Source organism: Streptococcus sp. SS-4456, assembly GCF_036680365.1.
Classification (GTDB): domain Bacteria; phylum Bacillota; class Bacilli; order Lactobacillales; family Streptococcaceae; genus Streptococcus.
Genome location: NZ_JAVIHI010000016.1, coordinates 1 through 40,550 on the forward strand (window position 1 = coordinate 1; position 40,550 = coordinate 40,550).

The window sequence follows — 40,550 nt, forward strand, 5'->3', positions numbered from 1 at the left end:
ACCAAGACCTTGCTCAAACCTCGTGGGGCTGATACATTAGTAACATGGACATCAAAGCTACCTGATTGGGCATTGACATTCGAAACTGAAAGATTGCCTGAAAGACTAGTTGTCCTTGGCATCGAACGTAAACCGGTTCCAACCTGTGTCGATGAAGTTGATGAACTTGTTTCAGTTACACTAGAAATTACAGTTTTAGTACTTGCTCTAGTGGACGGATTTGGAATACTAGCTTCAGTAGAAGACGCCGTAAAACTGGACGTACTGATTTCATCAGTAGAACTTTCCGAAAGATTGGACGTGCTAATATCAGCGGATAAATCAGAAATACTGGATGTACTAGTGCCTGCGGATAGGTCCGAAAGATTGGATGTGCTAGCACTATTAGAACTATCAGCCTCCTCCACTTGTAAATCAATGGAAGATGACGAACTTACAACTGTAGAGCTAATCGAGTTAAGCTGTGCTGAACCTGATTCGTTTTCCTCTGTTACATTCTCCAAAGTAGCCGAATAACTATTTTCTTGCTCGACCGATGGCTGTCCGCTAGAATTGGCTACAACTCCCGCAATAGCATTCTGAGGCGTTACATTTTCAGCATCAGCATGAACAACTTGACTACTTAAGACCAATGTGCAAAGTGAAAGGAATACAATTATCTTTTTCACTAATTCCTCCTTTTCTACGAAACTTCTCACCTCGAAAAGTTTCTTGAGTATTCTAGTATGCTCACAAATACATTTGCAAAGCATACTGTTCAATATTGGTATAGAAAACTACCACCCACCTTCTATAATTATACAATTTTAATTATAGCATATTTCTTTTTTGATGAAAAGTTATTATAGAAAATTTTGACCAGTAGAATGAAGAAAAATTAGCAATTCCCCTGCTTATAAAAAGCTTCCAGAGCTTCTTGCCAAGTTGGGATGACAAAGCCTGTGGCTTTTGCCTTGTCCAAGCTCATGGTTGAGTTGAAAGGACGCTTAGCCTTAGCTGGGAATTGGCTAGAATCCACTGGCAATACTTTGGTATTAGTATCTTTGAGGATTTCAGTCGCAAAGTCAAACCAAGTCGTATCTTCTGCCGCATCATTTGACAAATGGTAGTAACCAAATTCTTGACCAGTTTCCACCAAGTGTACCATGAATTCCGCAAGGGTACGGGTCCAAGTTGGGCGACCGTGTTGGTCATTGACAACCGTCAAGGTATCGCGGGTTTCCGCAAGATTTTGCATAGTGAAAACAAAGTTTTTACCGTAGTTACCAAAGACCCAAGCTGTACGAACAGTGTAGAATTTGTCAGCAAATTTCTCAACTGCTTCCTCACCCAAGCGCTTGGTACGACCATATTCTGATTGAGGATCTGGTTGGTCATCTACTTGCCACTCTTGACCGACTGGCAACTCACCGTTGAAGACATAGTCCGTTGAGATGTAAACGAGGGTCGCACCGTATTTAGCTGCCGCTTTAGCAACATTCTCAGAACCTGTTACGTTAATCTTGTAGTTGAGATCCTTGCCCTCATCTTCTGCCATATCAACAGCTGTGTAGGCTGCACAGTGGTAAACAACGCTTGGCTTTACTTCTGCAAAGAAGGCGTCTACTTTATCTGCATCAGTTATGTCCATTTCTGCTACGTCAGCAGCCACATACTCAACGCCACGCTCATCCAAGAGATAACGCAATTCTGTACCCAACTGACCATTTGCACCTGTAATTAAAATCATGTTTGCTCCTTATTTCAAGAAAGGCTTGGGCAAGAGCCCTAGCCTTTAATAGTCTTACTTAATAACTTCTTGCGTTTTCGCGTAATTGGCTTCAACAGCTTCTTTTTCAGCCTTCCACCAGTCTTGGTTATCTGTATACCACTGGATAGTCTCTTCCAAACCTTGAGAGAAGTCTGTGAATTGTGGTGTCCATCCTAGCTCATCACGGAGTTTGCTTGCGTCAATAGCATAGCGCAAATCGTGTCCTGCACGGTCAGTTACGTGATCATAAGCATCTTTTGGTTGACCCATTTTTTCAAGAATCAATTCAAGCACTTCTTTGTTGTTCTTCTCACCGTCAGCACCGATTAGGTAAGTTTCGCCCATGCGGCCTTTTGTCAAAATTGCCCAAACACCAGTCGAGTGGTCATTGGTATGAATCCAGTCACGGACGTTTTTACCTTCACCGTAAAGTTTTGGCTTAATACCCGCCAAGATATTGGTGATTTGGCGTGGGATAAATTTCTCGATGTGTTGGTATGGTCCGTAGTTGTTTGAACAGTTTGAAATCGTTGCTCTGACACCAAATGAACGCACCCATGCTTTAACAATCAAGTCTGATGCAGCCTTGGTTGATGAGTAAGGTGATGATGGATTGTAGTTGGTTTCCGCAGTGAATTTCTCACCTGGACCTTCTCCATGACCTGGCAAGTCTTCACGCAAAGGAAGGTCACCGTATACTTCGTCGGTCGATACATGGTGGAAACGGATGTCATATTTACGAGCCGCTTCAAGAAGAGTATAGGTACCGATAAAGTTGGTATGGATGAATGGGCTTGGATCATTGAGAGAGTTGTCGTTGTGGCTTTCTGCCGCATAGTGAACAATAGCATCTGCCTTAGCAGCCAATTTGTCAACCAATTCAGCATCTGCAATGTCGCCAACAACAAGCTCAACACGGTCACCAAGAATAGCTTCCAAATTAGCCTTGTTTCCTGCATAAGTAAGTTTATCCAAAACAGTTACGTGAACGTCTGGATGATTGTTATAAACATAGTGTACAAAGTTTGAACCGATGAAACCAGCTCCACCAGTTACGATAATATTTTTAAATTGAGACATTTTTTTCTCCGAAAAGTTTTTTCTTTTTGTGATAGTTTCCTTAGGTAGTGGGGACCTAAGCAACTGCCAAGGTGTTTCATGACTAACCTATGAGTCCACGGTCTCATGGGTCCCCCCAGCTCCTTAGCAAAGGAGCTGCTTTTCATTACGGTGGAAACTATCGCGATTGGCTCGCTTTCTTTACTTCAAGATTTCCTTCAAGTAAGCAATCTTAGCAAAGTCTTTTTGGTTGTTGTTTTCTGCACGGTAGGAATCTTTTGAAGAGGCTTGGTAGATTTTCAGGTATTGTTCAAGTGTCGGTAGGTAATAGCGAATACCTGCTGTTTCTAGTTTTTCCAAATCTTCTAGCTCTACACCTGCAAATTCAGGTAGTGAATGTAGACCTCCGAATTCAACAGATAAGCCGTCTTTATGAAATTCATGTTCATGACGGTCAACCAGGACATAGCCTAGTTGGTTCATCATGGCAATCAGCTCATCAGCACGATATATCCGTTCGTCATCTGGGGCTTCCCAGCCACGCGGATCACTGGGTACATGAATATCAAGGTCCCTTGCCTGCCAATCTCTTCCTGTCCGCCTTTCCAAACCAACTGAGCCCATTAACAAGGGAGTGATTCCTAACTTGTTTAACTGCTCTGCTATTTCCAAAAAGGCTTGAAACATTAGAGGTCCTCTTTTCTCAAAGGCTTGACGTCCTTGAGGAGTGGGTGGTTTTCATCTGCTTCTGAAACTTCTGCTTCTTCTAGATTTTCCCACTTGATGTCGAGGCTAGGGTCAGCGTAGTTGACGAAGGCATACTTAGGCTTAAGCTCCAAAGCCCAGTAGTCGTTGACTAAGTAGCTGTAAGCCACGAAATCTGACAAGACTTGGAAACCATTGGCTACTCCGCGCGGAACGAAGATACCTTTTGAAGCATCGATAACGGTTTGGTAGGTATTACCGAAGGTTTCGCCTTCACGTAGATCGACCCAAGTTCCCAAAACCTTACCGCCGTCTGCTACTGAAATGTACTTATCCCAAGGCTCTGCGTGAAGACCACGAAGAACGTTTTTGCGAGAAAAAGAAACGTTATTCTGCAACTTTCCTTCTGCGAAGAAGCTCTCTGGGAAGCCGAGAGGCAACATTTTTTCCTTTTGGAAGTTCTCCTTGAACCAGCCACGGTTGTCGCCATGAACAGGAATGTCGAATTCTAACATTCCTGGAATAGCTTCAACCGGGCGAGCTGCTAGTGTTTTACCGAAAAAGTTATCTGTCATTAGGCCTCTCCAATCAAACGGAGTAAGTATTGTCCGTATTCATTTTTCTTAAGCGGTTGTGCCAATTCATGCACTTGTTCTTTTGTAATGTAGCCCATGCGGTAAGCAATTTCTTCCAAGTTAGCCACTTGAACATTCTGCAAGCGCTGAACTGTTTCGATGTATTGAGCTGCTTCTAAGAGGCTTTCATGCGTACCTGTATCCAACCAAGCAAATCCACGACCCATAAGCTCAACAGATAAGTCGCCGCGTTCTAAGTAAGCCTTGTTGACATCAGTGATTTCCAACTCGCCACGAGGAGATGGTTTAATGTTTTTCGCAATCTCCACAACATCATTGTCATAGAAGTAAAGACCAGTAACAGCAAAGTTTGATTTTGGCTCTTCAGGTTTTTCTTCGATAGAGATGGCATTCATATCAGCGTCAAACTCAACAACACCAAAGCGTTCTGGATCTTTTACTTGGTAACCAAAGACAGTCGCTCCCTTTTCTTTGCTGGCTGCACGTTGCAACATCTTGGTCAATCCATTGCCGTGGTAGATGTTATCACCAAGGATCAAGGCTACATTGTCATCACCGATAAATTCTTCACCGATAATAAAGGCTTGTGCCAAACCATCTGGACTTGGTTGTTCTGCATAAGAAAGTGAAATTCCAAGTTCAGAACCATCTCCTAACATATCCTTAAAACGTGGAAGATCTTGAGGTGTTGAGATAATCAAAATTTCTTTAATCCCAGCCAACATAAGTGTTGACAATGGATAGTAAATCATTGGTTTGTCATAGATAGGCATCAATTGTTTTGAAGCCGCTCGTGTCAAAGGATAAAGGCGTGTACCTGAACCACCTGCTAGAATAATACCTTTCATATAAGAGTACCTTCCCTAAAATATATTCAGTCTATTATACCATATTCTGAAGGATTATGTCATAAGAAAAAAGCCCGAAAATCGGACTTACCACTCTTCATGATTTAACCAAGAGCCACATCCAAGACCATCATAATGATAAATCCTGCCATGAGCCCAAGTGTTGCAATGTCTGTATTGCCGTTTGTTTGTGATTCAGGTATCAATTCTTCCACAACCACAAAAATCATAGCACCGGCAGCAAATGATAATGCGTAAGGCAAAATAGGTGTCATATAGGTCACGGCTACCGCACCAAGCAGAGCTGCAATCGGCTCAACAATGGCGGACATGGAGCCCCAATAAAAGGCTTTCCAACGTGAAGCACCATCCGTCCGAATGGGAATAGCCAAGGCCGCTCCCTCTGGAATGTTTTGCAAACCAATACCGATAGCAAGTCCCAGTGCTCCCACAAACGCTGCCGGGCTGTAATTAGAAGCCAAGGCACCAAAAGTCACACCGACTGCTAAACCTTCTGGAATATTGTGGATGGTGATGGCTAAAAATAGCAAAGCTGTCTTAGACAGATTTTTTCTGTTCTTCTCATCTCCACCTTCTGCCTGCTCTTTGTCACGCCCTAAATGCAAATGAGGAACCCAAGCATCGACCAAGCGCAAGAAAATGCCACCAACTGCAAAACCAACTGCAGCTGGAATCCAAGCAAGACCACCATAGGCAGCTTCTGCGTATTCAATAGACGGAGCTAGCAAAGACCAGAATGAAGCCGCAATCATGACACCGGCAGCAAAACCAAGCATGGTATCCAGCAAGCGCCGACTGACCGTCTTAAAGAAAAATACTATGGCTGAACCAAGAATGGTACAAAACCATGTAAATAAACCACCAAGCAAAGCCTGTAACACCACAGACTGTTCCGAAAACCAGGACATATTCCAACTCCTTTTTAATCAAGCATATTTCAATAATTAGGATAACCTAATTATTGAAATATTGCAAGAGTATTTTTTTAAAAAAAGAGTTGCAAAACGCAACTCCTACAAATGTCTAAATGGATTGGTCGAAACAGTCGATGGAAGGATTTCCACGTCCCAACCTTCTTCTGCCTTCCAAGTTTCCAGTAAATCTGCAATTTTCTTGATAAACAAGGCTTCGATATGGTGTCCAGGGTCAATGGCTAGCAAACCTTGTGTCAACATATCCTGACCCGTATGGTAGTAAATATCGCCTGTGATGTAAACATCTGCCCCCTTGGCAAGGGCCTCATGGTAGTAAGAGCCTCCACTGCCACCACAGATGGCCACACGGCTGACATACTGCTGAGCTTGATGACCATAAGTCACCAGACGGACAGCATCTAGACCAAAAACGTCCTTAACTTTCAAAGCCAACTCCTCCAAGGTCTGCTCTGCTATTGTCCCCACACGACCTAGCCCCTGCCCCTCAGCAGTTTCAATCAAGTAGGTAGTATCTTGAATTTCTAATAGTTCACAGAACCAGTCGTTGAGACCACCCTCAACCACATCAATATCTGTATGACTAACATAGACTGCAATATCATGCTTAATCAAATCAAGATACATTTTAGTTTGCGGATTGTCCGCCACCAAGTCCTTGAGCGGACGGAAAATCGGAGCATGCTTGACGATAATCAAGTCCACCCGCTTGTCAATAGCCTCCGCCACCGTCGTTTCACGAATATCCAGAGCCACCATGACCCGACGAATGTCCTTCTTGAGCGTACCGATTTGCAGCCCTTTCACATCGCCCTCCATAGCCAGAGACGGTGGACAAAAAGCCTGGTACCGCTCGATTACTTTACTTGCTAACATGAAGCACCTCCTGAATTTGTTGGATTTTTTTAGAAATAGCAGAGCGGTCAGCTTGGCGTTCAAGAGGCACTTGCTCCAAAGCGTAGGTCAGTTTGTCCAGTTCCTTGAGCCACTTCTTCTGGAAGGTAGCAGATTGCTCTTCCAGCAAATAAGGACCAAACCGTAACTGGTAAGCAGTCAAGTCAACATTTCCTTTCTCCGCTACCAAAATTTCATAAATCTTGTCATTCTCTTCCAATATTTCCTCTGCAATAATCTGAAAATCATGCTCAACCAACCAATGACGGACATCATCTTCTCGGTTATTGGGCTGTAAAACCAATCGCTCAACCGAACCAAGTTTGTCTTTCCCAGCTTCCAAGATTTCAGCTATCAGACGACCACCCATACCTGCAATAGTCACAGTGCTGACTTGGTCAGCCAGCTCAACCGCTGCCAAACCATTTGCCATGCGAACTGAAATCTTGTCTGACTGACCTGCCTGCTCCACATTTTGAAGGGCTGACTGGTAGGGACCTTGAACAACTTCGCCAGCGACTGCATAATCAATCCTGCCCTGTTCCACCAAAAAAAGAGGGAGATAAGCATGGTCACTCCCTACATCTGCTAGTCGAGCCCCTTGGGGCACATAGTCTGCGACTGTTGCCAGTCTTTTTGATAATCTTGTTTCCATTTTAATCTTTCCACATCCACATGGCATCCAGAAAGTCACTCGAAACTGTCACATTTTTAGCTTGTTGGACTTCTCTTTCCGCATTTTTAGCTTCTACCTGAGCGACACTTGTGATACCCTCCCGACGCCAGTTGCGTAAAATAGCCTGGATGTATTTCCAATTGGTTTTATTGTTAAAAACAGCTTCTTTTAAGGCAGCCCGAACCAAGTCAATAGAAGTCTTATCATCTTCGATTGTCTTCTGCAAGTCCTCAATTTCATAAGGTGACAAGAGGCGACCCAACTCCCGTTCAAACTCACCGACCATGGTTTTCAAATCATTTTCAGCTGGAAGGAATTGTGCTGCTTCTTTAGGAGCTAGTAATTCATCTAACTTTTCTAAGGCCGGAAAGGCATCGAAAATCATTTCAATTTCACCAGCAATGCTGATGGTCTTAAAGTCCAATAGGCCAGCTTCTTGCAAATTTTCAATAGACTGGTTGACCTGGGCAACAGTCCTGCCGATTGCCTGAGCAATCTCACTAGGAGCCAAGGCTTCTAGCGGTGATGTATTTTGATAAAAGAAAAATTGCCAGACCAAAAAATCATCTGCTGATGGAAAAAGCTCCTGATAATGAAATAAAATCGCTGCAGGAAGGACCAGTTGTCCCTGCCGAAATTGCTGTGAATAGTTCATATTTCCTCTTTAAAGACTAAAGACTTGCTGAAAGGGCTGACTGCTCAAAGGTTTTCCAATCATAAGGTGTTTCCTGATAGACAGCATAGTTGACCCAGTTGGTAAAGAATTGTGCTGCTGGCAGGTTCCATGACAAGGATGGTCTGCTTGTAGGATCATCTTCTTTGAAGTAATTTTCTGGTATATGAGGATTTTTACCTGCCAAGCAATCCCGCTGGTATTCTTTGGCTAATGTATCTCTGTCATATTCCAGATGCCCAAAACTATAGACTTCTCTCAAGTCTTTGCTAGCTAAAATTGACAATCCCACATCCTTGCCCTGTGACAAAATCAACAAGTCATCTAGATGGGTAATATCCTCTTCCTTGACCTCTGTGTAGCGTGAGTGTGGTGAACGAAATTCGTCATCAAATCCACGCATGAGGGAACAAGTGGGATAGGTTACCTCTTGACAATAAACACCTGATAATTTTCTTGCCATGGAGTGTTTTGGCACGCCATAGCGAGCATATAAACCAGCCTGCGCCCCCCAACAAATATGTAGGGTTGAATAAACATGGGCCTTAGACCATTCGAAGACTTGAACTAGCTCTTGCCAATAATCTACTTCTTCAAATGCTAAATTCTCCACTGGTGCCCCTGTAACAATCAAACCGTCAAAAAACTCATCCTTGACCTGTTCAAATGTCTTGTAAAATTGCTCCAAGTGATCCGAATGAGTATTTTTTGACTCATGACTTGCCATGTATAGAAATTCAACTTCTAATTGCAAGGGAGTATTTGCTAAAAGACGGAGCAGCTGAGTCTCCGTCACAATTTTCTGTGGCATGAGATTGAGAATTAAAATCTTGATAGGACGAATGTCCTGGCGACTGGCACGGACACTGTCCATGACAAAAATATTCTCTTCTCTCAAAATATCTACTGCTGGTAATGATTTTTCAATTTTAATCGGCATAAGCAACCTCCTGAGTTTCTTATATTTATTATAAGACAGGTTGTTATGCAATTCAATTAGAATAAAATAAGTACCAGTTATAAGTTTTGGCTATAACAATCTTAATAATGCATCAGAACTTTATAGTCGTAATCACCGATTGCTTCGCGACCCTTGAGATCATCCAACTCAATCAAGAAGGCACAGCCTGCTACAACACCACCAAGTTTTTCAATCATTTCGATGGTCGCTTTGACAGTTCCACCAGTTGCCAACAAGTCATCAACGATAAGAACACGTTGACCTGGCTTAATCGCATCCGCATGCATAGTCAAAGTATCCACACCGTACTCTTTTTCATAGTCAGCTGAGATAACTTCGCGTGGTAATTTGCCTGGCTTACGAACTGGAGCAAAACCAATACCCAATTCAAAAGCAACTGGGCATCCCACGATGAAACCACGCGCCTCTGGACCTACAATCATATCGATTTGCTTGTCAGTCGCGTACTGAACAATTTCACGTACGGCGTAGCTATAAGCGTTGCCATCAGCCATCAAAGGACTGATGTCACGGAATTCGATACCTTCTTTTGGATAATCAGGAATGGTTGCGATGTAATCTTTTAAGTTCATTTTCATCTCTCTTTAAATTTTTAGTTTTACTCTTTATTATACCATGAAATTAGTTTTTGGTACATTTCAAATCTTATATCTTTGGCAAAACGCCTACCCAAGCTAGCTACAAGTACAGCTCTGCTATGTCCCTTATGAGAAAAATAGCCTTGAGAATTGAAAAAGGATTGTTCCCAAGCTGTCTGATTAAGCTTGCTTTCATGCTTAGAAATGCGAGTAGGTGATAGGTAGGTCCCAGCTTTAGACCTGATCATTTTCTTACGAAATGCTGGGTCATGGGGACCAACTGGAGCCATATCTAGTTGGGCATGGCGTTTGTTGTTAGCACTGGCATAATTAAAGGAAGCTCCATTGACCACTCCGTTTTTAGAAGGTTTCTCTTCTAATATCAAGGCAAATTGTCCATCTTGTGCCAGGATGAATTCGCTATGAAATCCAATCAAAACTTTTAGATTGGTAGGTAGGATTTGCTTCTCATCCCTAGCAAATAATTGCTTATTATGTAGGCGGGCAGATTCCCTCAAACGATAGGACCAACCAGGCAAGCTAGCTAGGTAGGCTACCAAGGCCTGCCAATCTGTTTTTCCTTGTCCATAGTGCTGACGCACCCAAGTCGCCTGCTGGTAGGAAATCAGATAGCGCAATTGATGGACTTGTTTGCCAAGTTCACTATTCTCTGCCAGCTCCTGACCAGGAAAGGCTTTGTCAATTAAGTCAGCAAACAAGCGCCAGAAAGGATGGTGGGGAGGGCAGTTACCGTCTATTTTCCCTAGCAAGTCAGGTAGGTGGCTATGGTGTAGATCTTCTGGAGCTTCCAAGATCTCCATAATCTGCTCTAGCAAACTCCGTGCTTTTTCTTTGGTCATAGACCAACTTTCAGCCTTTAACAACTTGTAAAAGCTGGTCGAGGCAAAAATCGTAAGTTCATCCATGAAGTTTTGGACAAATACTGGAATTTCTGCTTTTGGCATTTTCAGTAAATCTTTAAGAAATGCCTTGTAAATCGCCTTTTCTGACCACCCTTTACTCCTCAATACTTTCAAGGCTTGCCGGACTGGTTCAACTTCTTCCAAGGCTTCCAAGTCTTTTTTCCGGCGATTGGTGTGCCAAAAATACACAAAGATAAGCAATAAAAGCAGAAGACCGAGAAAGACAGGCATCATCAAACTTGCCCACATAGCCAGTCATAAATCTCCTGAACTGTGCCCAGTGCCATCAATTCTTGCTGGACAACCGTTTCTTTCAAGTCTTGGTAAATCTGACTTTCTGAAATTTCCCGCTTCTGCGCTTCCTTGTTAACCCGCATGACACCGTCCGTAATGGTTACAAATTCCAATTCTTGGAAAATTTGAATCATTTTCACTAATAGGGTGTCCTTGATTTTCAAGTAAGCAGCCAAATCTTTCAATTTATAGCGCACATCAAACTCATCAAACTGATAAATGGTCTTGTACAATTTGGCAAATTGGTCCCGACTGCCGTAGCCATCCAGATAGTAAGGTTTGGCAATTTCATTTTTAAAGTAAATCGCCTCAAATTCATTTTCTTGGAAATAGCTGCGCAGACTGCTGATGTCTTCAGGCAAACTTGCTAGAACAATGGCTTTTTCATTCGTCTTGGAATTGTCTAAATCCAAAACAGGAATGCCAACTGGCAGCTGATGTTGCTTTCCGCGAATATTATAGAGCTGGACACCATTGACCCTAGCATCTACCAGCATAAGCTGGAGGCTGGTATTGCCATTCCACTTGTTGACGGAGAGAGTAACGGCCAATTCCAAGTTTTTGGCCTGAGAAAATTCCAAGGCAAGATTGCCCTTGCCAAAGGCCACCACATCAAATCCAGCTGCCCCTTTAGTAATACGAAGTTTGAGGTGGGCATTATTCTGCCCCATGGTCCGTGCAGATTCCACTTGGAAATCCTTAATATAGAAAATCGGCTTTTTATTGTCCATCCCGTAGGGCGCTAATTTTTCAAAGGATTTTAGCGTATCTAGGGTTAATTCCTCTAAATCCAATTCTTCATCCAAAATAAGGGAAGACTTGCTAGACAAGTCCAGCTTATTCTCAATGATATAGGCTGTTAAGGTATCTGCCAACTGGTCTAATTTTTCCACTTCCAAGGTCATACCAGCCGCACCAGCATGGCCACCAAAGGCAATAAAGAGGTCTTGGTGGTCTTTGAGGGCCTGGAAAATGTCCACAGCCTCAACCGAACGGGCTGACCCCTTGGCCTTACCATCTTCAATGGACAAGACTATGACGGGTTGGTGTAATTCTTCAAGCAAACGACCCGCTACAATTCCTAGAACACCTGGGTTCCAGCCCTCTTTGGCTAGAACTTGAATGGGTCTATCAGAGCGGAGCATGGACTTGGCTTCATCATAGATAGCTTGAACGACATTCTTACGCTCTTCATTTTTACTGTCAATCATCAGAGCAATCTCATGGGCTTCTTCATCGTCAAAACCAGTCAGAAGTTCGATGGCTGGATTTGGATCATCTAAACGCCCCAGAGCATTCAATCTCGGAGCCAGTTGGAAACCAACTGTTTCTTCATCAAGGCTATCTACATCAATTCCTGCAATTTTCATCAATTCTTGAAGACCTGCTCGCTCCGTTTGTTTAAGAAGAGAAAGTCCATACTTGACCATGACACGATTTTCACCTGTTAGACTTACCATATCAGCGATAGTGCCAATGGCAACCAAATCCAGTAAATCTGCATGAACGGTTTCCAGTAGTGCACAGGCTAGTTTAAAGGCTACACCACAACCAGCTAGGTGTTTGAAGGGATAGTTTCCCTCTGGATGTTCTGGGTGGACAATGGCATAGGCATTAGGAAGCGTTTCCTGCATGGAATGGTGGTCCGTCACAACAACATCGACACCCATTTCCTGAGCATAGGCAATAGCTTCATGACCCGCAACGCCATTATCCACCGTCACAATCAGAGAAATGCCCTGTTGCTCGATAAAATACTTATAAACCGACTGATTGGGACCATAGCCATCTGTAAAACGGTTTGGAAGGTAGACCTGAACTTCTGCCCCCATTTCTTCCAAGGTTTCCTTGAGAATAGATGCCGAGGTCATCCCGTCCGCATCATAATCCCCATAGATCAAGATCTGTTCATAATCTTCAATGGCCCGACGGATCCGCTCCACTGCCTTGTCCATATCATGTAACAAATAGGGATCGTGGAGGTCTTCGAGGCTTGGTTGTAAAAAAGCTTGCAACTCTTCCGCCGACTGAATACCACGTTCGTAGAGTAACTTTGCAGCTACAGGGTCCAATCCTTCTTTTTTAGCGACTTTGATAAATTGTTCATCAGAAAAACCGGTCAATAATTGCCAGTCATAGTTGGGTTTTATCACGTGTTTCACTCCTTCAAGATGTCTTTCTATTATACCATTTTCATAGAAAAATGGAGCAAGGGGAGGACTGAATTTAATCAATCACCCCCTGCTCCAACTATGCAAGATTATTTTTAAAGCAATGGTGAGATAATATTCATCAAGGCACCAGCCAAACGCTTATACCAAGGATAGGTATTTTCAAAACCGACCAAGGTGATTCGCTCGGATTGGGCAAAGGAATCTTCGAAATCCTGTAAAATATCTGCCAAAACTTGCTTGTGGTTGTAGACATACAAGCCACACTCAAAGTTGAGATAGAAGGAGCGGAAATCCATATTGACCGTTCCAACAGTCGCCTTCTTATCATCTACCAGAACGACTTTTGAATGGACAAAGCCCGGTGTGTATTCATAAATCTCAATGCCAGCTTCTAAATAAGTTCTAAAATCCATCCGAGCGGCCAGATAGGCCGATTGCTTGTCATAGATATGCGGTAAGAGTAATTTAACCCGTACACCACGTTTGGCAGCATAGGTCAGGTTATCAATCATTTCATCATCCAAGACCAGATATGGAGTCATGATGTAGATATAATCCGTTGCGGACTGGATCATATCCAAATAAACACGCTTGGCAACCTCGTCATTATCAAAGGGATTTTCACCGTAGGCCAGAAAATAGCCTTGACCAGTCACTTCTTCCACTTCAGCCTCACGCGCCGCTTTCAAGTATTTCAAATCATCCGTTGGCTTTTTCTCATTGTGGTTCCACATCTGCAAAAACATGAGAGTAAAGTTGGAAACGGCCTCTCCCTTGACCATGATGGCTGCATCTTTCCAGTAACCAAAACGTTCTATCTTGTTAATATATTCATCTGCAATATTGACGCCGCCTGTAAATGCCACCTTGCCGTCGATGACCGCAATTTTACGGTGGTCACGGTTGTTCTGAACGGTAGAAAGGGCGGGAATAATCTGTGAGAAAACCCGTGTTTTGATACCATAGGAGCGCAAGGTTTTGTAGTAGGTGTAGGGCAGAGTACTAAGGGAATTCATTCCATCATACATAAATCGGACTTCTACACCTTGAGCCGCCTTTTCCTTGAGAATGTCCAAGATCGACTCCCACATAAAACCTTCATCAACAATGAAGTACTCCATAAAGATATACTGCTCTGCTTTTTTCAACTCCTCTAAAAGAGCTTCAAACTTGGCCTCACCTGACGAAAAATAAACCGCATCTGTATTGGTATGAAGAGGATAGCCGACATACTCGCTCATGTAGTGGGCCAGTTTCAGTTGCTCCCTGTCTGCTTTGGCCAGACCATTCATCACCTTGTCAGAAGTCTTTCCATACTGCCGCAAGATTTCCGCCTGTCGCTGAAAGGTTTTGCGATAGCGACGAGTTTCAATGTTGGATTGGAGAATATAGTAAAAGAGGGCTCCAAAAACAGGAAAACCGATGACAAAAACTATCCAGGTCAACTTGAAACTGGCGTTCATTGGGCGATTGATGATGGAAATGGCTACGATAATAGAAAAAAGTTGTAGTGCCGTCAAGATAGCTGGGACATAGACTGCTAGTGAACCAACCACCCAAACTATCGCAAAGACTGTCAATAATAAAAGGGCAAGAACTATAAAAACCCGACTATAAATAATTTTCCACAATTTTTTCATACTACACTCTCACGATGTTTTTTCCCATTATACCAGATTATAGTCAAATATCATACTAATTATCGCAGTAGATTTCTCGCAGTTCTTACTTGAAAACAGCACCCCTATCTCCTACATCATAAAACACCGACATAGACCGGTGTTTTACTTATATATATTATCTGTCAAAATTTCTACGGTTTACCGTAACGTAAGCCCATAGCATTGATAGCGACAATAACCGTCGATAGACTCATGAGCACAGCCGCCAATAAAGGATCCACCATAATGCCCATGCTTGGATAGAGGATTCCAGCAGCTAAGGGAATGGCAATGATGTTGTAACCTGCCCCAAACCAGAGATTTTGCTTCATTTTGCGGATGGTTGTCTTGGCAATGCTCAACATATCCAAGACTGCTGATGGATTGGATTGAACCAAGACCACGTCTGCAGAGTGGATGGCAACAGAAGTTCCTGCGCCAATGGCAAAGCCTAAATCTGCCGTCGCTAGAGCAGGCGAATCATTGACCCCATCGCCGATGAAAAGAACTGCCCCACGCGCCTGATAGTCCTTGACCAGTTTTGCCTTATCCTCTGGTTTAAGTTCAGCTCGGTAATCCTCTATGCCCAACTGAATGGCTACTTTTTGTGCGGTAGCTAGATTGTCACCCGTTAACATCACAGGACTAATACCCTGCGCTTTCAAGCCTGCTACAAAATCTTTAGCATCTTCTTTTATCTGGTCTCCCAAGGCTACAAATCCCAAGACCACATGATCAGTCACCAAAAAACTCACGGTTAGACCCAAATCAAGATAGGGAGCAATCACGTCCTGATCCACTGACAAACCTATTTCCTGCAGACCTTTGTAGGACATGATTTCATAAACCCTTCCATCCAAGACTCCTCGAATCCCACTACCAGGGATATTCTCAACCTGCTCTACTTGATAGGAATGTTGACCTGCCGCCTCCACTATGGAAAGGGCAATTGGGTGGGTTGAATGAACTTCTAGGGCTGCCATTTTGGCCAGCACATCCGCTCCCTCAACCAAATCTTGACTGTGTCGAACTTGAAATTTTCCGTCGGTCAAGGTTCCGGTCTTATCCATCAAGGCAAACCGAATCTGGTTAACCTGTTCAAGAGCTGTTCGGTTCTGAACCAAAAGACCATTTTTTGAAGAAATCGTGGTCAAACGCGCCACAACAAGAGGGATGGCTAAACCAAGGGCATGCGGACAGGCAATGACAAAAACAGAAACTGCCATCATCAAGGCAAAGGCAAGATTAGCCGTCATGGTCCAATAAATAAAGGCCATAATCCCCACAATTAAAGCTGCATAGAAGAGCCAAGAGGCTACGCGGTCAGCCATATTTTCAAGCTTGGATTTCTGGTTTTGCGCTTGACGGACCATTTCGGTCACCTGCGCCAAAAAGCTGTCCCTACCAAGACTGGTCACTTCCATTTCAAAGGGCGTGTTTTGATTGAGCGAACCACCGAATACCCTATCTCCCGCCTCTTTTTTGACAGCTCGAGATTCCCCAGTAATCATGGATTCATCAATATGAGCAACACTCAAAATCTTACCGTCAGCCGGAATTTTTTCATTTTCCTTGACTAGGAGGAAATCCCCAATCTGCAAGTCCTCTACCGCAACATCTGTCCCATCCTTGAGATGGGCTTTTTTCGGAATGAGAGAGGCCAAGTCTTTTAGGGCATCGCCTGCTCCCATAACCGCCTTCATCTCAATGATATGCCCAATCAGCATAATGACAATCAGCGTAGACAACTCAAACCAAAAGTTCATGCTTTCTTGTCCCAATAGCGCTAAAATTGTTGCATAAACGGAGTAAAGATAGGAAACAATAATCCCCATGGAAATCAGGGTCATCATTGCAGGTTTTTTAGCTTGCAACTCCCCTCTAGCTCCGTTAAAGAAAGGTGTTCCTGAGTAGAAGAAGATAATAGAACCTAATATCAGCTGGACAAGTTCAACACCCGGAAAACGTAAAAGAGTGAAACCTGCAATTGGAGAAATGGCCAGTAGGGGAATCATGACTGCCACTGCGACTTTGAGTTTTGTATTCATATCCCCCATGTGCATCATGTGCCCACCATGCTCCATCATGTCATGGTCATGCCCTTGGTGATGCTGATGAGCATCATGAGTATGATGAGAATGATGACTGACGTCAGAGCCTCCTTCATGATGCTTGTGATGGTCAGAATGATGATTGGCGTGAGCCCCCTCTTCATGGGAATGCTCCTGCTGGTGGGAATCATGATGGGTCTGACCAACTTCCTCAGAATGCATCGCATGCTGGTGTTCCTGCTTATTTTCTTTTGAATGGTTCATAAGGCAACTCCTATTTCTGTCTACATTTGTAATCGATTTACAATTATAGTTTACACTTGTAGTCAAAAAATGTCAACCGATTAGATCAAAAAAACCTAGAATGGCATTAATCCATCTAGGTCATATTATGTGTTCACTTTTCTTTATTTCAAATTAAAAACAGTACTTGCCAAATAATCAGCCAACCTCGGAAAAAGAGTATAGAGTTTATGAGCTACCGCCAAGGTCCAAGGCAGATTGATGTCTCTCTTCCTAGTTCCCATAGCCGCCACAATCTTCTTGGCAACATAGTCTGGTTGCAGCAAGAAAGCCTTGACGCTCTCTTGATAGCTTCCGTCTGGATCTGCTTGGTCGAAAAATCCAGTCGCAATAGGTCCTGGGTTGACCGTAGTAACTGTCACACCATACTGGGCTAGTTCCAAGCGAATGGTATTGGAAAATCCCATGGCCGCAAACTTGGTCGCCGAATAAACCGATGATTTGCTTGAAGCAATCAAGCCTGACATGGAAATGATATTGATAATCTGCCCACTTCGTCTGGCCTTCATCCGTTTGCCCACCAAACGACATAAGGTCATGAGAGCAAAGGTATTGATGTCAAACATAGCTTGCACCTGCTGGCTGGAGAAATTCTCAAAACCATCGTAAACGGCATAGCCAGCATTATTGACTAAAATATCAATCTGACCAAACTGATTATCCAGTTCATCGAAAAATGCAGTCAGAGCTACTTCATCTCGGATGTCTACATCAAAGACAGCCTTTTTTTCATGGTAAGCATAGAGCTGCTCGATTCTCGCCATATCACGACCTAGTAAAATCAAGAAATCATCCTTCAGCAAGGGCACCATTTCCTGTACCAAGCCACCAGAGGCACCTGTGATTAGAATGGTTCTCATAGCTCAATTTCCTCTAAATCCTTGACAATATGGACCTGCTCGAAAATAGTACTTGCATCTTTCCGAAGCTGGCTAATGTCCTTAGATAAGAATCGAGGACTGATATGGTTTAGTAAGAGGCGTTTGGCTCCTGCATCCTTAGCTACCTGAGCAGCTTCCATATTGGTTGAATGACCATGCTTACGAGCAATTTGTTCGTCGCCTTTTCCGTAGGTCGCTTCATGCACCAGCACATCAGCATTGACAGCCAGACGGACACTAGCATGACACTTGCGCGTATCACCAAGAATGGTCACCACCTTACCAGGCCGTGGAGGAGAAATATAGTCACTCGCGATAATTTCAGTCCCATCTTCAAGCGTCACATTTTGACCGTTTTTGATTTTTCCAAAGAGGGGGCCAAATGGTACACCTGCCGCGCGCAGAGCCTCTGCATCCAGGGTCCCTTCCAAATCTTTCTGGATGACACGGTAGCCGACACAAGGAATAGTATGATCCAACTTTTCAGCGAATACCGTGAATTTGTCGGTTTCTAGAACCTGACCTACCGTATCAACATCAAATTCATGAAAATGAATGCGATAAGGTAAACGTGTCCCTGATACTTTAATACTGGTCAAAACAAATGAACGGATGCCAACAGGTCCGTAAATCTCAATATCAGTCTGTTCCTCACTTGACTGGAAAGAACGACTGGATAAAAAGCCTGGCAGTCCAAAAATATGGTCTCCGTGCAGGTGAGTAATAAAGATTTTAGCCACCTTACGTGGGCGGATAGTCGTTTCCAAAATCCGATTCTGAGTGCCCTCACCACAATCAAATAGCCAAACCTGATTGATTTCATCCAAGAGTTTCAAGGCCAAACTGGATACATTTCGAGCCTTGGAAGGCTGACCAGCCCCCGTACCTAAAAATTGAATTTGCATTGTTTACTTTCTAATGTTTTATATATAAAATTGCAGAGCGACCCGACCAGACATAGTAATACTGACCAGCATAGCCGTCCGCCACTTCCAGCACTTCTTCCTGATTAAAGCCTGAAATCTTGACCAAACCTTTCGCTGTCGCCACTTGGGTCAAAAGGTAGTCTGTTTCAACTTCCTCTAACTCGGCTTCCTCAAAGGGATTGACTTTCATAAAAATCTTGCCCTCCTCCACAAAGACGATATAGTGGGGAAAGACTTGGGCGATTTCAAAGAGCAAACTTTCCGTCACTTCCTCTACACCTTCCGAAAAAACCTGGGCCAGACCGTCCGCCGACACATAGGCAAATCCGAAAGACTTACCCGATAAATTCAGGCGGACAAAGGGCTTGTCCTCAGCAAAGCTAGGTTCTTTTGGAAAAAGGCAGAGCTGCTGAGACAGAGTCAGATAGTAGTCTGTCGCCTCTTCTGCCCCTTGTTTCTGGTATATTTCCGCAAAATAGGCATTGATAACCGAAGGCGGTGGCGTGATAAAATCCAGTTTTTGTTGGTCAGTCAAACCTGCCAATTTCTTAGCCAGATAGACCTTGTCCAGACTGGTAAAGCCACCGTATTTGATTGCCAAATCAAGATAATCCGTCATAAAATTCTTCCAACTTCCATTTATTGCTGGAAGCGATATAGCCTGACACCACTTCCACATCCTCTTCGTAGGTCCGATGTTCTATCAAAGCAAGAGTTGCCAAATCATGCAATTTATAAGCTTCAGCAAGTGGGACCCTGACCTCAAATCGTTCAAACATGGTCTTAATCTTGGCCAAAACCATCATCTGTATATGGCCTTTGGCATTTTTATCCTTAGCAGACAGCATGACATGTGGAAACTGGTTTGGAGTAAAGCTGTCATCGGTCTTGTCCAGCTTGTTATAGAGAGCCAGGCGAGGAATGTCCAGCATATCCAAGTCTTTGAGAATGTCCAAGACCACCTGTTCCTGCTCACTGTGATTGGGGTCAGAGGCGTCGATAACATGGAGCAAGAGGTCCACGTTCATGGACTCCTCCAAGGTGGACTTGAAGGCGGAAATCAGCTCGGTTGGCAGGTCCTGAATGAACCCAACCGTGTCAGTCAAGGTCACATTGAACTTGTCAGCCAAGTTAATCTGCTTGGTCGTGGCATCCAGTGTGGCAAAAAGTTCATCTGCCTCATACTGTCGCTTGTCCGTCATGGCATTCATGATGGTGGACTTACCAGCATTGGTATAGCCAATCAAGCCAATCTTGAAAACGCCTGATTGCAGACGGCGTTCACGGACAGTCGCTCGGTTCTTCTCCACCGTTTTGAGTTGGCGCTCAATGTCATGAATCTGGTTGCGAATGCTTCGACGATTGAGCTCCAACTGGCTTTCACCCGGTCCACGAGAGCCTATCCCCCCTGCCTGACGGCTGAGCATGATACCTTGTCCAACCAAGCGTGGCAACATGTACTTGAGCTGGGCCAAGTGGACTTGTAATTTTCCTTCGTGGCTCCGTGCCCGCATGGCAAAAATATCCAAAATCAACTGCATACGGTCAATGACCTTGACACCTAAAATCTCTTCCAGATTGACATTCTGACGAGGTGTCAGTCGATTATTGACAATGACGGTATCAATTTCGTCAGCTTCGACCATCTGGGCAATTTCTTCTAGTTTCCCTGAGCCGACAAAGGTCTTGCTGTCGTATTTTTCACGTTTTTGAGTGTAGACTCCCTTGACCAGAGCGCCAGCTGTCTTAGCAAGGCTTGCCAACTCCTCCATGGACATGTCAAAGTTGTCTGTCTGCTGTAATTCCACTCCGACCAGGAGGGCGCGTTCTTGTTCTTTCTGGGTTTCAATCATTTAAAAATTCCTCCACGGCGATGAAAATCTGCGACTTGTAGTCTAGCTCACCTACTGAATAAAAGGGAACCTGCATGCGATTTCTGAACCAGGTCAATTGGCGTTTGGCAAAGCGGCGGCTATTTTGCTTGACCTTATCAACCGCTTCTTCTATGCTGATTTGACCTGCTAAGTATGGGAAAAACTCCTTGTAGCCAATCCCCATGGCTGCTTGGGCTTGAGGATGCGCTTTGTAGAGCCAGCTGACTTCATCCAGCAAGCCCGCCGCCATCATCTTATCCACTCGCTGATTGATGCGGTCGTAAAGAACCTGTCTGTCATCCGTAAGGCAGATGTAAAGAGGCTCATAGTCTGACTCATTATTTTCCAAATTTTTGCCAAATTTTTTCAACTCTAACCCACGAATGATTCTCCGTCGGCTGTTGCCCTCGACCATCAAACCTGCCTGCTCTGCCATTGCTTCCAAATCCTCGTCAGACAAGCAGTCGAGTTCCGCCCGATAAGCAAGAACTTGCTCCTGGTCAACTTGACCGCCCAGATGGTAGCCTTCAAGCAAGCTCTGAATGTAAAGCCCCGTACCACCAACGATAATAGGCAACTTGCCACGACTTTTAATGTCAGCAATCAGGGCCTTGGCTTCTGCTACAAATTCATAAGCCGAATAGCCCTCGGTCACATCTCGGACATCAATCAAGTGATGAACCGCAGCAGCCTGCTCTACAGGACTAGCCTTTGCCGTACCGATATCCAGTTTGCGATAGACTTGCTGGCTATCACCGCTAATAATTTCTCCATTGTAGCGCTGGGCCAAGTCTATGGCAAGGGCAGTTTTTCCTACCGCTGTTGGTCCTATGACCACAATTACTTTTGTTTTCATCTTTTTCCTTGAAAATATTTTGTTTTTTCGCTAAAATCTATTATAACACAAGTAAAGGAGAATTCACTATGGCTAAAGGTTTTGGCAAAGGTTTCTTGACAGGTGTTCTTTCTACAGTTGCTCTCGCGGCAGGTGCTATCTTCACCGTTCATAAAACAATCATCGAACCAGAAGAAAAGAAAGAAGCTTTCATCGAAGAAAATCGCAAAAAAGCTGCACGTCGCCGTGTGGCACACTAAAAAGCTGGTAACTATCCAGCTTTTTTGTTTACCAAAAAAGCCCTTAGAAGCTCTGCTATTTCCAAAAGGCAATTAACAAGCTTTCTAAGAGATTTCACTTATAATATAATATCTTCTTTTTCAATCAGAACGATAGTCCACATCATGGCTAGGGTCACAAGGGCTAGTGCCATGATAAGAGGGAGCCAGCTATTAAATAGTGGATAACTGTATCCCAATAAACCTGGACCAAAGGCAGCAATCAAGTAGCCACCCGTTTGTACCATACCTGACAGTTGTGCCGTCGCCTGGCTGTTGCTGGTTTTCAGGGTAAAGCCCAACATCATATAAGGGAAAAGCGCTGCATTTGAGAAACTCAAAATGATGTGCAGGACTGTCCAGAGTAAAAAATGCTTAGGTAGAACAGCCAGCAAAGCAAGACCTAGAAGGGTAGCTGAGGAAGTAGACAACATGATATTGCGGCGCATTTCCTTGGTCTGACGAGAAAGAATAGCTGGAATAATCATGGACATAGGGATGGCAGTCATATTAAAGAAACCTGCCATCAAGCCTGCCTCAGCCTTACTGAAGCCAACTGACTGGGAAATAGTTGGTAACCAGGTAATCTCTGTATAGTAGAGAACAGATTGTAGACCACCAAAGAGTAGGAAGACAAGGGCAGCTTTATTCTTCCAAATAGACCGGGTCTGCTGGCCCTGTTTTTGGGTTTCAAAACGATGATTATTACGAATATTGGGTAACCAGAGCAGAAAGGCTAACAAGACTACAGCTGTTATCAATAGGATAAATGTTTGCCAAGAGCTTGCGGATACGATGGGAACTGCGACCATAGCAGCCACCGTCGCAGCTACTCCCATCAGGGTAATATAGATGGTGGTATAAAAACCAATTTTCTTAGGAAAATTAGCCGTGACCAGACTGGGCAAGAGAACATTGATAAAGGCAATAGTAGCTCCAACAAGCATAGTACCTATGTATAAAGCAGGTAGATTAAGTACCCGCATCCCTGATCCAACAACCATGACTAAGAGGACCATGGCCATGAGTTTCTCCATACCAAATCTAGCAGCTAGGCGAGGAGCTAAGGAAGAACAGAGGGCAAACATAATCAAGGGAATAGAGGTCAAGATACCTAGAGAACTGACCTCTACTCCCAGACCAGCAGCTACATCTGTCAAGATAGCAGGAAGGGCTGTAAAGGGGGCGCGCATGACGACACCTAACATAACAATACCTGCTACGATAAATGGTGACTGTTTTTTCATTATTTTCTCCCAAATAAAATCGTTCGGATTTCAGTAATTTTGATTATATCACACTTGACAAATGATAGAAAGTTATTTTTCTATTTTAATCTTTGTTATAGCTATTAACTATAGTTTTGCCTTAAAAATAACTATTTCTCAAATTAGTCTAACTAGGTTAGAATAGATTCATCACAAATCGAAAGAGAGATTTTACATGACAACATCAAGATTTCAATTAGTCGGCTCACTACTTCGTCCATCTACTTTAGGAGAATTCAAACGTCAAATCGAAGCTCGTGATGACATCAAATACCCATTCTACGATGACTTCGATGGGTACAAAGAAACGGAAGCTTCACTCATCCAAAAAATTGTTGCGGAACAAAAAGAAAACGGTTTGGATATTGTAACAGATGGAGAATTTGGCCGTTCAATGTGGCACCTTGATTTTCTCTGGGGCTTAGAGGGAATCGAACGCTACATTGCAGACCATGGATATCCATTTAAGGACCACGATGGCCAACCATACGAAACACGTAAGGACATTGGTTTACGTATTACTGCTCCACTTTCTGCAAAAAATCACCATTTCATTGATATTTTCAAACAAGTGAAAGAATTAGCAGGAGATACAGTAACCAAACAGACTATTTTCGGTCCAGCCCACGCCTTTAATGAATTGACAATTTTCAATGGACAAGTTGGACCAGATCAAGTCTACAAGACTCGTGATGAACTGAAAGACGGTCTCATCACTGCATATAAGGAATTTTTAGACCAGTACAAAGCAGCTGGAGGTCAGATTATTCAGTTTGACGATTGCCTATGGGAACTCTTCGATCCATCAAATCCAGTTCCATTCTTGCCACAAGATGATCCAGAAGCATTAGCCGCCCTTGCAGATGAATTTATCGCCATCAACAACGCCGTGGCAGACTATGGTCATAGTATTGGATTAACAGTATGGACCCACAACTGCCGTGGTAACTACGAAAGTCGTTCTGCTGCAGGTGGTACTTATGAAGCAATTGCTGAGAAATTCCTTAAAAACCAACGCTACAGTCGTTTCTTCCTAGAGTGGGATGATGAGCGTGCGGGTGATCTCAAAGCTCTAGAAAGCTTGCGTGATTCGGACGTTGAAGTTGTACTTGGCTTGCTATCAAGTAAGACATCTGACTTGGATGATGAGGAACGAGTTTACCGACTTCTTGAGGAAGCAAGTAAGATTATCCCTAAAGAACGCCTCTACTTGTCGCATCAATGTGGATTCGCTTCATGTGATTCAGGTAATGAATTGGCCATCCCTCAACAGTGGGCTAAAATTAAACAAGGTCAAGATATTGCAGGTAAATTCTGGTCTTAATGCCCTTCTAAATACTCATAAAATCCCTACCGATTGGCAGGGATTTTATTTGCAATTATGATAAATCCATTAGAAGCATCCTTGAAACTGTCCGTTGTTAGAAGGGATTATTCAAACCATCCTTCAATGTTACCAATCGGTTTCCAGGTCAAGCCGATGTCTTCACTTTCCTCTTCGGAAGTTGAACCTGTAAATTCACCGAAAATATCGGACAGCCATTCTAGGTCTTCATCGGATAATTCCACTTCTTCCTCCTCTGCAGTTTCACTAGACAAAGCTTGTTCTTCTACAGCTGTGTCTGTAGGTTCTGAAACTGGTCCACTGGTTGCTTCATCCGTTACTGACGGGATTTCTTGCACTTCTGTTGGGTTTGTTGAGCTATTTGAAACACTCTCCTCTACTGTACCTTCGACAGTTATTGGAGCGGTAACTTCTGCCTCAACAAGCTCTGCAAGACTGGTTGCTTGTTCAGAGCTTGAGCCAGTTTCTGACGAAGGGTTTTCTTCAACTGCTTGTGATAATCTGGATGGGCTGGCTTCTTTGCTGCCACTTTCATGGTCATGGATTGGACTAGATGAACTTTCCGGTCTATCCTGACTGGTTGGACTGGCTAGACCTACACCTTCTTCAATTGCTGGAACAGGACTTGTCTGCCCTGCTTTTACCAGAACTTCCTCAGGCAAACTTAACGGATTGACAAAGAAATCTCTAGTTCCTTCGACAAACATATTCATTTCTAGACGATTCATCTGCATAATGCCATAGTCATCTGACATTTCAAGCTGATGATTGATTTGCCCTTTTACATCATTGGCAACTGCAATACTGCTGGCAATTAAGTCTTCTGCTAGAGAGATTGGACTGGTAGCCAATTCTCTGCGAACAACCAAACCATAGATTTGATTGATGAGGCGAGCCGCTTCCTGACGAGTAGGCGCTTGAAGATAAGGGCTGTCAATATGAGTAAGCAAGTAATCCATGTATTCCATCAAACGAATTTCTGCTCGGTCTTGGAAGTGCTGAATTTCCTTCAAACTATGGGAAATACTTGCTAACTCACGCTCATCCCCCTTCAAACTTGCCTGGTTAATCCGCTCAACCCAGGCGGTTTGTGAGGTCTGGGTGCCAGTTAGATTTGTTTGTCTAAGCAAAGTCAGTAGCTCTTGATAGGTCTGATTATCCGTCACATGACTAGGAGAGATTACTGAAGTTTCATGATCCGCTTTCTCCACAACTTCAGGGAAGCTCATCTGTCTAGTAAACATCTCACGGATGTCCCCCACAAATGCTTCCATGAAGGCTCTGTTTTCCTGCAATTTTTCAGAGGCAGGACTGGTTTGGATAGGATAGGTCTGATTTGCTGCCTTGGCCAGATGGAGTGCAACTTTCAAGTCAACCAGTTCTTTGGACAAGTCCAGTGGCTTGATGGAACCATTGCCACCTAAGGTTGCTTGGAATAAGCGGTCTAAGCTACCTGCTAATTTTTCTTGCAAATCAGCTGGTAAATACGGCTGATCCAACTGACCAAGTAAATAATCCATATACTCCATGGCTGTAATATCTGGACGGTCTTGGAAATGTTTCAATTCTTGCAAGAGGTGTTTCAGGTTAAGCAAGGCCTGTCTGTGCTTATCCTGACTGGCTTGGTTGAGTTGACTAGTCAGGTCTTCCTTATTGACAGGTAGGTTGCTGGTATCAAGTAATCGAATCTGTTCAAGTATGGATTGATAGAGTGGGTCTACTTGTTCCTCTGAATTGCTAGTAGTTTCTTTTAAGATGTGAACCTTTTCAAATTGCTCCAACATAGCCAGATAGCCCTTGGTCGAATTGGTTACCAGGTCATCTAAATTGCTAGCAAAATCGTCCAAAGCTCGCTTGATACGACGGTATTCCTTGCTACTTGTCCCATACTTTTCAGCTGCCACTTGACGCAAACTTTCAAGCTGACTATCTACAGTCGCTCGGTCAAATTCCCCTTCCTGATAGCTACCTGAAATAGCTGGCAATTTATTGACAAGATATGGCTCAATACCCTCCACAGCCTGAATATGCAAGACATGGTCATGATTACCATGTGGTAGAACGAATTTCTTGTCACGAATGATGAGTTTAGACGGTGCGATACCTGTCCGCGTAGCTACCGCCAAAAGCTCCGCTTCAAAGTCCGTTTCCGGATCACCAGTCACTTCAGGGATAATCAACATGGACCGTAAAATCACATAAGGATGGACATGGGTCGGGTCATAGGCATGGCTTGGGTCGTTGAAACTAAAGGTGGTATCAGAAACCCGGATAGCTTCTTTTGGCACACCATAGACCTTGGAAATGTAATCAATTTTTCTTTCTAAGTCTTCTTCACTTTCAAAAGGCTTAGTCAAGTCAATATTCTTCAAGAGCACCAGATGGTCATGGTCGCCATGGGGATACATGAAGGCCTGACCTTGTGGCGTATCTAAACGGGTGATGGAATTGACTGGCAAACCTAGGGCTTGGGCCAGGTAGTTCCGTTTGGCTGTGACCTCATCCGCCACAACCTCCGCTGTCGGAGCAACAGATGCTGGACTTGCTGCTGGTGATTGGCTGGAGGTACTTGGAACGGCTACTACTTCCGTTTTTTCTACTGGTTTTGTAACCACATTGGTGAGGACTGCTGGAAGTGGTTGAATTGGAGTAGCTTGACTAGATTGATCTTCTAGCAAATAAGCCCACTTAGAAGTTGCCACCTGCTCCCTACGCAAGACATGGATATGCCCCTGGTGTTGAATGAGCAAACCAACCGCATTCTGACCGATAAGCCCACTTCCATCAAAGAGAAAACCATCGCTAGTCGGATAATCAATCCCAGCAATCCCTTGACGAGAAACCACAGACGCTGCTTGATTAGCACCTGCAGTAACTACTGGAACTGGTAGGTTAGCTGTTGGGGAAACAGGTAAAGTCACCAAGTGATTTTGCATAACCTGTGCTGTTGCTTTCGAACTAGCAAACTGGCTAGTAGCTGTATGAACAGGATTTCCCACACTTCCACCGACAGTTTGTTTCAAAATATAATGGTAATGATCTCCATGGCGAACTGTATAGCCATTAGCATCTTCAGCTACAATATCAGCAGGGTTGAATTGATAATGGTCCTGACCAGCCTGACTAGATGTACTATTTTCCTGCTTCTTGGTCACATCAGCTCCAGCTGGGATAAGGTACTCCCACTTACTACCTTTCAAGTCACCATAAAAGATAAAGTGACTGTGACCATTATGCTCAACGATAATGCCCGTATCCGTCTTGCTTGAAATTTGCTTGGCATCGCTCAATATAAAACCGTCGCTGGTTGGTCTCTCAATCCCGGCCACACCTACGAGATTGGTCGATAACTGTTTTTGCTCTTCATGAGCGTGGTCATGGTTGTGATCGTGTCCATGGTGGTCATGTTTAGGATTATTTGCCGTTAATTTCCGCGCTTCCTCTAAAGTGACAAGACCATCTCCAGTCTTCTTAGGATAATAATAGACCTTGCCCTTCACTTGAATGATATAACCTGTCCGTACCTTGTACAAGACATCTTTTTCATTGAATTGGTAGTTCTTATCCTCTAGCAAGGTTTCCTTCAAAAACTTGGCATCGTAGGGAACAGAACCTTTTTCCAGGTGCTGATGGTCACCGTGAATAAGGACATAACCATCCGTTGTTAACTCAGCAACGACATAGACTATTTCCTCTTTCTGAACCTGTTCCTGCTTTACTTTTTCACTAGCAACTTGTTGAGCTTGTTTCTGCTGGCAAGCCAACAAGGTCAAACTACACAAGAGGGTAATGCCTGTCAAGGCAAGATTTCGTTTCTTCTTCACAATACTCTCCTTTTATAGATAACAAGTATTTTACCAGTAAAGTATATAATTTTTAACGCAATTAGTCAACCAGTTAATTATAAAACAGTTAAGTTTCGTGCAAAAAATGAGGCTGGGACAAAAGGCCTGGCCTCATTAGTTTTTTTCAATAGTTAAACTTGACGCAGTGGTTGAGTGGTCTCTAATTAGCTGATTTTATCAGCTTTTACAGCCCTACTCAACTGTGCGGGGGTGGGACTACAAAATCGAACCCTGCGGGTTACCGATTTTTGTCCCACTCCCATTTCAATTCTTCTAGTAAAGTAGGCCTACCAAGGCTAAAACAATCATGAGTGCCAAAATATGTCCGACAGTCACCAGTACAAATGAATACTTCAAACCACGCTTCATACTTAGCTTGGACAGATTGTGGAAGGTAATCATGACACCCGATTGTGGTACAACTGTTAGGATAGCCGAAGCCACTACGACCACACGGTGAAGGATTTCCGGGTCAATCCCCATTTCCAAATAGGCAGGCAAGAAATTACTTGAGGCGATACCAACCGCACCTGATGAGGAACCAATAATACCACTGAGCAAGGCTGTTGACACAGACAAGCTAATCAAAGGCGAACCCGGAATTTGTTGGATCCACTCCTGAATAACTGCAAAACCAGCTGACAAGGTCAAGACAGTACCAAATGCCACCGTACTAGATGTGGCAAAGGCAGGAACAATAGAAGCTGTCGTACCTGAATTCAAAAGTTCCTTCTGATTAGGCAGGTAAGGATAGAATAAGATGGCTGATAAAACAATAGATACCAACAAGCCAATGACCAAAACATTCGGAGTTTTATTCAAAAGGAAGATTGTGACAATCAGACTAAGCAAGGGCAAGACTGAGAAGAAGAGGTTTGGTCTTTTTGTATCTAAGTCCACAACCACATCGTCAACATTCTCCGTGTAAGTTTCCCCATTTGCCAAGCTCTTCTTGAGACAGTAGCCCATGTAAAACAAGCCAAAGAGCAAGAGAACCGAACTAGCAGCCAAACTGATAAGTGGAGCCGCTGTCAAACTTGTTCCCAAAACCTTGGTCGGAATAACGTTCTGAATGGACGGTGTGCCTGGTAAGGTTGTCATGGTATAGGTACTAGCACCCATAAAGACTGGTAGTGGGAATAGAGCCCAGTTGATATTTAACTCTTTGAAAAGAGGACGTGACAGAGGCAAGAGAGTAAAAATAACAACAAAAATACTCACACCACCATAGGTCAAAATACTTGTAATGAGAGCCAAAGCTAGCAAGACCTTATAAGGACTATCTTTCCCCACTAATTTTAAAATGCTATTAGCAATGGTCAAGGTAGCCCCACTTGCCTCCATATAACGGGCCAAGATAGAGCCTAGCATAAAAATTGCAAAGTTATTGATTAAAAAACCTGCCAAACCTGTCATGTAGGACTTCTCCTGTCCCAACATGACCTCTAACACATTCATCTGGTTGGTCAGCAGAATAATCAAACTAGCTACCGGCGCTGCCACAATGACATGTAAATTTTTTGACGTTAAATAAATAATGGCTACAACAGCCAATAAAACTCCTAAAATCGCTAAAATTTCCATAGTTCTCCTTGTTTTCATTTTTAATCAAGAGAGATTTTCTTGATGTTTGATGTATCTCCTAAATTGCTTACTAACTCTTCTACTTTTTGACCAAGGATAGGATGGCAAAAATCTCTAGCAATGTCAGCCAACGGCAAAAGCACAAATGCCCTCTCATGGGCATAAGGATGGGGAACAATCAGATTCTCTTCTTGAATATTCTCCTCATCCCAAAAAATAATATCCAAATCAATGGTCCGTTGGCCCCATTTTTCAATTCGTACTCTGTCCAACTCTTGTTCGATGTTCTGGCAAACGCTTAGAAAATCCTGAGCAGACAAATCAGTATACACTTGACAGGCTAGATTGAGGAAATCAGCCTGATCTGTCTTGCCCCAAGCTGGAGTTTCATAAATGTCGGAAACTAAGCCAAGCTGGCAACCTGGATGACTGGCTAATTTGTCTAGGGCTGCCTGTAAATAGGCTTGCCGATTGCCCATGTTCCCTCCGATACTGAGATAGGCTAGATGCTTCATGGTCGTTCACGCTCCAATTCAATTCCGACAGAATCATAGTGTCCAGCAATGGGCGGATTTTCCTTGTAAATGGCCAAGCGAATCTTCTCCACCTTTGGAAATTGATCAAAAATCTCCTGACAAATAACACCTGCTACCTTTTCTATAAGGATGTAGGGCTTGCCTTCCACAACTGCTTTAATGGTTTCAAAGACCATACCATAGTGAACTGTGTCTTCTAAATTGTCAGTTTGTGAAGCTGCTGTCAGGTCAACAAACAAATCACAGTCAACTGTGAAAATTTGACCAAGAACTTGTTCTTCTTTGAAGGCACCATGGTAGCCGTAAAAGCGACATTTATTGAGAGAAATCTTATCCATGTTGACCTCCAGAAGTCAATTGGTCCCAAACCTTAACGATATCACGGTTGGCAGCGACATTGTGGACACGGACCATTTTGCATCCTTTTTGAACTGCCCAGGCAGACAAAGCTGCCGTTGCTTGGTCGCGGTCTATCGGTAAGCTATTGCCCCCAAGCAGATAATCCACCACGCGCTTACGAGATATTCCAAAAAGAACAGGATAACCAAGGGCAGTAATCTGTCCCAAACCTTGTAAGAGGTCCAGATTATGTTGGACATTCTTTGAAAAACCAAATCCTGGATCTAACCAAATCTGGTCTGTGGAAACACCAGCATCAAGTGCTGCTTGGACCCGCTCAGCTAGAAAGTTTTTGACCTCACAAACAACATCCTTATAGCTTTCTTCTTTCTGGTTGTGCATGAGAATAATTGGTACCTTGTACTCCGCAGCCAGGGCCAGCATTTCCCCATCATAAAGACCTGCCCAGACATCATTTAAAATATCTGCGCCTGCTTCCAAGGCTGCACGTGCAGTTCCTGTTTTATAGGTATCGACGCTGACAAGACAGTCATAGTTTTCTTTGATAGCACGGATAATCGGAACCACGCGAGCAATCTCGTCTTCTTCGGACACAAATGTTGCACCTGGACGAGTGGACTCACCACCGACATCAATGACGGTCGCCCCATCTGCCAATAATTTTTCCACCTGAACCAAGGCAGCTTCTACCTCATTGTAGTTGCCTCCATCAGAAAAAGAATCTGGGGTCACATTGAGAATTCCCATAATGGTTACTTGATTCGCCAACTGTTCGATTGACATAGAACCTCCTATTTATTGTGAATCATGGATAAGAGTTCACGGCGCAAAATAGCATCTTCCTTATATTTGCCAAGGGCAACAGTCGTCACCGTCTTGCTACCCGGTTTACGAATCCCACGCATGCTCATGCACATGTGCTCTGCTTCGACCATAACAAACACCCCTTCTGGCTCAAGGGCATCTTGAAGGGCATGGGCAACCTGATGAGTCAAGCGCTCCTGCAATTGAGGGCGACGACTTGCCACCTCTACTGCACGTGCCAGCTTACTCAAACCTGTCACACGCCCCTTGCTAGGAATATAAGCTACATGGGCAATGCCATAAAAAGGTACCAAGTGGTGTTCGCACATAGAGTGGAAGGGAATGTCCTTGACCAGAACAACTTCTTCATGCCCTTCTGAAAAGACGGCTGTGAACTGGTCTTTAGGGTCCTCTTGTAGACCGTTAAACATCTCTAAATACATTTTAGCTACACGTTTTGGTGTATCTAAGAGCCCTTCACGATTCGGGTCTTCACCTAGTAATTCCAATAATTGATAAATGGTTTGTTCGATTTGTTCTTGTTTTGACATAATACATCCTAAATAGTTTGATGTTCATATTATACCCTAAAAACTGTTTTCAGAAAAGGGCTTTCAACATTCTAAACAACAAACTGTCCCCGTTCAGAATGCTAGACACTCTCACCTTTGTGATATAATAGGAACAAACTAACTACAAGGAGCTACTATGACCAAGAAACCTGTCCAACTGGCTACGATTTGCTACATTGATAATGGTAAGGAATATCTTCTCCTTCATCGAAACAAGAAAAAAAATGACGTCCATCAAGGAAAATGGATTGGGGTGGGGGGCAAATTGGAACCTGGAGAAACACCGCAAGCCTGTGCTATTCGAGAAGTCTTTGAAGAAACGGGTCTAACAGTCACCAAGCACGCCCTAAAAGGTGTTATCACCTTCCCAAACTTTACTCCAAACACAGACTGGTACACCTATGTCTTTAAGATAACGGGTTTTGAAGGAAGTCTGATTGACTGCAATGAAGGCGACTTAGAGTGGGTTCCCTATGACCAAGTGCTCTCCAAACCAACCTGGGAGGGCGACCGGCATTTTCAAGAATGGCTATTAGAGGACAAACCATTTTTTTCCGCTTGCTTCCGCTATGACGGGGACCAACTGCTTGATTATAGCGTTGATTTTTATGAAGAATAAGCTAATAAAATACGAAAAAGGCTGGGCAAAAAGCCCAGCACCGCTTCTCAACGTTAGTGTCAATATCTTAACGCAGTGGTTGATTGGCAGATTTGTTCGTGTTTTACACTCCAAATCTGACCATTACGACTGTTGCGAACAAAGTTCGCTCTATCTCCAACCTCCAACAGTCACTACTCTGACTGTTGGAGCTATGCGGGGGTGGGAGTGAAACAGTCTGGGGATAGACTGTTTCAGCCCAACAACTGGAATAAGGACTTGTTGACGAACTCTTCTAAGAATGGTCGAGTTCTTTCCCACTCCCTCTTTGATATTACAAATACTTCTTCTTCGGCATTTGCTTGTTCAATACGACATCCAGGGGACCGGCTGACAATACTGTATCTACCAAGCGTTTATCTGTAATTTTTTTATCGAGGAGAACTTGATATTCTAAGATCAGCGCTTCTTTTTTCTTCTTGTATTTGAGGGAAATTAAGTCAGCTTGCTTGCAAGATTTACCAAATTGATTTTCAAAAAATTGATCGTAATCAAAGTCCATTGGTACTGTTACCAAGAGATGACGACGATTTTGATTGACTTGAGCAAAGCTGATGTTCTCAAAAATCAAAATACAAGTAGATAGGATGACCGTCATAAAGACAGCCAAACCTAGGAAGCCCATCCCTGTCGCTAGACCGATAGCCATCGCTAAGAGGACTGCAAGCATTTCCTTCGAAGAACCTGCCGCTGAACGGAATTTAATAAGACTGAAGGTCCCTGCTACCGCAACACCCGCTCCCAAGTTACCATTAACTAATGCAATGATAACAGCAATCAATGCCGGCATTAAACTTAATGTGATGATAAATTCCTTTGTATAATTGGATTTGTATTTATAAACAGCTGCTAAGAGTACCCCCATGGATAGACTAACTCCAAAAACCATGGACATTTGCGCTAAGGTGATACTGCTATTGGCCGTTGAAAAGATACTGTTAAACAGCTGCATGTTGACTTACTTCCTCTCCAGTGATGTTGTGTGCAAGCTTATAAGCATTGCCATATTTTGAAAATGATTGTTTTTCGATCTGGTATTTTTCAAGTAGGGCTACCAACCAGTCTGGTCGCTCTTCTGGGACTTTTACTTCCATGATGACTTTTGTAGGATCCAAAAGGTCCTTACCAAATTTCCCCTCCATGGCATCTACATCGTAATCTCGATAAAGTAAGTTCTTATCAATTGTGAGACGAACCTTTTTGTCTTCGATTCCTTTGTAGGAAACGCGATCGTAGTAGATATACATCTTAGGCTTAATCGTCCCGTAGCGTTCACTCAACATTTCAAGTTCTGAGGTTACCTTATCATCCTTGATTGTAGAATCAATCACTCCAGTTTCGATATAGTTTGTTACAGAAACAGGGTTTGAGGTTAAACGGTATTTATAGCCAATTTTATTTTCTTTTTTCTTGATTTCAAGAAAAGCTTGACTTGATTCAGATGGTTTAGAATCGTAGACACGCATCCGAATTTTTTCTCGACCATTCTTTTTAGCAATGGAATCTTGAATCATATCGAACTCTTCGTTGTCGAAATAAATATTCGTAATGGTTGAAGTTGCAAACTCATCCGAAACCATATATTTTTGCAAATCTTTTTCTAGCAAGGCAAAAGTTTCTTTATCAACGATGTATTTTGTTTCCTTGCGTTTAAATTGTTTTTGTACAATTCTAGTTTTCATCTTTTTCCCTCTTTATTTCAAGTGCTTGGCAGTTACCTGCCTCGTTTATAGTCCTTAGTTTAACGGTCAACCTTTAAACGAAACTAAAAATAATGTTAAACAAAACTTAAACAGCAATAAAGTTGAAATTCTTTTGTCATATTTCAATCTGTGTTACAATTAGGATAATGATAACAAAGGAGAAAACTATGTACGAATTTGTCTTAGAATACGGCTCATTCCCTGTAAAACTCATTGACGGTTTTGTCAACAATCGCTCAGAAATCCCTGATTTTCTCAAAGAGGATGAAGAAATGATTGCCCGCCTGAACCAGATCAACGAACTCTTCCATCAACTCTTTTTAACCATCGAGTGTAAATTTGACTACGTTGGCAAGCAATTTCCAGACAAGATTGAACAATTACGAACCCTCTATCATCCTCTTGCAGACGATTTACTAGCCAAGTATGGTAACCAGATAGAGTTAAAAATCGAACCCTTTATTTTGTAAAGCAAAAGAGATGGCACAAAACCATCTCTTTTTACTATATTTAATTTGCTTATTTGGAATGAACTTCCGAATGTTTATAGCCATAGAAAAGATAAATCAAACTTCCTACAATGAGCGTCACTCCAAAGGCAATCCAGGTATCCAGGCTGTACTGGAACATAAAGGACAGACAGATAATGATAGAAAGTATTGGCAAAGCTGGTACCAAAGGTGTTTTGAATTGACCTTCTTTTGGTAAACCTTCAACCTGACGCAAGCGGATAAGGCCAAGGGCCAGCATAATCAGATAGGCTAGGGTACAAATATTGAGGAAGCTGGCAATACTAGCCAGAGGGAAAATTCCTGCACAGATTGCCGCAAAAATACCCACTAAAATAGTCGCATTTTTAGGAACCTTGCTAGTCGCTGTCAATTGACTGAGCGATTTAGGCAAGAGCCCATCACGGCTAATGGAATAAACCATACGAGAAAGGGCATAGGTCATGGAAATACATACCGTAATCAGGGTCAAGATAGCTACGACAGATACATAACTCGCTGCCCAACCCAAGCCCACTTCACGAAGGGCAAAGGCAACCGCATCCGCTACATTAAGCTTGCTATAGTGCACCATTCCAGTCAAGACCAAGGTCACGACAATGTAAAGGATAGTTACGATAGACAGGGACAGGACAATTCCCTTTGGTACATTCTTCTCAGGGCTTTTGACTTCATCAATCGCCAAAGAAATAGACTCAAAACCAAGGAAGGCAAAGAACATCAGAGAAGCACCTGCCATAATGCCTGCCTGACCACCATAGACTGCCCCAAATCCAAATGGAGCAAAGTTTGACCAGTTCTCAGGTTTAATGAAGAAAATACCAGCTACAATAAACAAAGCTAGAGCCGAGAATTTTAACACAACCAATGCCGAGTTAAAGCGAAGGGCAGCCTTAGAATTGAGCAAGACCACTCCGACTACAAAAACCAAGACCAAGACTGGTAAAAGGTCAATATAGGTGCCCTGGGCTGGATTGAAAGTACCATTCAAGGCTGTTGGTAAAGCAAGCCCAAAATTGGCTAACAGACCTTTCAAATAAGAACCCCAGCCAGAAGCCACACTGGACACTGCTGTCAAAAATTCCATAATGGTCAACCAGCCTGCAAGCCAAGCAGGAAATTCACCAAATACCGCATAGAGATAGCCGTAGGCTCCACCATTTGTTGGAATACGGGAAGCAAATTCAGCGTAGAACAAGGCAGTCAGACCAACTGAAATCGCTGCAATCACAATGGAAATGACTAGTGCTGGACCTGCATATTGCGCAGCCGCTAGGCCAGTGACCGTAAAAATTCCCGTTCCCACCATGGAACCAATACCTAACATAATCAAATCCAACAAACCCAAGTGTCGTCGCATATGATTGATTCGACTCTCAGCTTGCTTTTTCCTAAATAAATTCACAAGTTACTCCTTAAATAGAATAGCCTATTTGTTCTAAAGATGAACAAATACAAGTCTGCCACATTATATCATAAATATGATTATTCAGCATCAAAATAAAAAAAGAGCAAGTTAACCCTTTAGGTAAGTCCTGCTCTTCTTTCAAATTATTCTTGACTAATGGTCACATTTTTCAGGTAATTATTCTTATCCAGTTGACCGGTAAAGTTATCTCCCACCTTGATAAATGGTAGCTTGTCTGTACTATCCTCAGTTGCCTTGACCTTGTAAATCTGGTCAGCTGATTGAATATAGTAAACCGTTGAACCACCAATCATCTGGCTGGCCAAGGCTTCAACCTTACCAGAAATCACTTCCACGTCTTCGCTTTCCTCACCAGTACCAGTCGCATTCAAGCCTGCTAGACTTGAAGCATCTGTCCCCGTTACTTGCGAAATAAGGGTCGCCACGTCATTGTTGACCGTTACTTGTTGGTAATCTTCCGCATCGACCAGGGCATAGGACTTGACCAAACCAGCATCATCTTTGAGAGAAACCAAGTAGTAGGCTGTGTCTGCTAGCTTGACCAGACTTGGTGCTGTTGCCTGATAGCCCTTTTCCTGTACTTCCCCTTCTGCTGATTCTTGGGCAGCTGTTTCAGTCGCCGAAGCTAGTTTGTAGTTTGTGATTTCACGGGTCCGCATATTGACAAGGATAAAACCAAGGTTGGACGAATCTGCCGTTGCGGAGGTAATGCCTGTATAGAGGTAAATATCAGAGCCGATGGAAATATAGTTATAACTGTCAGTTGTATGTTTGACACCTGTTTGGCTGAAAATGGTATTCCAGAAACCATTTTGGTAGGTGTAATGATCATCGACACGGCTAATCACGTTGCTGGCTGAATAGACACGATCCACCCACTCAGGAATATCTGCCAGACTGTACTCCTTGCTCTCACCTGTCACTGCATCCAAGACAATGGCACCTGTCGGGTCATTGGAAGACAGACCAAATTTTGGTTGGTAAGTCGTTGCGATATAGTAAGGATTGCCCTCATCATCCACTTCAAAGGACGGTTTTCCAAAAATGGTTGTTGGGTATTGCAGACGGAGATGACGCAGGGTGTCATTGAACAAATACTCGGAATCTGAGTAATGCATGGACTTGCTCAGCTTGGCAAGCTCAGCTTTCCCTGTCGTCTGATTGACCTTAACATAGTAGTCAATCCCATCTTGGTGGTTGCTCAGCCATTTCCAAAAAGACTTATATTCCAAAGGAGACACACGGAAAGGTTGCTGACCGATGGTAATCTGACGGTAATCATCTGAAATACCGAACTGGGAAACCTTGTCGATGGTACCCAGATAGGTGTCACCGATTTTCTCAGCCGAAGCTCGGTCCAAAAGGGCAAGCTTGGAAATATCTGTTTCTGGGAAATCCGACTTGAAATCCGCATCCGTTACTGAAATGACCGCCGCATAATCTTTAGCTCGAAAGATTGGAGAGTTGAAAATGCCCAGTCCAACCAAGGCAAGAACCACCAAGAGCCAAAGGCGACCAGTCCAACTAAGAAAGGCAGGCAGTTTAGGATTGATATTGTAGGTTGTCATCTGACGTTGTCGGCCAGTTACTTTGGTCACCTGTTGAATAAGTCCTGCTGGATTGCTAAAAAGCAAAATCAACCAGGCCAAGGCTGTTGATTGCAGGACAAAAAACCAGAAACCCAGACTAAAGACATTGATAGCCGGCAACTGATACCAGTAATAGACTAGCATTTCTAGAATGAGAACTAGCCAGGCAAAGCCAATCAATTTTCTTTTCATAACAACCTCCGAAAACAAAGATTTCTTTGTTACTATTGTACCATACTTTTAATACTGTAACACAAAAATTGAAAATTTTTTCAAATTCCCTTGTTCGCTTGAAAAAGGGATTTTTGGTATAATGTAAAACAGTAAGAAACTAGAAAAGGAACCTATATGAAACTCATTTCTTGGAACATTGATTCCCTCAATGCTGCTCTGACAGCTGAATCCCCACGCGCCCTCCTATCCCGCGCCGTGATTGACACGCTGGTCGCTGAAGATGCAGACATTATCGCCATTCAGGAAACCAAACTCTCTGACAAGGGACCAACCAAAAAACACTTGGAAATCCTTGAAAGCTACTTCCCTGGCTATGAAAATACCTGGCGTTCATCCGTTGAACCTGCACGCAAGGGCTATGCAGGTACCCTTTTCCTTTATAAAAATCACCTGACTCCAACTATCAGCTTCCCAGAAATTGGTGCTCCAACTACTATGGATTCTGAAGGGCGCATCATCACACTGGAATTTGATGACTTCTATGTTACCCAGGTTTATACGCCAAACGCTGGCGATGGCTTGAAGAGACTCTCAGACCGCCAAATCTGGGACGTCCAGTATGCTGAATACCTATCACAGCTTGACAACCAAAAGCCTGTCTTAGCCACAGGTGACTACAACGTTGCCCACAAGGAAATCGACCTTGCCAACCCAGCCAGCAACCGCCAGTCACCAGGGTTTACAGATGAAGAACGTGAAGGCTTTACAAACTTGCTAGCCAAGGGCTTCACAGATACCTTCCGCCACTTACATGGGGATGTCCTCAATGCTTATACTTGGTGGGCACAACGCAGCCGCACCAGCAAAATCAACAACACAGGCTGGAGAATTGACTACTGGTTGGTCAGCGACCGTATCGCTGATAAGGTAACCAAGTCAGACATGATTGATTCTGGCGCTCGCCAAGACCACACACCGATTGTAATGGAAATAGATTTACCATAAAAGAGGGAAGACCCTCTTTTTCTTTAAGGCAAGATTTTTGAAACCGATTACAAAATATAGTATACTGAATATATAGAACCAGTAAAGGAGGAGAAGAAATGGATCCAAAAAAAATTGAAGCGCGCTCTTTAACCATCTCTGCCCTGGTCAATGGGCTCAGTGGTTTGGCAGGTCTGGCAGTCTACATTATGACCGATTTAAACGCCCTTCTCTTAGACAGTGTCTTCTCCCTAATTGCTTTTGTATCATCAATTGTTGCCGTCTATATTTCCAAAAATAGCCACCGAAAAACAACAACCTTTCCTCAAGGACTTCACTTTCTTGAACCACTCTATGCCATTATGAAATCCTTGGCAACCTTACTCCTCCTGATTTTTGCTGTCTTAGAAACTGCAGCAACCGCCTTTGCCTACTTTGTCCATGGCATTGGACACAAGATGACCACTGGGCCTGTTATCCCCTACACCAGTATCATGCTCTTTGTCTGCTTTGGTCTTTATGCCTACAATCGCTATATGAATCAAAAAATCGGCAATATTTCTACTATCATCGCCGCTGAGGCCAAGGGCAACCTGATTGATGGTTTGATTTCAGCCGCCATTGGTATCGCCTTTCTATTCCTAGCTTTTATCCCTAACAATAGCCCTCTGGATTTTCTGCACTATACAGGTGATTTCTTCGTAACCCTTGCTCTTGCCCTAATCTCATTCAAGGAACCACTTACCCTACTCATATCCTCTTTCAAAGAACTAGCCCATGGTACCGTCCATCTACCTGAAATTCAAGAATGTTTATATGAGATTCTTGAACAGTACCTAGAGGAAACAGAGGATGTGGATATTCATATCTACAAACAAGGTATGCAGGTTCGGATAAAGATACACCTTCAAGATGTCGAACATGACATCATGCGCCAGCTTGTAGCCAAGAAGCCCCATATCCTTGATACCCTCAAACAGCACCATGAGTACATCACCGTGGAATATGCTCTATAGGACATACTCCCAAAACTAGAGGTATTTAAATTAGCGTTGATACATCGTCACTGTCGGCTTGCCAAACCCTAGTACTACTTGCTCGTCAGTTCCTTGGCTGAAAGCAAATGCATTCGACTAAAGTCAAAAAATCTCGGCCCTATAAACCGAGATTTTCATATTTTGTACGATCCCGTGTTGTAAAATGAAGTGCAACAAAAAAGACATGTTCGTCTGATATACTAGAATTCCCCAACTCAGTATAGAAAGCAGATGAACAT

At 43.4% G+C, this 40,550-nt stretch carries 38 protein-coding genes and 1 pseudogene; 7 read left to right on the forward strand and 32 right to left on the reverse strand.

The genetic code is table 11. The features are described from left to right. The 21 genes and pseudogenes from RFK25_RS05910 to miaA all read right to left on the reverse strand — a co-directional run. A pseudogene (locus RFK25_RS05910) lies at positions 1-668 on the reverse strand (hypothetical protein); the annotation flags it as partial. 209 nt (positions 669-877) lie between these two features. Beyond that, a complete protein-coding gene (gene rfbD, locus RFK25_RS05915) occupies positions 878-1,729 on the reverse strand; it encodes a dTDP-4-dehydrorhamnose reductase (protein ID WP_332412259.1) in 852 nt (283 codons plus the stop codon). A 54-nt stretch (positions 1,730-1,783) separates the two neighbouring features. Beyond that, positions 1,784-2,830 carry a dTDP-glucose 4,6-dehydratase gene (gene rfbB, locus RFK25_RS05920; RefSeq protein WP_332412262.1) on the reverse strand — a complete coding sequence of 349 codons (1,047 nt, stop codon included), beginning with the start codon at positions 2,828-2,830 and terminating at the stop codon, positions 1,784-1,786. A gap of 180 nt (positions 2,831-3,010) precedes the next feature. Then, complete coding sequence (locus tag RFK25_RS05925; RefSeq protein ID WP_332412264.1) at positions 3,011-3,496, reverse strand: phosphoribosylanthranilate isomerase; 486 nt, start codon at positions 3,494-3,496, stop codon at positions 3,011-3,013. Further along, positions 3,496-4,089, reverse strand: coding sequence for a dTDP-4-dehydrorhamnose 3,5-epimerase family protein (locus tag RFK25_RS05930; protein WP_332412266.1), 594 nt, complete (start codon positions 4,087-4,089; stop codon positions 3,496-3,498). Before RFK25_RS05930 ends, RFK25_RS05925 begins: the two co-directional genes overlap by 1 nt. Beyond that, positions 4,089-4,958 (reverse strand): glucose-1-phosphate thymidylyltransferase RfbA, encoded by an 870-nt coding sequence (gene rfbA, locus RFK25_RS05935; protein ID WP_024379473.1) that lies wholly within the window; start codon positions 4,956-4,958, stop codon positions 4,089-4,091. Before rfbA ends, RFK25_RS05930 begins: the two co-directional genes overlap by 1 nt. Positions 4,959-5,062: 104 nt before the next feature. After that, positions 5,063-5,887, reverse strand: a complete 825-nt coding sequence (locus tag RFK25_RS05940) for a ZIP family metal transporter (protein ID WP_332412268.1) — start codon at positions 5,885-5,887, stop codon at positions 5,063-5,065. 105 nt (positions 5,888-5,992) lie between these two features. After that, positions 5,993-6,787 (reverse strand): Nif3-like dinuclear metal center hexameric protein, encoded by a 795-nt coding sequence (locus tag RFK25_RS05945; RefSeq protein ID WP_332412272.1) that lies wholly within the window; start codon positions 6,785-6,787, stop codon positions 5,993-5,995. After that, the gene (locus tag RFK25_RS05950) at positions 6,774-7,460 is read right to left on the reverse strand and encodes a tRNA (adenine(22)-N(1))-methyltransferase (RefSeq protein WP_332412274.1); all 687 of its coding nucleotides are present in this window, start codon (positions 7,458-7,460) and stop codon (positions 6,774-6,776) included. Before RFK25_RS05950 ends, RFK25_RS05945 begins: the two co-directional genes overlap by 14 nt. Position 7,461: 1 nt before the next feature. Next, on the reverse strand, positions 7,462-8,136 hold the full coding sequence (locus RFK25_RS05955; RefSeq protein WP_332412276.1) for a DnaD domain-containing protein: 675 nt from the start codon (positions 8,134-8,136) through the stop codon (positions 7,462-7,464). Positions 8,137-8,152: 16 nt separating this feature from the next. Beyond that, entirely contained in the window at positions 8,153-9,094 is a 942-nt protein-coding gene (gene metA / locus RFK25_RS05960; protein ID WP_332412278.1) for a homoserine O-acetyltransferase MetA, read from the reverse strand. A 101-nt stretch (positions 9,095-9,195) separates the two neighbouring features. Beyond that, positions 9,196-9,708 (reverse strand): adenine phosphoribosyltransferase, encoded by a 513-nt coding sequence (locus tag RFK25_RS05965; protein WP_044690593.1) that lies wholly within the window; start codon positions 9,706-9,708, stop codon positions 9,196-9,198. A gap of 26 nt (positions 9,709-9,734) precedes the next feature. Then, positions 9,735-10,886 carry a DUF3114 domain-containing protein gene (locus RFK25_RS05970; protein WP_332412281.1) on the reverse strand — a complete coding sequence of 384 codons (1,152 nt, stop codon included), beginning with the start codon at positions 10,884-10,886 and terminating at the stop codon, positions 9,735-9,737. Then, positions 10,871-13,084, reverse strand: coding sequence for a single-stranded-DNA-specific exonuclease RecJ (gene recJ, locus RFK25_RS05975; protein ID WP_332412282.1), 2,214 nt, complete (start codon positions 13,082-13,084; stop codon positions 10,871-10,873). The genes RFK25_RS05970 and recJ overlap by 16 nt, the downstream gene beginning before the upstream one ends. A 113-nt stretch (positions 13,085-13,197) precedes the next feature. Beyond that, on the reverse strand, positions 13,198-14,745 hold the full coding sequence (gene cls / locus RFK25_RS05980) for a cardiolipin synthase (protein ID WP_332412283.1): 1,548 nt from the start codon (positions 14,743-14,745) through the stop codon (positions 13,198-13,200). 173 nt (positions 14,746-14,918) lie between these two features. Continuing rightward, positions 14,919-17,081 carry a copper-translocating P-type ATPase gene (locus tag RFK25_RS05985; protein WP_332412284.1) on the reverse strand — a complete coding sequence of 721 codons (2,163 nt, stop codon included), beginning with the start codon at positions 17,079-17,081 and terminating at the stop codon, positions 14,919-14,921. 143 nt (positions 17,082-17,224) lie between these two features. Further along, complete coding sequence (locus tag RFK25_RS05990) at positions 17,225-17,980, reverse strand: SDR family NAD(P)-dependent oxidoreductase (protein ID WP_044767490.1); 756 nt, start codon at positions 17,978-17,980, stop codon at positions 17,225-17,227. Further along, complete coding sequence (rnz, locus tag RFK25_RS05995) at positions 17,977-18,906, reverse strand: ribonuclease Z (protein WP_044767489.1); 930 nt, start codon at positions 18,904-18,906, stop codon at positions 17,977-17,979. The genes RFK25_RS05990 and rnz overlap by 4 nt, the downstream gene beginning before the upstream one ends. A gap of 10 nt (positions 18,907-18,916) precedes the next feature. Continuing rightward, on the reverse strand, positions 18,917-19,546 hold the full coding sequence (locus RFK25_RS06000) for a cystathionine beta-lyase (protein ID WP_332412290.1): 630 nt from the start codon (positions 19,544-19,546) through the stop codon (positions 18,917-18,919). Further along, positions 19,530-20,780 carry a GTPase HflX gene (gene hflX, locus RFK25_RS06005; RefSeq protein ID WP_332412292.1) on the reverse strand — a complete coding sequence of 417 codons (1,251 nt, stop codon included), beginning with the start codon at positions 20,778-20,780 and terminating at the stop codon, positions 19,530-19,532. Before hflX ends, RFK25_RS06000 begins: the two co-directional genes overlap by 17 nt. After that, positions 20,773-21,657, reverse strand: coding sequence for a tRNA (adenosine(37)-N6)-dimethylallyltransferase MiaA (gene miaA / locus RFK25_RS06010; protein WP_332412294.1), 885 nt, complete (start codon positions 21,655-21,657; stop codon positions 20,773-20,775). Before miaA ends, hflX begins: the two co-directional genes overlap by 8 nt. Positions 21,658-21,725: 68 nt before the next feature. Here miaA and RFK25_RS06015 point away from each other — a divergent pair, with 68 nt between their 5' ends. Continuing rightward, positions 21,726-21,896, forward strand: a complete 171-nt coding sequence (locus RFK25_RS06015) for a DUF3042 family protein (RefSeq protein WP_044688996.1) — start codon at positions 21,726-21,728, stop codon at positions 21,894-21,896. A 98-nt stretch (positions 21,897-21,994) separates the two neighbouring features. Here RFK25_RS06015 and RFK25_RS06020 read toward each other — a convergent pair whose 3' ends face one another. Beyond that, a complete protein-coding gene (locus RFK25_RS06020; protein WP_332412295.1) occupies positions 21,995-23,161 on the reverse strand; it encodes an MFS transporter in 1,167 nt (388 codons plus the stop codon). 196 nt (positions 23,162-23,357) lie between these two features. Between RFK25_RS06020 and RFK25_RS06025 the strand changes: the two genes are divergently transcribed. Beyond that, positions 23,358-24,506, forward strand: a complete 1,149-nt coding sequence (locus tag RFK25_RS06025) for a cobalamin-independent methionine synthase II family protein (protein ID WP_332412296.1) — start codon at positions 23,358-23,360, stop codon at positions 24,504-24,506. A gap of 107 nt (positions 24,507-24,613) precedes the next feature. On the opposite strand, the gene RFK25_RS06030 is transcribed toward RFK25_RS06025, so the two are convergent. The 6 genes from RFK25_RS06030 to folE all read right to left on the reverse strand — a co-directional run bounded on the left by RFK25_RS06030 (position 24,614) and on the right by folE (position 32,207). Continuing rightward, complete coding sequence (locus tag RFK25_RS06030) at positions 24,614-28,351, reverse strand: pneumococcal-type histidine triad protein (RefSeq protein ID WP_332412297.1); 3,738 nt, start codon at positions 28,349-28,351, stop codon at positions 24,614-24,616. Between the two features lie 294 nt (positions 28,352-28,645). After that, positions 28,646-29,956: a GntP family permease gene (locus RFK25_RS06035; protein WP_332412299.1), complete on the reverse strand. Its 1,311-nt coding sequence runs from the start codon at positions 29,954-29,956 to the stop codon at positions 28,646-28,648. Positions 29,957-29,976: 20 nt separating this feature from the next. Continuing rightward, a complete protein-coding gene (gene folK / locus RFK25_RS06040) occupies positions 29,977-30,471 on the reverse strand; it encodes a 2-amino-4-hydroxy-6-hydroxymethyldihydropteridine diphosphokinase (RefSeq protein ID WP_332412301.1) in 495 nt (164 codons plus the stop codon). Next, on the reverse strand, positions 30,468-30,830 hold the full coding sequence (folB, locus tag RFK25_RS06045) for a dihydroneopterin aldolase (RefSeq protein ID WP_012027113.1): 363 nt from the start codon (positions 30,828-30,830) through the stop codon (positions 30,468-30,470). Before folB ends, folK begins: the two co-directional genes overlap by 4 nt. Further along, on the reverse strand, positions 30,823-31,635 hold the full coding sequence (gene folP / locus RFK25_RS06050) for a dihydropteroate synthase (protein ID WP_332412303.1): 813 nt from the start codon (positions 31,633-31,635) through the stop codon (positions 30,823-30,825). The genes folB and folP overlap by 8 nt, the downstream gene beginning before the upstream one ends. 8 nt (positions 31,636-31,643) lie before the next feature. Next, a complete protein-coding gene (folE, locus tag RFK25_RS06055; RefSeq protein WP_105242726.1) occupies positions 31,644-32,207 on the reverse strand; it encodes a GTP cyclohydrolase I FolE in 564 nt (187 codons plus the stop codon). A 157-nt stretch (positions 32,208-32,364) separates the two neighbouring features. On the opposite strand from folE, the gene RFK25_RS06060 reads away from it, so the two are divergent. Continuing rightward, complete coding sequence (locus tag RFK25_RS06060; protein WP_332412306.1) at positions 32,365-32,847, forward strand: NUDIX hydrolase; 483 nt, start codon at positions 32,365-32,367, stop codon at positions 32,845-32,847. Further along, the gene (locus RFK25_RS06065; RefSeq protein WP_332412307.1) at positions 32,837-33,058 is read left to right on the forward strand and encodes a hypothetical protein; all 222 of its coding nucleotides are present in this window, start codon (positions 32,837-32,839) and stop codon (positions 33,056-33,058) included. The genes RFK25_RS06060 and RFK25_RS06065 overlap by 11 nt, the downstream gene beginning before the upstream one ends. Before the next feature lie 102 nt (positions 33,059-33,160). Here RFK25_RS06065 and RFK25_RS06070 read toward each other — a convergent pair whose 3' ends face one another. After that, complete coding sequence (locus RFK25_RS06070; protein WP_332412309.1) at positions 33,161-33,838, reverse strand: DUF4956 domain-containing protein; 678 nt, start codon at positions 33,836-33,838, stop codon at positions 33,161-33,163. Beyond that, positions 33,825-34,568: a polyphosphate polymerase domain-containing protein gene (locus RFK25_RS06075; protein WP_332412311.1), complete on the reverse strand. Its 744-nt coding sequence runs from the start codon at positions 34,566-34,568 to the stop codon at positions 33,825-33,827. The genes RFK25_RS06070 and RFK25_RS06075 overlap by 14 nt, the downstream gene beginning before the upstream one ends. A 188-nt stretch (positions 34,569-34,756) precedes the next feature. Between RFK25_RS06075 and RFK25_RS06080 the strand changes: the two genes are divergently transcribed. After that, positions 34,757-35,059, forward strand: coding sequence for a hypothetical protein (locus tag RFK25_RS06080; protein ID WP_332412314.1), 303 nt, complete (start codon positions 34,757-34,759; stop codon positions 35,057-35,059). 49 nt (positions 35,060-35,108) lie between these two features. Here the strand turns inward: RFK25_RS06080 and RFK25_RS06085 are convergent, their stop codons facing one another. Together RFK25_RS06085 and RFK25_RS06090 are read right to left on the reverse strand one after the other, a co-directional pair. Next, positions 35,109-36,503, reverse strand: coding sequence for an amino acid permease (locus RFK25_RS06085; protein WP_332412316.1), 1,395 nt, complete (start codon positions 36,501-36,503; stop codon positions 35,109-35,111). Between the two features lie 146 nt (positions 36,504-36,649). Next, the gene (locus tag RFK25_RS06090) at positions 36,650-38,308 is read right to left on the reverse strand and encodes a hypothetical protein (protein ID WP_332412318.1); all 1,659 of its coding nucleotides are present in this window, start codon (positions 38,306-38,308) and stop codon (positions 36,650-36,652) included. A 156-nt stretch (positions 38,309-38,464) separates the two neighbouring features. On the opposite strand from RFK25_RS06090, the gene RFK25_RS06095 reads away from it, so the two are divergent. Further along, positions 38,465-39,295 carry an exodeoxyribonuclease III gene (locus RFK25_RS06095; protein WP_332412319.1) on the forward strand — a complete coding sequence of 277 codons (831 nt, stop codon included), beginning with the start codon at positions 38,465-38,467 and terminating at the stop codon, positions 39,293-39,295. A 98-nt stretch (positions 39,296-39,393) separates the two neighbouring features. Beyond that, positions 39,394-40,290, forward strand: a complete 897-nt coding sequence (locus RFK25_RS06100) for a cation transporter (RefSeq protein WP_332412320.1) — start codon at positions 39,394-39,396, stop codon at positions 40,288-40,290. Positions 40,291-40,550 lie beyond the last annotated feature (260 nt).

What these genes read in the sequence shown, in the direction of transcription:
- RFK25_RS05940 (WP_332412268.1), bottom strand. Translation starts at nt 5,887, where the DNA reads ATGTCCTGGTTTTCGGAACAGTCTGTGGTGTTACAGGCTTTGCTTGGT.
- RFK25_RS06025 (WP_332412296.1), top strand. Translation starts at nt 23,358, where the DNA reads ATGACAACATCAAGATTTCAATTAGTCGGCTCACTACTTCGTCCATCT.
- RFK25_RS05945 (WP_332412272.1), bottom strand. Translation starts at nt 6,787, where the DNA reads ATGTTAGCAAGTAAAGTAATCGAGCGGTACCAGGCTTTTTGTCCACCG.
- RFK25_RS06060 (WP_332412306.1), top strand. Translation starts at nt 32,365, where the DNA reads ATGACCAAGAAACCTGTCCAACTGGCTACGATTTGCTACATTGATAAT.
- hflX (WP_332412292.1), bottom strand. Translation starts at nt 20,780, where the DNA reads ATGATTGAAACCCAGAAAGAACAAGAACGCGCCCTCCTGGTCGGAGTG.
- RFK25_RS06075 (WP_332412311.1), bottom strand. Translation starts at nt 34,568, where the DNA reads ATGAAAACTAGAATTGTACAAAAACAATTTAAACGCAAGGAAACAAAA.
- RFK25_RS05965 (WP_044690593.1), bottom strand. Translation starts at nt 9,708, where the DNA reads ATGAACTTAAAAGATTACATCGCAACCATTCCTGATTATCCAAAAGAA.
- RFK25_RS05970 (WP_332412281.1), bottom strand. Translation starts at nt 10,886, where the DNA reads ATGTGGGCAAGTTTGATGATGCCTGTCTTTCTCGGTCTTCTGCTTTTA.
- RFK25_RS05925 (WP_332412264.1), bottom strand. Translation starts at nt 3,496, where the DNA reads ATGTTTCAAGCCTTTTTGGAAATAGCAGAGCAGTTAAACAAGTTAGGA.
- folE (WP_105242726.1), bottom strand. Translation starts at nt 32,207, where the DNA reads ATGTCAAAACAAGAACAAATCGAACAAACCATTTATCAATTATTGGAA.
- RFK25_RS05990 (WP_044767490.1), bottom strand. Translation starts at nt 17,980, where the DNA reads ATGAGAACCATTCTAATCACAGGTGCCTCTGGTGGCTTGGTACAGGAA.
- RFK25_RS06020 (WP_332412295.1), bottom strand. Translation starts at nt 23,161, where the DNA reads ATGAAAAAACAGTCACCATTTATCGTAGCAGGTATTGTTATGTTAGGT.
- folB (WP_012027113.1), bottom strand. Translation starts at nt 30,830, where the DNA reads ATGGATAAGATTTCTCTCAATAAATGTCGCTTTTACGGCTACCATGGT.
- RFK25_RS06000 (WP_332412290.1), bottom strand. Translation starts at nt 19,546, where the DNA reads ATGACGGATTATCTTGATTTGGCAATCAAATACGGTGGCTTTACCAGT.
- rfbD (WP_332412259.1), bottom strand. Translation starts at nt 1,729, where the DNA reads ATGATTTTAATTACAGGTGCAAATGGTCAGTTGGGTACAGAATTGCGT.
- RFK25_RS06095 (WP_332412319.1), top strand. Translation starts at nt 38,465, where the DNA reads ATGAAACTCATTTCTTGGAACATTGATTCCCTCAATGCTGCTCTGACA.
- rfbB (WP_332412262.1), bottom strand. Translation starts at nt 2,830, where the DNA reads ATGTCTCAATTTAAAAATATTATCGTAACTGGTGGAGCTGGTTTCATC.
- RFK25_RS06035 (WP_332412299.1), bottom strand. Translation starts at nt 29,956, where the DNA reads ATGGAAATTTTAGCGATTTTAGGAGTTTTATTGGCTGTTGTAGCCATT.
- RFK25_RS05985 (WP_332412284.1), bottom strand. Translation starts at nt 17,081, where the DNA reads ATGAACCATTCAAAAGAAAATAAGCAGGAACACCAGCATGCGATGCAT.
- miaA (WP_332412294.1), bottom strand. Translation starts at nt 21,657, where the DNA reads ATGAAAACAAAAGTAATTGTGGTCATAGGACCAACAGCGGTAGGAAAA.
- RFK25_RS06090 (WP_332412318.1), bottom strand. Translation starts at nt 38,308, where the DNA reads ATGAAAAGAAAATTGATTGGCTTTGCCTGGCTAGTTCTCATTCTAGAA.
- RFK25_RS05955 (WP_332412276.1), bottom strand. Translation starts at nt 8,136, where the DNA reads ATGAACTATTCACAGCAATTTCGGCAGGGACAACTGGTCCTTCCTGCA.
- folK (WP_332412301.1), bottom strand. Translation starts at nt 30,471, where the DNA reads ATGAAGCATCTAGCCTATCTCAGTATCGGAGGGAACATGGGCAATCGG.
- RFK25_RS06070 (WP_332412309.1), bottom strand. Translation starts at nt 33,838, where the DNA reads ATGCAGCTGTTTAACAGTATCTTTTCAACGGCCAATAGCAGTATCACC.
- RFK25_RS05950 (WP_332412274.1), bottom strand. Translation starts at nt 7,460, where the DNA reads ATGGAAACAAGATTATCAAAAAGACTGGCAACAGTCGCAGACTATGTG.
- RFK25_RS06080 (WP_332412314.1), top strand. Translation starts at nt 34,757, where the DNA reads ATGTACGAATTTGTCTTAGAATACGGCTCATTCCCTGTAAAACTCATT.
- rnz (WP_044767489.1), bottom strand. Translation starts at nt 18,906, where the DNA reads ATGCAAATTCAATTTTTAGGTACGGGGGCTGGTCAGCCTTCCAAGGCT.
- RFK25_RS05930 (WP_332412266.1), bottom strand. Translation starts at nt 4,089, where the DNA reads ATGACAGATAACTTTTTCGGTAAAACACTAGCAGCTCGCCCGGTTGAA.
- rfbA (WP_024379473.1), bottom strand. Translation starts at nt 4,958, where the DNA reads ATGAAAGGTATTATTCTAGCAGGTGGTTCAGGTACACGCCTTTATCCT.
- cls (WP_332412283.1), bottom strand. Translation starts at nt 14,745, where the DNA reads ATGAAAAAATTGTGGAAAATTATTTATAGTCGGGTTTTTATAGTTCTT.
- metA (WP_332412278.1), bottom strand. Translation starts at nt 9,094, where the DNA reads ATGCCGATTAAAATTGAAAAATCATTACCAGCAGTAGATATTTTGAGA.
- folP (WP_332412303.1), bottom strand. Translation starts at nt 31,635, where the DNA reads ATGTCAATCGAACAGTTGGCGAATCAAGTAACCATTATGGGAATTCTC.
- RFK25_RS06015 (WP_044688996.1), top strand. Translation starts at nt 21,726, where the DNA reads ATGGCTAAAGGTTTTGGCAAAGGTTTCTTGACAGGTGTTCTTTCTACA.
- RFK25_RS06065 (WP_332412307.1), top strand. Translation starts at nt 32,837, where the DNA reads ATGAAGAATAAGCTAATAAAATACGAAAAAGGCTGGGCAAAAAGCCCA.
- RFK25_RS06100 (WP_332412320.1), top strand. Translation starts at nt 39,394, where the DNA reads ATGGATCCAAAAAAAATTGAAGCGCGCTCTTTAACCATCTCTGCCCTG.